Genomic DNA, 48,272 nt, shown 5'->3' on the forward strand with positions numbered 1-48,272 from the left:
GAGCTGGAGGCCGCCGAGGGGTGGCCGGATGCGGCCGGCGCCGACGCGCCGGGCGACGGGACGGGCGACGGGACGGGCGACGGGACGGGCGACGGGACGGGAGGGGACGATGGCGACGCGCACGACCCCGCCTCGGCACAGGCCTTCGCGGGCAACGTCCCGGCCGGATTCCCGGGCGCCGTCCCGGGCACCATCCCGGGCACCCTGCCCCATGCCCGCGACCTGCCCGCCCTGCGCGCGGCGATCGCGCAGCGCTATGCGGCGTTCGCAGGCGAGCGGCCGGATGCCGGCCTTCCTGGCGAGCCTGCCGGCCCCGCTCCTGACGGTGCTCAGCCATGACTGGCTCCACCTCGCCCGGGCCGACCAGCTGCCCCCCTGCCCCCTCGCCCCCTGGACCACCTGGGCGGTGATCGGGGGCCGCGGCTGCGGCAAGACCCGCACGGGCGCCGAGTGGGTCAGCGCGCTGGCCCTCGGCGACCCCGCCTTCACGGCGGAGGCGGTGGGGCGGATCGCCCTCGTGGGCGAGACCTACGCGGATGTGCGCGACGTGATGATCGAGGGGCCCTCGGGCCTCCTCGGCCTGCCGGCCCGGGGCCCGCGGCCGCGCTGGTCCCCGACCCGGCGGCGCCTCGAATGGGAGAACGGGGCCGTGGCCCTGGCCTTCTCGGCGGAGGAGCCGGATTCCCTGCGCGGCCCCCAGTTCGGGGCGGCGTGGTCCGACGAGATCGCCAAGTGGCGCCACCCGGAGGCCGCCTACGACATGCTGCAGTTCGGGCTGCGCCTCGGCCGCCGCCCGCGCCACCTGGTGACCACGACGCCGCGGCCGATCCCGCTGATCCGGCGCCTCCTCGGCGACCCGGGCGTGGTGGTGAGCCGGGCCCGCACCGCCGACAACGCCCGGAACCTCGCGCCGGCCTTCCTGGAGGCGGTGGTCGGGCGCTACGCCGGCACCCGCCTCGGCCGCCAGGAGCTCGACGGCGCGCTGATCGAGGACCGGGCCGACGCCCTCTGGAGCCGGGACGGGATCGAGGCGGGGCGCCGCGCGCGGGCGCCGGAGCTCGGCCGCATCGTGGTGGCGGTCGATCCCCCGGCGAGTTCCGGGCCGCGGGCGGATGCCTGCGGGATCGTGGCGGCGGGCAGCGACGGGGCCCGGGCCTTCGTGCTCGCCGACGCGACGCTGCGGCGCGCCACCCCGCAGGCCTGGGCCTCGGCGGCCCTCGCCCTCTACCACCGGCTCCAGGCCGACAGCCTCGTGGTCGAGGTCAACCAGGGCGGCGAGATGGCGACCGCCGTGCTCGCCGAGATCGATCCCGGCGTCCCCGTCACCGCCGTGCGGGCGACCCGGGGCAAGTACCTGCGCGCCGAGCCGGTCTCGGTGCTCTACGCGCAGGGCCGGGTCCACCATGTCGGCCCGCTGCCGGCGCTGGAGGACGAGATGTGCGATTTCGGCCCCGACGGCCTCACCTCGGGCGCCTCCCCGGACCGCCTCGACGCCCTGGTCTGGGCGATCACCCACCTGCTGCTCCGCCCCGGCCCCGAACCGCGGATCCGGCGGCTTTAGGGGGCCGGGGGCCGGCCGTCCCGGACGGGCGCCCCACTTCGCCCGTCCGGGAGCGGTCGCGTGCACGATCGCGGAGCGGGTGCGGGGTGCGACCTCTTCGGACAACGCGCCTCCCTCACCCCAACCCTCTCCCGGCCGGGAGAGGGGGCCCGTCGCGCCACCCGCACCCATCGACCCGCCCTCCCGAAGCGGCGGCTCGCCCACCTCTCCCGTCCGGGAGAGGTCGAGTCGGCGCAAGCCGACCGGGTGAGGGATGCGACTTTTCCGGAGAGGTCGCACCCCTCACCCCGGCCCGCTTCCGCGGGCAAACCTCTCCCGCACGGGGGAGGATCATCGCTCGCGAAAGGTCACCCCATGCCGAACCTCATCACCCGGCTGGCGCGGGCGGCGGGCTACGTGCCGGCGGCCAAGGGGGCGCCCCTCGGCGGGCCGGCCTTCATCCTCACCGGCGAGGGCCGGGCGGTGTGGACGGCCCGGGACGGGACCGCGCTCGCCCGCGAGGGGTTCCAGCGCAACGCCGTGGTGCACCGGGCGGTGCGGCTGGTGGCCGAGGCCGCGGCGTCCCTGCCCCTGATCCTGACCGGGCCGGGCGCGGAGGCGGCGCGGCCCGTCGCCGCGCTGCTCGCCCGGCCGAACCCGCGCGAGGGCGGGGCGCGGCTGATGGAGACGCTCTACGGGCACCTGATGGTCTCGGGCAACGCCTACCTGGAGGCCGTGAGCCTCGACGGGCGCCCGCGCGAACTCTACGCCCTGCGCCCCGACCGGATGCGGGTGGTGCCGGGGCCCGACGGCTGGCCCGCCGCCTACGATTACGCGGCCGGGGGCCGGACGCTGCGCTACGACCAGGACCGGGAGGGCGTGCCGCCGATCCTGCACCTGAGCCTGTTCCACCCGACCGACGACCATTACGGCCTCTCGCCCATGGAGGCGGCGGCGGTGGCCCTCGACATCCACAACGCGGCGGGCGCCTGGAACAAGGCGCTCCTCGACAACGCCGCCCGCCCCTCCGGCGCCCTCGTCTTCGCCAACGGCGCCGGCTCGGTCCTCAGCGAGGCGCAGTTCAGCCGGCTGAAGGGCGAGCTCGAGGCGAACTACCAGGGGGCGGGCAATGCCGGGCGCCCGCTGCTGCTCGAGGGCGGGCTCGACTGGAAGCCCCTGGCGCTCTCGCCCAAGGACATGGATTTCGTCGAGGCCAAGGCCGCGGCCGCCCGCGAGATCGCCCTCGCCTTCGGGGTGCCGCCGCTGCTCCTCGGGCTCGCGGGGGACAACACCCACGCCAACTACGCCGAGGCGAACCGCGCCTTCTACCGCCAGACCGTGATCCCCCTGGTGCGCCGCACCGCCGATTCGCTGGCCCACTGGCTCGAGCCCGCCTTCGGGCCGGCCAGCCTCGAACCCGACCTCGACGCCGTCGAGGCGCTGGCGCCCGAGCGCGAATCCCTCTGGCGCCGGTTGCAGGGCGCGGCGTTCCTGACCGCCGACGAGAAGCGCGCGGCGGTGGGCTACGGGCCGGGGACGGAGGGCTGAGGCCGGCGGGCCGCCTCCGGCTGCCAATTCCGGATCACCAAGCCCGGATCACCAAGCCCGGATCACCAAGCCCGGGCCGGCGCGGCCGCCCCGGCTCACCGGAGGGGAGTGCGATGGACGGCCATTTCACCGGCTATGCCAGCCTGTTCGGCGTGCCCGATCTCGGGCGCGACGTGGTGGTGCGCGGGGCCTTCGCCGGAAGCCTGGCGCGGCGGGGGCCTGCGGGCGTGCGGCTCCTCTGGCAGCACGATCCGGCCGAGCCGATCGGGCGCTGGCTGGCGCTGCGCGAGGACGCGCGCGGGCTCCTCGTGGAGGGCCGGCTCAACCTCGCGGTGCAGCGGGCCCGGGAGGTCGACGCGCTGATGCGCGAGGGCGGCCTCGACGGGCTCTCGATCGGCTTCCGGACGCTCTCCGCCGCCCCCGACCGGGCCGGCTACCGGCGGCTCAGCGCGGTCGACCTCTGGGAGATCTCCCTCGTCACCTTCCCGCTCCAGCCCGGAGCCCGCACCGCGCCGCCGGCGGGGGGCGCCCCCCTCGCCGCCGAGATCCGCGCGTTCGCCCGGCGCCTCGCGCCGCGCCGCGCGCCCCCGCCAGCCCACCGTCCCGCGATCCGGCTGCGGCCGGCCGCGCGGGCCTGATTCCCCCGAGCCACGAGGCATCCATGTCCCAGCACAGCGCGATCGAGCCCCAATCCGCCGCCGCCTTCGAGACCGGCGCCGGCCTGGAGAACAAGGCGGGGGCCGGCCCCGGGGGCCCGGGCGAGGCCAAGGCCGCCCTGGCCGAGCTCGCCACCGCCTTCGAGGCCTTCAAGGAGACGAACGACGCGCGCCTCGCCGCGCTCGAGGGGCGCCGCCCGGGCGACGTCCTGACCGAGGAGAAGCTCGCCCGCATCGACGCGGCCCTCGACACCGCCCGCACCCGCCTCGACCGCCTCAGCCTCGACCGGGCCCGCCCGCCCCTCGCCGGCCCGGAGCCCCGCCGCGACCCCCTCGGGGCCGAGCACAAGGCCGCCTTCGACCTCTATGTCCGGGCCGGGGAGAGCGCCGGGCTGAAGCGCCTGGAGGAGAAGGCCCTCTCGGCGGGCTCCGGCCCGGACGGGGGCTACCTCGTGCCGCCCACGATCGAGCGCGAGGTGCTGCGCCGCCTCGGCCTGCTCTCGCCGATCCGCGCCATCGCGAGCGTGCGCACCATCTCGGGGGGCCAGTACAAGCGGGCCGTCGCGACGGGTGCGCCGCAGGCGGGCTGGGTCGCCGAGACCGCGCCCCGGCCCCAGACCGACGGGCCCGCCCTGTCGGAGCTGAACGTCCCGGCGATGGAGCTCTACGCCATGCCGGCCGCGACCCAGACCCTCCTCGACGACGCCGTGGTCGACATCGACGCCTGGCTCGCCGACGAGGTCGAGACCGCCTTCGCCGAGCAGGAGAGCGTCGCCTTCGTGACCGGCAACGGGGTGAGCCGGCCGAAGGGCTTCCTCAGCGCCGACCTCGTCGCCAACGCCGCCTGGATGCCGGGCAAGATCGGCTTTGTCGGGACCGGCGCGGCCGGGGCCTTCCCGGCCCAGAACCCGGCCGACGTGCTGTTCGACCTCGTCTACGCCCTGCGCGCCGGCTACCGCCAGAACGCCGGCTTCGTGATGAACCGGCGGCTGCAGAGCGCCATCCGCAAGTTCAAGGACCTGGACGGCAACTACCTCTGGCAGCCGCCGCTCGCCGCCGACCGGGCCGCGATGCTGCTGGGCTTCCCCGTCACCGAGGCCGAGGCGATGCCGGATGCCGCCGCCGGCAGCCTGTCCCTGGCCTTCGGCGACTTCCGCCGCGGCTACCTGGTGGTCGACCGCACCGGCCTGCGGGTCCTGCGCGACCCCTACTCGGCCAAGCCCTACGTGCTGTTCTACACCACCAAGCGGGTCGGCGGCGGCGTGCAGGACCACGAGGCGATCAAGCTCATGAAATTCGCCTGAGCCAATGGCGGGCCCCCCGGGGAGCATCCCGGGGGGCCCGCCCGCGCGGCGGTGCGGCGGTGCGGCAACGCCCCGGAAATTTGGGGACAAATCTCGTTCTCGTGAACTATAAGGCTCTGTTCCAGGAACAATCGTCTTTATAAACCGCTTAAAGGGCTCGACGATGAAGCCCTTGATTTGCTTCCGGACTGATTATCATGAATCTTGATGGGGCCGAGAATGCCAAGGCGGAGGTTTTTCTCCGAGCTTTCAAATATTCTGAAATCGTATCGCCCTTATCAGACGAAGACGATCAGCCGATCTTCGTAGCATCTCCCGGCACGGAAGCACATCATGACATCATCATGGCGCGCAGAAACAAGACGTTCGATCCGAAAGAACAGATCGCCGTCGGCATCGTCAAGTCGAATGACAGGAGCCAATCCGACGGCGATCTGAAACTCGGGATCTTCATCCAGCGCCGGCGCCTGATCCACCATCCCGTCGTCGAAGCCGCCATGCGCATCGCCGGCAATGAGGCGCGCGTCATCGTCACGGGTCCCGTGCGCCGGCAGGCGCCCGCGAACACGGGTCATTGCCGGCCGCTGCGCATGGGCGCATCGGTGGGCCATCATCGGGTCACGGCGGGAACGATCGGGTGCTTCGGCGTCAGCCGGAACGGCGGCGGGATCGGCATCCTGTCGAACAATCACGTGCTGGCGAACACCAACAGGGGCGTGCGAGGCGATATCGTGCTGCAGCCCGGGCGGCTGGACGGTGGCCCGAGGCGCGGATCGGTGAACCAGGTCGCGACCCTTCACGAGTACGTCCCCATCGACTTCACGCCCGACGCCGCCAATCTCGTCGATTGCGCCTTCGCGCTCCTGTCCGAGGGCATCGGCTGCGACGGATGCACGATGGACGTCCTGTCGACGAGCCCGCGGGCGTGGACGATCGGCGAGCCTGAAGATCTCATCTTCGACGACGTGCCGGTGCAGAAGGTCGGTCGCACGACGGGATTCACAGAAGGTACGGTCGAGGCGGTCGGCGTCAACAACGTCAAGGTGCAGATGATAGGCGGCCCGAGACCCAAATACGCCCTGTTCAATCAACAGGTCGCGGTCGCCGGCATCAGCGAGACCTTCTCGAAGGGAGGGGACAGCGGCTCGCTGATCTGCAGCCGGGACGGGCGGCCCGTCGCCCTCCTGTTCGCAGGGACGAAGACCGGGGGACGGCACGGCCGTGGCATCACCTATGCAAATCCGATCCAGACTGTTCTAAATTCACTCGAGATCGATATCTACACCGGGGGTGAAGGAGCCGATCATGGTTGACCAGCGAGACAAGCTTCGGGCGTCGCGCCCAGCTGCCATGGAGGCCAAGGACGCGTTCACCTCCCTGTACGCCAGTGGCCGAGCCGACCGCGCAGTCGGCCTCGGTCTCAACCAGAGCGGCGACGGCTGGGCCGTGAAGGTCTTCGTGCCGTCTCCTTCGGCGGCCCGGGAGTTGCCCGACCATTTCCGGGACTTCGACGTCGAGGTGCAGGTGACGGGCCACGCCAAGGCGTACTGACCGCCGCCTCGGCGCGGGCGGTCGGTCTCATGCGCCGTCACGATCGCGGTGACGGCGATGATGCGGGCAACCGGCCCGGGCAGGCTCAGGTCAGGGCCCAGGTCGAGGCTCAGGTCGGGGCCCAGGCCACCACGCGGCCGCGCACGAGCGCGAGGCCGGCGACAACGGTGCTCTGGTCGCGACGCAGGAAGGACGGCCGGTCGGCCTCCTGTTCTCCGGAACGAACCATGGCATCAGTGATGCGAACCCGATCCAGACAGTCCTCGATTTGTCAAGCGTCGATAGTCATCCGCGTCCTTGAAGGATTTCGAGCATGGCCGACCGGCGCGAGCACTTGCTAGCTTCGAAGTCAGCAGCGTTGGCGGCCAAGGACGCCTTCGTCACGCGCTACGCACGGGGCCGCGACGATCGTGCCGCCGGGATCGGCCTCGACGGCCGGGGCCGCGATTGGTCCCTGAAGGCCCTGGTCCACACGCCGGAGGCCCCGACCGCACGATGCGCCCTGCCCTCAGCGCGGCCGCGCCGGCCGCGCCATCCAGTCCGAGCGGTTGCCGCGCCCGCGGGGCATCGGGTCGCTCGCCTGCATCTGGCCGAGCTCGGCCGCCCGGGAGCTGATCCAGCCCGCGTGCTCGCCGATCGGCGTCACGGCGGTGAAGCCGCCGCAGGCGGTGCGCTGGCGGGAATTCTGCTGCATCGCGCCGCTCGACCAGCTCACGACGCCGACGATCTGGTAGCCGCCGGGGCCACCGCGCAGGATCGGGCCGCCGGAATCGCCGAGGCAGGCGCCCGCGCCGGCGGTCTCGGCGAGGCGGCGCCGGTCCGTCACCACGGTGACGCGGTTGGCGACCTGCAGCGAACCGATCGAGACGAGGTGGGCCTCGCGCAGGGTGCGGGCGGTGTTGCGCCGGTTCTCGGCGACGACCCCGAAGCCCGCGATGTCGACGGTCTCGCCCGTCGCGATGCCGCCGCCGCCGCGGGGATCGAGGGGCTGGAAGTCCGAGCCCAGCGGCTCGGCCAGCTTGATCAGCGCGAGGTCGACGCCGGGCTGGTCCTCCGGCGTGGTGCCGGGCACGAAATCCGGGTGCATCGAGGCCGCCACCGTGCCGACGCGGCGCTGGCGGAAGCTGCGGTCCACCGCGATGACGCTGTAGCCGGCCCGGTGCATCACGCAATGGGCCGCCGTCAGCACGAGGTCGGGGGCGATCAGGGTGCCCGAGCAGATCTCGCCCTGCGTGCTCTCGATGCGCACCACCGAGGCGCGCAGGCCGTTCGGGTCCCGCGAGACCTGGCCCTGGATCACCGCCCCGGCGGGCAGCGGCATCAGGCCGAGGCCGAAGAGGGCGCCCAGGCACGCCGTGCGGAGCGGGATCGCGAACATCTGTCTCTCCCGCAACCGGGTGCCATCGGGGACGAAGGCCGATCGAGCGTAGCGTAAGGCAATGGGCCGGCCAAGCTAAGGTTCCACGGCCCCGGTCCGGCGGACTACACAGCCGGCGCACCGGGTTGTCCAGGCGGCGCGCCGACGCGGCGCGCCGCGTCGCCCGCGCCCGGCCTCACTCCCAGGTCGCCGCGCGGCCCCAGCCCGCGAGGGTCCGGTCGATCCAGTCGCGCTGGGGCCCGAGGAGCACGCCCTGCGAGAGCGTCCCGCAGGCGCCCCCGACCCAGGCCGAGACGGCCAGGACCCCGCCCGTCCCGGTGATCGGGCCGCCGGAATCCCCCTGGCAGGCCCCGGCCCGGCCGGCGGCGGGCTTGAGCCAGACCAGGATGCGGCTCGGCCCGTAGGGCTCGACCACGGGCAGCCCCACGGCGCGCAGGGTGCCGGTGCTGCGGGCCTCGCCGGGCCGGGCCACGCCGTAGCCCGCCAGGGTCAGGGTCTCGCCGGCCCGCGGCAGGGCGGGGCTCAGCGCGGCGGCGCGGAAGCGCGGCGGCAGGGGCGTGGCGGTGCGCAGGAGCGCGAGGTCGATCGAGCGGCGCCGCCCCGCGATGGCGCCTGAATCGTAGCCCGGATGCACCGTCCGGGCGGCGAGGTCCACCAGCACCGGCTGCCCGGCCTCGTCGCGGAAATGCACCCGGTGCTCGGCCCGGCCGGCGGCGCAATGGCCCGCCGTCAGCACCGTGTCGGGGCTCAGCACGACGGCGCTGCAGACGCCGCCATCCGAGGACAGGACCATCACGCTCGCGGCCGCCCCCTCCGGCGCCTCGCGCCCGCCGATCACGGCGCGCGCCGGCCCCGCGAGGGCGCCGGCGAGAACGAGGCCCGCCGCGATCCCGCGCAGGCCGCCCCCGATCCGATTCGCAACCATCACACTCCCCCAAGCGCCCCGTGGCCAGACCGGAGACCCGCGATGACCCCGATACGCGTCGAGGCGCCGAGCGTCGAGCCGGTCTCGCTTGCCGAGATGCGGGCCTATCTCCGCCTCGACCCCGACGACGGCGGCGCCGAGGACGGCCTGGTCATGGCCCTCGTCGGGGCGGCCCGCATCGCCCTGGAGCAGGAGACGCGGCGCATCCTGGTGCCGGGCCGCTTCCGCCTCACCCTGGCGGAGTGGCCGGCGGGCGCGGTCCTGCCGCTCCCCCTGAGCCCCGTCACGGCCCTGCTGCGGGCCGGGCGCGCGGGGCCGAACGGCACCGTGGCGGAGCTGGCGCCGGGCCTGGTGCAGCTGCGCGGCGACGGGCTCGAGGTCGCGTCCCTGCGGATCGACCCGGCGCTGGACCCGACGGGCGCCCCCCTCGTCATCGACCTCGCGGCCGGGTTCGGGGGCGACGGCCCGGCCCTGCCGGCGCCCCTGGGGCTGGCGATCCGGCGCCTCGCGGCTTCCTGGTTCGAGCACAGGGGCGACGAGCCCGGCGGGGGGCTCGGCGGGGGGCTCGACGGAGGCCGGGCGCGGGGGCTGCCCGCCGACGTCGCGGCGCTCGCCGCCCCCTTCCGCCGCCTGCTCCTCTGACCCCCTTCCCTCGCATCCGGACATCCGCCATGGCACAGAACCCGGCCCCGCGCCGCCCCTCCCTCGGGGCGCGGCGGCGGCGCTTCGTGCTCGAGACCCCCGTCGAGGAGCCCGACGGCTTCGGCGGGGTGATCCGCCGCTACGTCGCCGGGCCGCTGCTCTGGGGGGCGATGGTCCCGCTCGGCGCCCCCGAGCGCGTGGCGGGCGGGCGCGCCGACCCGGTCCCGACCCATCAGGTGACCCTGCGCAGGCGGCCGGGCCTCACCCCCGCCATGCGCCTCGCCTGCGGGCCGCGCCGCTTCGCCATCCGCAGCATCGCGGAGGCCGAGGCCGGCGGGCGCGACCTCGTCTGCCGCGTCGAGGAGATCGGGGGGGCCGGCGCATGAGCGCGCCCATGGCCCTCCCCCTCTCGCCGCTCCTCGCCATGCGGGCCGCGATCCTGGCGCGGCTCGCGGGCGACGCCGCCCTCGCCCGGCTGATGGGCGGGAGCCTGCGCCTCCACGACGAGCCACCGCGGGGGGCCTCCCCCGTCTACGCGCTGTTCGGCGATGCCGAGATCCGCGACGCCTCCGTGGACGGGGCCGAGCGCCACGCCCACACCCTCGCCCTCGTGGTGTTCGCGAGGCCCGGATCGAGCCGGACCGCCCTCGAGGCGGCGGCCCTCATGGCGGGGCTCCTCACCGACCCCGGCCTCGTCCTCGCCGGCCACGCCCTCGTGACCTGCCGCGTCCTGGCGCTCGCCGCCACCCGCGACCCGCGCAGCGGCGAGGCCCGCGCCACCCTGACCCTCGCGGCCGTCACCGAGGCCGCCTCAGACCCAGCCCGGAGCCCGACATGACCGCCCAGAAAGGCAAGGACCTTCTCATCAGGGCCGGCAACGGCGCCGGCGGCTTCACGGCGGTGGCGGGCCTGCGCGCCCGGCAGATCGCCTTCAACGCCGAGGCCGTCGACGTCACCAACGCGGATTCCGCCGGGCGCTGGCGGGAATTGCTGGCGGGGGCGGGCATGCGCCGGGCCGCCATCGCGGGCTCGGGGGTGTTCCGGGACGAGGCCTCGGACCTGCGCCTGCGCCACCTCTTCTTCGAGGGGGTGATCGAGACCTTCCAGGTGGTGGTGCCGGCCTTCGGCACCATCGAGGGGCCGTTCCAGATCGTCAGCCTCGAGTATCGGGGCGAGCATGCGGGCGAGGTCACCTTCGACATGGCGCTGGATTCCGCCGGCGCCCTCGCCTTCACGGCCCTCTGAGGGAGGCGGCGCGGCCATGGCGAACCGCAGGCGCGGCGAGGTGCCCCTCGCCCTCGGGGAGACCCGCTACACCCTCTGCCTCACCCTCGGGGCGCTCGCCGAGCTGGAGGACGCGCTGGCGGCGGGCGACCTCGCCGGCCTCGCCGAGCGCTTCGCCGGGGGCCGGCTCGCGAGCCGCGACCTGATCGCGCTCCTCGGCGCGGCGCTCCGCGGCGGCGGCCACGACCTCGACGACGCCGCGGTGGCGCGCCTTCCCCTGGCGGGGGGCCTCGACGCGGTGACGGGGGCCCTCGGCGCCGTCCTGGCGGCGGCGTTCGGGGATCCCGACCCGGACCCTCCGGCGCCACGGGGGGCCCCGAGCCGGGAGCGATCCCCGCCTTCCCGTGGGACGCGGCGCTGAGCCTCGGCCTGCACCGCCTGCGCTGGCCGCCCGCCGCCTTCTGGGCGGCGACGCCCCGCGAGCTCGCCCGCGCGGCCGGGCCCGCCCCCGCCCGCGATCCGCTCCGCCGCACCGACCTCGCGCGCCTCCTCGCGGCGTTCCCGGACGGGTGAGCGGATGCCCCCCGATCCCCCGGAGCCCCCATCCCCCGGAGCCCCCATGCCCGAGACCGACCTCGACCGCGCCAACGCGGCGCGCATCAAGCAGCTCGACACCCTCGACCGGCTGGCCCAGCGGTTCGGGCAGAGCCTGTCCGGGGCGCTGACGCGCAACCTCGGGGCCGGGCGCCAGCTCGACGGCGTGCTGGGCTCGCTCGCCGGCAAGCTCGCGGGGATCGCCGCCAAGGCCGCCCTGAGCCCGGTGAAGCGGGGCGTCACGGGCCTCGTCAACGGCCTGATGAGCGCCGCCTCCCTCGGGGACGAGACGCCCTTCGCGCGCGGCGGGGTGGTGGGGGCCGGCCGGGTGCGGCCCTTCGCGGGGGGCGGGGTCGTGGCGGCGCCGACCTACTTCCCGATGCAGGGGGGCACCGGCCTGATGGGCGAGGCCGGGCCGGAGGCGATCCTGCCCCTGCGCCGCGGCAGCGACGGGCGCCTCGGCGTGGCCGCGGGCGCCGCCGGCCGGCCGGTCAGCGTCACCGTCAACATCGCGACCCCGGACCTCGCCGGCTTCCGCCGCTCCGAGGCGCAGGTCGCCGCCGACCTCGCCCGCGCCGTCGCCCGCGGGCAGCGCGCGCTCTGAGGCCCGAACCCGCCAGGAGCCCAGCCAGGAGCCCCGCCAGGAGCCCCTCCAGGAGCCCCGCCAGGAACCGTCAGGAGCCCCGCATGCCCGCCGATTTCCACGAGGTGCGCTTCCCCCTCGACGTCAGCCTGCGCGGCAGCGGCGGCCCGACCCGGCTCACCGAGATCGTCACGCTGGCCTCGGGCCGCGAGCACCGCAACAGCCGCTGGGCGGATTCGCGCCGGCGCTACGATGCGGGCTTCGGGATCCGCAGCCTCGACGCCCTCCACGCCGTCCTGAGCTTCTTCGAGGAGCGGCGCGGGCGCCTCTACGGCTTCCGCTACCGCGACCGGGTGGATTTCCGCTCCGGGCCGCCGGGCCGCGCGGTCGGCCCGGCCGACCAGGTGCTCGGGACCGGCGACGGGGCCGCGCGGGCGTTCGCGCTGGCCAAGACCTACGGCACCGGCCCGGCGCCCTATCGGCGCGCCATCGCCAAGCCCGTCGCCGAGAGCGTGCGGGTCGCGGTGGCGGGCGTCGAGGTGGCGCGGGCGCGCTTCGCCTGCGAGGCCGCCACCGGGCTGATCACCTTCGCGCCGGGCGCCGCCCCGCCGCCGGGCGCCGCGGTCACGGCGGGGTTCGAGTTCGACGTGCCGGTCCGCTTCGACACCGACACCCTCCTGGTGAACCTCGAGGCCTTCACGGCGGGCGAGATCCCGAAGGTGCCCCTGATCGAGATCGTACCCTGAGGCGGAGCCCCCCGATGCGCGACCTGCCCCCGGACCTCGCGGCCCGCCTCCAGGAGGGCGCCACGACGCTCTGCCAGTGCTGGGCCCTGCGGCGCCGGGACGGGCGCGCCCTCGGCTTCACCGACCACGACCGCGACCTCAGCCTCGGGGGGCTCGTCCACGAGGCCCGCACCGGCCTCGAGGCGGCCGAGGCGAGCCGGGAGCTCGGCTTCGCGGTCTCGGGCGGGGACGTGGCGGGGGCGCTCAGCGCCCTCGGGCTGAGCGAGGCCGACATCGCCGGGGGGCTCTACGACGGGGCCACCGTCGAGACCTGGCTCGTCGACTGGACCCACCCGGAGACCCGCCTCCTCCTCGACATCGGGACGCTGGGCGAGATCCGCCGGGCCGGCAACGCCTTCGTGGCGGAGCTGCGCGGGGTGATGGACAGCCTCGATGCCGAGCGCGGGCGCAGCTACCGCGCCACCTGCGGGGCGGATCTCGGCGATCCGCTCTGCCGGGTCGACGCCGCGCGCCTGCGCGTCCCCGCCACCGTGCGGGCGGTGCCCCGCCCCGGCGTGCTGGCGCTCGATCTCGGGCGGCCGGCCCCCGACGCGACCTTCGCGGGCGGCCGCCTCGCCTGGACCGGGGGCGCCAATCTGGGGCTCGCGGCGGACGTGCGGGCGCATGCGGAGGGCCTCGTGGAGCTCTGGGAGGCGCCCCCGCGCCCGGTCGCGCCGGGCGATGCCCTCACGCTGACGCCGGGCTGCGACAAGCGCCTCGCCACCTGCGCCGGGACCTTCGCCAACACGGTGAACTTTCAGGGCTTCCCGCACCTGCCGGGCAACGACGTCGTGCTGCGCCCGGCCCCGGGCTCCGGCCCCGGCCTCGACGGCGGCAGCCTGTTCCGCCCCGCCCCGGGCCCCTGAGGAGAGCGCCATGCGCCACCGCGCGACCGCGATCGAGATCGACCCCGCCGCCATCGTCGCCGAGGCGCGGGACTGGCTCGGCACGCCCTACCGGCACCAGGCCTCGCTGAAGGGGGTCGGCTGCGACTGCCTCGGCCTGATCCGGGGGGTCTGGCGCGGGGTGCTCGGGCCCGAGCCCGAGGCCGCCCCGCCCTACGCCGCCTCCTGGGCGGAATCGGCGCCCGCCGGCACCGACCCGCTGGCGGAGGCCGCGGGGCGCCACCTCGTCCCCCTCGCCCTCGCCCGCGACGGGCCGGAGCCCGGCGCCGTCCTGCTCTTCGCCTTCCGGCGGCACCTGCCCGCCCGCCACTGCGCCGTCGCGACAGGCGCCGGGACGATGATCCACGCCCATGACGGGGCGCGGGTGGCCGAGGTCGCCCTGACGCCCTGGTGGCGGCGCCACCTCGCGCACGCGTTCCGGTTTCCGGGCGCCGCCTCTCCGGGGGCCGCCGGCACTCAGCCCGACGAGACCGTCAGCTTGACGCCGAGGACGTCCATGACCTTGCGGACGGTCTCGTAGCGGAGCTTCGATCCGGGCGTGAGCGCCTTGTAGAGGCTCTCGCGGCCGAGCCCGGCCTCCCGGGCGATCTCCGTCATGCCGCGCGCCTTGGCGACATCGCCCAGCGCCGCGACGAACAGGCCCGGATCGGGATCCTCCAGAGCCGCCGCGAGGTATGCGGCGATGGCGTCCTCGCTGTCGAGGAATTCGGACGCGTCGAAGGGTGTGAAGCGGGTCATGGAAGATCTCGATCGAGGTCGACGGCCATCGCCTTCGCTTTCCGGATGTCGCGGCTCTGGCTCGATTTATCGCCGCCGACGAGCAGCAGGTAAATCGCCTCGCCCCGCCTGACATAGTACAGGCGATAGCCCGGGCCATCGTGGATGCGCATCTCGAAGATGCCATCGCCCACCGGTTCGACGTCGCCGAAATGACCGAGGGTCGCGGCCCGGATCCGCGCCGCGATGCGCGCCTTGGCGCGCTGATCGCGCAGGCCGCTCAGCCAGCGCTTGAAGACGTCTGACACGAGGATCGTCGGCACCCGCAATCCGTATCCGGTCGGATACGGATCCGCAACCCACCCCGCGCCCCGCCCCGGAGCCCGCCATGGCCACGCTGATCCTCTCCACGGCCGGCGCGGCGGCGGGCACGGCCTTCGGCGGGCCGGTGGGCGGGATGATCGGGCGGGCGGCCGGGGCGATCGCGGGGGCGGGCCTCGACGGGGCGCTGTTCGGCGCCCGCGCCGGCCCGCGCTTCGTCGAGGGCCCGCGGCTCTCGGACGTCGCCGGCCTGTCCTCCACCGAGGGCGACCCGATCCCGCGGGTCTACGGCCGGGCGAAGCTCGGCGGGACCCTGATCTGGGCGACGCGTCCCCTCGAGGTCGCCAACACCGCGGTCGAGCGCGCGGGCACGGGCGCCAAGGGCGGCGGCGGCCAGAAGACCGTGCGCACGGCCTATGCCTACTACGCCAACCTCGCGGTCGGCCTGTGCGAGGGCGAGATCGCCTTCGTGCGGCGGGTCTGGGCGGACGGGCGCGAGCTCGACCTCACCACCCTGGCGATGCGGGTCCACGCGGGCGGCCCGGACCAGGAGCCCGACCCGCTCATCGTCGCCAAGGAGGGCGCGGAGAGCGCCCCGGCCTACCGGGGCCTCGCCTACGTGGTGTTCGAGCGCCTGGCCCTCGCCGATTTCGGCAACCGCATCCCGCAATTCGCCTTCGAGGTAGTGCGCCCGGTGGCGGGGCTCGCCGGCACGATCCGGGCCGTCGACCTGATCCCCGGCGCCAACGAGTTCGGCCTCGATCCCGACCTCGTCACCGAGGATGCGGGCTTCGGGGCGACGCGGGCCGCCAACCGCTTCCAGCTCCAGCGCGCCACCGACGTCGCCGCCTCCCTCGACGCCCTGCAGGCCCTCTGCCCGCGCCTGTCCCGGGTCTCCGTGGTGGTGTCGTGGTTCGGGGACGACCTGCGGGCCGGGCGCTGCACCGTGGCGCCGAAGGTCGACCAGGGCGGCAAGGCGACCCGGGGCGACGTCTGGTCGGTGGCGGGCCTCGGCCGGGCGCAGGTCGGCGTGGTCTCGCGGGCGCCGGGCGGCGGCCCGGCCTATGGCGGCACCCCCTCGGATGCCGGCCTCGGCCGCCTCGTCGCCGACCTGCACCGGCGCGGGCTCAAGGTCGTGCTCTACCCCTTCGTCATGATGGACGTGCCCCACGGCAACGCCCTGCCCGACCCGCGCAGGCCCGGCGCCCCGGGCCAGCCGCCCTATCCCTGGCGGGGCCGCATCACCTGCGACCCGGCCCCGGGCCTGCCCGGCAGCCCCGACGGCACCGCGGCGGCGGGGACGCAGGTCTCGGACTTCTTCGAGGGCGGGCGCGGGCTCGCCCGCATGGTGCTGCACTACGCCGACCTCGCCGCCGGCTGGGCCGCCGCCGGGGTCCCGCTCGCGGGCTTCATCATCGGCAGCGAGCTGGTCGGGCTGACCCGGGTGCGCGCGGCGGGCAAGTCCTACCCGGCGGTCGCGGCCCTGCGCCGCCTGGCCGCCGCGGTGCGGGGCCGGCTCGGGGGGAGCGTCCCGCTCGTCTACGCCGCCGACTGGACCGAGTACGGGGCCGACGTGCGGGAGGGGGGCGCGGAGATCCGCTTTCCCCTCGACGATCTCTTCGCGGATCCGGCGATCGGCGCCGTCGGCATCGACTACTACCCGCCGATCACGGACTGGCGCGACGGGCCGGACCATGCCGACCGCGCCGAGGCCGCCACGATCTACGACCGCGACTACCTCAAGCGCCGCCTCGCGGCCGGGGAGGCCTTCGACTGGTACTACGCCAGCGCCGAAGACCGGCGGGCGCAGATCCGCACCCCGATCACCGACGGCGCGCACGCCAGGCCCTGGATCTACCGGGCCAAGGACCTCGTGGGGTGGTGGTCGAACCCGCATCTCGAGCGCGACGGCGGCCTCGAGACCCGGCGCACCGCCTGGGTGCCGGCCTCGAAGCCGATCTGGCTCACCGAGATCGGCGTGCCGGCGGTCGACAAGGGCACGAACGGCCCGAACGTCTTCCCCGACCCGAAATCCTCCGAGAACGCGGCGCCCCCGGGCTCCCGCGCCACCCGGGACGAGCTGATCCAGCTCCGCGGCCTCGAGGCGATCCTGACCCGGTTCGATCCCGCCCTGCCGGGCCACGACCCCGCCCACAACCCGGTCTCGCCCCTCTACGGCGCCCCGATGGTGACGCCCGACGCGATCTTCGTCTGGGCCTGGGACGCCCGGCCCTTCCCGGCCTTCCCGGATTACGAGGCGGTCTGGGCCGATGCCGGGAACTGGCGCCTCGGCCACTGGATCACGGGGCGGATCGAGGGGCTCGACCTCGACCGGCTGGTCGCCGCGATCCTGGCCGATCTCGGCATCCCAGCGCCGGCGCGGATCGAGGCCGCCGCCTATCTCGACGGCTACGTCATCGACCGGGCGCTCTCGGCCCGCGCCGCCCTGGAGCCCCTGGCGCAGCTCTACGGCCTCGACGTCTCGGCGGTGGCCGGCCGCCTGCGGATCCGCGGCGTGGAGCGGGCGGCCACGATCCTCGACGCCGGCGACCTCGTGCGCGGCGAGGACGACGAGGCCCCGTTGCGCCGGGTCCGGACCGAGGAGAGCGCCCTGCCCCGCGCGCTCGAGATCGGCTTCACCGATTCCGAGAGCGCCGCGTACCGCCGGGCCGCCGCCGCCGCGATCCGGCCCGCCGGCGCGCGCCGGCGCGAGACCCGCATCGAGGCCGCGGTGGTGACCCGCCGCGAGAGCGCCGAATCCCTGGCCGAGGCCCGCCTCGACGCGGCGATCGCGGGGCGCGACAGCGCCAGCCTGACCCTGAGCCCGCGCCGGGTGGAGCTGGAGCCCGGGGATTGCCTCGTCCTGCCGGGGGCAGGCCCGCACAAGATCCTGCGCATCGCCGACAGCCCGGCGGGCCGGCGGATCGAGACGCAGGCCCTGCCCCTGCACGGGTCGGCGCTCACGCCCCGCGAGAGCGCCCCGGTGCCGGCCCGGCCTCCGGCCTCGGTCTTCCCGGGGCCGCCCTTCGCGGTCGCCCTCGACCTGCCGCTCGACCGGGGCGAGCCGGCGGCGCTGCAGGTCCTCGCGGTGGCGGCCGAGCCCTGGCCGGGCGACGTCGCGGTCTGGCGCGGGGCCGGGGACGGCGCGCCGCTCGCGCTGCACCGGCTCGTCGACTACCCGGCCTGCCTCGGCACCCTGCGCGAGCCCCTGCCCCCCGGGCCGCTCTGGCGCTTCGACCGGACCGCCCGGCTCACCGTCGCCCTGCGCAACGCCGGCGCCCTCGGGGCGATCGACGAGGCCGGGGCGCTCGCCGGCGGCAACCTCTTCGCGGTCCGGGGGCCGGACGGCTCCGTGGAGATCCTGTCGGCGGCCGGCGCCGAGCTCGTCGGGCCGGGCACCTGGCGCCTGACCCGCCTCCTGCGCGGGCTCGGCGGCAGCGAGGCCGCGGCCGGCCGGGCCGCGCCCGCCGGCAGCCTGATCGTGCGCCTCGACGACGGGGCCGTGGTGCCCCTTGTCGAGCGCCTCGACGAGGCCGGCCGGCCGTTCCGCTACCGGATCGGCCCGGCCGGGCGCGACCCGGCCGACCCGCTCTTCACCGAGGTCGCGGCGAGCGCGGGGCTCGCCGCGATCACCCCCTTGAGCCCGGTGCACCTGCGGGCGCGGCGCGAGGCGGCCGGCATCCGGCTCGGCTGGACCCGCCGGGCCCGGCGCGCGGCCGACGCCTGGGAGCCCGTCGACGTGCCCCTCGACGAGCCCTCGGACGCCTACGCGGTGGATCTCTTCGGCCTCGACGGCCGGCCCCTGCGCAGCCTGACGGCCGCCGCCCCGTCCCTGCTCTACCCGGCCGCCGACGAGGCCGCGGATTTCGGCGGCCCGCAGACGGCCATCGACGTCGCGGTGGCGCAGCTCGGCACCGTCGCGGGCCGCGGCCCCGCCCGCCGGGCCCGCATCCCCGTGCGGGCCGGGTGAGGCCGGGCCGCCCCCGCCGCCCCGTCCCGGGGTGAGGCCGGGGACACGCCACCGTCCCGCCCGCATCCCCCGGAGCCTCCATGCCCGAGACCACCCGCCACCTCGCCCTGCCGCTGATCGCGGCCGGGCAGGCGCAGAAGCACGTCACCCACAACGAGGCGCTCGGCCTGCTCGACGCGCTGGTACAGCTCGCCTGCCTCGACAAGGACCGCGCCGCGCCCCCCGCGAACCCGGCCGAGGGCGACCGCTACCTCGTGGCCGCCCGCGAGCCCGGCGGGGCCTGGGCCGGGCTGTCGGGGCAGGTCGTGCGCTTCGCGGACGGGGTCTGGGCCGGCACCGTGCCGCGGCCGGGCTGGCTCGCCTACGTGATCGACGAGGCCGACCTCTACCTCTTCGACGGGCGCGGCTGGCTCAGCTTCCGGGCGAGCCTCAAGGCCTTCCACAACCTCGTCGGCCTCGGGATCGGCACGGAGGCGGACGCCCGGAACCCCTTCGCGGCCAAGCTCAACGCCGCCCTCTGGACCGCCCGGACCCGGGCCGAGGGCGGCAGCGGCGACCTGCGCGTGAGCCTCAACAAGCCGGAGGCCGGCAACGTCCTGTCCCTCCTGATGCAGACGGGCTTCTCGGGCCGGGCCGAGATCGGGCTCTCGGGGGAGGACGCCCTCGCGGCGCGGGTCTCGGCCGACGGGCTCGCCTGGACGGAGGCGTGGCGCGTCGACCCGGCGACGGGGTTCGTGGGCTTCGGCACCGCCGCGGCGCCGGGCGCGGGCCCGGCCGGCGCGCCGGTCGCGGCGGGGACGGGCGGCGGCGGCCCCCTCGTCGCCCTCGACGCGCTGCAGGGCGCCGGAGCGGGGGCCGCGCCCGGCGCCGCGATCCTCGCCCGGGTCGGGCGCGGCGCCCCCGGCGCGCCGGCCCCCGTCCGGGCGGGGGACCGCTTCTTCGCCCTTCTGGGCCGCGGGTTCCACGCGGGGGGCGCCTATTCGGGCGACGCGGTCTCGCTCCAGGGGCTCGCCGAGGAGGATTTCTCGGCCGCCGCCCAGGGCACCGCCCTCGATATCCAGACCACGGATCTCGGCGGCACGGCGCGGCGCTCCGTCCTGAAGGTGCGGGGCAACGGCGCCCTCGAGCTGCAGCCCCGCGCCGGGGTTCCGGCCCGCGGCCTCGGGGCCGGCCAGATCGTGTTCGACAGCACCGCCGCCGCCTTCCGGGGCTACGACGGGACGCGCTGGCTGCGGCTGACGAACCTCGTGCGCTTCGCCGCCGCCACCAATTTCGACAATTACCTGCCGGCCGACACCTGGACCCGGGTCCAGTTCAACATCGGCGAGGTGAACGAGCAGGGCGCCTTCGCGGCGTCCGGCAGCCGCTTCGTCGCCCCCGAGGCCGGCACCTACCGGCTCGGCGCGAGCCTGGCCTATCGGCGCAACGGATCCGCGGCGCCGAGCGCCCTCCAGGTGCGGTTCCACCGCAACGGCACCGCCGCGGGCCGCGGGCGCGGCGCCGCCACGGGCCTCGTCGACGGGGTCTCGGTGGCCTGCGCGGGCGCGCTCCTCGCCCTGCAGGCCGGCGACGCGGTCGAGGTCTTCGCCCGCCTCACCGGTGCCGACGGCTACGTCGCGGCGGCCGACACCGACTTCTGGGGCCACGCCCTCGCGTGAGCCCCCGCCCCCTCCCCGCAGATCCGGAGACAGCCATGGAGCTCAGCGCCATCGGACGGGCCGTGCTCGTCGCCCGCGAGGGCGTGCGCCTCGACGCCTACCGCGACGCGGTCGGCATCTGGACCATCGGGGTCGGCCACACCTCGGCGGCGGGCCCGCCCGCGGTCCGGGCGGGCCTGCGCCTGACGCCCGCGGAGGCCGACGCGCTCTTCGGCCGCGACGTCGCCCGCACGGTGGCCCTCGTGGCGGAGGCGGTGCCGCCCGGCCTGCCCGAGCACGCCTTCGACGCCCTCGTCTCCCTCTGCTTCAACATCGGCCCGGCCGCCTTCCTGCGCTCGACCGTGCTGCGCCGCCTGCGCCTCGGCGACCGGGCGGGGGCGGGGGCGGCGATCCTGCTCTGGGACCGCCCGGCCTGCGTGATCCCCCGCCGCGCCGCGGAGGCCGACCAGTTCCGCACGCCCTACGGCCTCGCCCTGCCCCGGGCCCGCCGGAACGACCCGGGCCCGATCCCGCGGCCCGGCGGCGTTGCCCCGCCCCTCGCGCCTCAGCGCCGGCCGATCCCGCGCGGGACGGGCGCCGGGGCCGCGGGCCCGCCCTCGCCGCCGCGCCCGCGCAGCCCGTCCGGGCCCGGCCTCCTCGCCCGCCTGTGGGCGGCCCTGCGCGCCCGTCTGGCCGGCTGAGCCATCCCCGCCTCCAACTTCAGGACCACGCCATGTCGTATTCCGCCAAGTCGTCTTCCGCCAAGTCACATTCCGCAAAGTCACATTCCGCAAAGTCGCGCCCCTCGACGATCCTCGCCGCCTCCGGCCTCAGCCTCGCCGCCCTCCTCGCGCCGGCGGCGGCGCGCGCCGCGGCGGGCAATCCCGGGGCGGGCGATCCCGGGGCGGTGGCGCTGCCCTGGGGCGATGCCCTCGCGGCCCTCGCGCAGGGCCTCGGCAGCGCCCTGGTGCCCCTCGCGGCGGGCGCCGCCGCCGCCGCCCTGGCGCGGATGGCCGGCCCCCTGCGCGTCCTCGTGACCACGACCCTGGTGGAGCGGCTGGTGCGCAATGTCGGCGACTACGCCCTCAACGCCGTTTCGGGCGCCGTGAAGGGCCGGACCCTGAGCGTGCCGCTGGGCTCCGCCGTGATCGCGGCGGCGGTGCAGCGCGCCGTCGACCAGGCCCCGGCCTGGCTCCTGCGCGAGGCCGGCGGGCTGGAGGGCCTCGCCGAGAAGGTGTTCCGCAGCCTGCGGCTGGAGGCCTCGGCCGACGCGGGCAACACCCTGCGGCCCGGGATCGCGGCGGCCCGGGCCCGGAGCGCCCGCCCGCCCGCCGGCGGGCACGAACCCGCGGCCTGACGCGGCCGCCACCGCACCGGGAGGGCGGCCGATGGAGAGGATCGCGCTCGAGGCCGCCCGGCTCCTGTTCGCGCAAGGGGGCGCCGGCTGGGTCGTGGCCGTGCTGCTCGGCCTCGCCTGCCTGCACCTGCACCGGCAGGGTCTGCGGGCGCTGGAGGCCCGGATCGGCGAGGCCGGCGCCACCGCCACCGCCCTGGAACGCGCCTCCCAGACCAACGCCGCCGTGGCGGCCGCCCTCGAGAGCCGCAGCCGGGTGCTCGAGGACCTCGCCCGGCTCGCCGCCGAGATCGCCCGCGGCCTGGAGCGCAACGACGAGCGCGCCCGGGAGCGGTTCGACGAGATGCTGCGCCTGCTCGCGGACCTGCGCCGACAGGGGCGCCCCTGACACGCCTCCGCGATGCCCCTCCGTGCCGACCCCGCGAGGATCCGACCATGCTGCCTCCCGTCCCCGCCGACCCCGCCCTGCGGCCCGGTGCCGCGCGCGCCCGCCGCCGCGCCGCGGACGGGCGCCTGCGCGCGGCCCGGCGCGGCTTCGAGGGCTCGATGGCCGCCCTGCGCAAGGCCGCCTTCGACCACGTGGAGAGCCACGTCTTCGTGAGCACCGCCCTGCGGGCGAGCCTCGCGCGCCTCGCCGGGCGGGCCGGCGCGAAACCGTGATGGGACAGCGCCCCGCGGGCGGGAACCGCACGGGGCTTCAACCGTAACGCTTCCCAGTATCCGCCGCGCCGAACCGTGAGACCTGTCGTGTTCCCCCTGTCCCCCGCCCCCCGTCGAAGCCCGGCCCGGACCGCCGGAGCGCGCAGAGGGGGCGGGTCCGGGGTACGGTCCGAGGCGCAGGGTTGGGCGGCGCAGGCGGAGGACGGTATTCAGGGGGCATTCAGTGCCCGAGCGCGACAGTCCCTGCCCATGCGCTACGTCTTCACCCTTCTCGCCGGCTGCCTGACCGTCGTGGCGCTCGCCACCGGCGCGATCGGCACGCTCGCCGAGGAGGGGGCAGCGACGAGCCCCCCGCTCACCCAGGTCCAGAGCGCGCCGCCGCCGCGGGCCGAGAACTGCCTCACCGCCGCGGACCTGCGCGAGGCGGTGGCGGAGCGCCGGGTGATCGAGCCGGTGGCGGCGATCCGCGCCGCCCGCACGGTGATTCCGCGGGCCGAGATCCAGCGCGCCAGCCTGTGCCGGCACGACGAAGGTCTCGTCTACATGCTGACGGCCTTGCGCCGGGACGGGCATTTCGTGCACGTCATGGTGGATGCCAAGACCGGCGAAGTCGCCGGCCAGTATTGATCGGCCCGCAGCGCCGGTCGCAGAACGGAGGTTTGTCAGGTGCGCCTGCTCGTGGTCGAGGATGACCGGGACATCAACCGCCAGGTCGTCAATGCGCTGGAGGAGGCCGGCTACGTCGCCGACAAGGCCTTCGACGGCGAGGAGGGCGCGTATCTCGGCGAGAACGAGCCCTACGACGCCATCATCCTCGACATGGGCCTCCCCAAGGCCGACGGGGTCACGGTGCTGCAGCGCTGGCGCCGCGCCGGCATCAAGACGCCGGTCATCATCCTGACCGCCCGCGACCGCTGGTCCGACAAGGTCGACGGCTTCGATGCGGGCGCGGACGACTACGTGACGAAGCCCTTCCACATGGAGGAGCTGATGGCCCGGGTGCGGGCGCTGCTGCGCCGGGCCGCCGGCCACGCGTCCAGCCAGATCACCTGCGGCCCCGTCACCCTCGACACCCGCTCGGGCCGGGTCTTCGTCGACGGCAACCCGGTCAAGCTCACGAGCCACGAGTACCGGCTGCTCTCCTACCTGATGCACCATACCGGCCGCGTCGTGTCTCGGGCCGAGCTGACCGAGCACCTCTACGACCAGGATTTCGACCGCGACTCGAACACCATCGAGGTCTTCGTCGGGCGCCTGCGCAAGAAGCTCGCGGTCGACCTGATCCAGACCGTGCGGGGACTGGGCTACCTCGTCGACCCGACCCAGCCCGCCGCGCGGGTGTGAGCGCGCCGCGCGCCGCCCCGCCCGGTCAGCAGGTCGCGGCCTGGGTCGCGGCCGCCGAGGCGGAGATCGCGTAGACCGAGGTCGTCCAGGCCCGCAGGCGGGAGCCGGTCTGGTGCAGGAAGACCTCCGTGAGCTTCGGAAGCAGGGAGACGTAGTCGGTCTCGATGACAACCACGACCGCGGTGTTCCGGTTGGACAGGACGGCGCTGGCGCTCTGCGCGACGTCGGGGTCGAGATAGGTCGTGTTGCCCGCGCAGACCCGCAGCGCGTCGTCGACCTTGGCGACCTGGACGATGCTGACGAGGGTCCTGCGGGGGGCCGCAGAAGTGTTCGAGGGCAGGCTCACCAGGGCGTTCGACTGCCGGTCCAGGTAGTTGAGCAGCGTATTCCTGAAGCAGGCGCCGTCGCCGGTCGCGAGGCAACTCGTCAGGATCGCGGCGATCTGCGTCGAGGACCGCTCCATCTCGCGGTTCATCCCGGAGAGCCTGACGATATCGATCAGGCCGCCGAGGATCATCAGCAGAACGGCGGCCAGCAGCGCGAACTCGACGGTCAGGCTGCCGTCCCGGCTGGCGCGGCGGATCCCCGGCCCCCGGATGCGCGCCCCCGCCATCACGTCCGCCGGAACACGACGGACGACCGCGCCGCGACCCGGGGGATGAAGGGAACGAAGACCGTCACCGGCAAGGAGGCGCGCAGCAGCATGACGTCGTTCTTCGATCCGGGCGCGAAGGTGGTGCCCGCGACCGCGGTCTCGGCGGTCGGGGTGGCGGAGAGCGGCGCGAGCTCCACGAGGAGGCTTGCCTGGCAGGTCGCCATCACGACCACGACGATCCGCTCGCACAGGCGGGTCTTGTAGCCGGCCTGGTCTCCGGCGAGGAGTTCGGCCTCCGGAATCGCGGCGGAGACGTGCAGCCGGTCGTTGAGAAGGACCTGCGTGTACTGGATCATGACGAATTGCAGGATCCCGAGGACCAGCCCGACCATCGGCCAGGCCAGCAGCGCGAACTCGACGGCGGCGGCGCCGCGCGCGCAGGTGCCGAAGCGGACCAGGCGAGGGCCGCGTGCGGGCAGACCCGGCCGGCCCGGCCCCGGCGGATCAGAGCGGGCAGTCATTGCGGCAGATCCGGAGATTGTCGATCAGGCCGCCATAGGCGTCCTCCCGTCCCGCGGCACGCCAGCTGATGCGGTACTCGGAAGCATCCTTGACGGTGAACCGGATCACGCGCTCGATCCAGGTGTCGGACTGCACGCAGACATCGACCATGTTCGCGGCCGCGAAGGTGTAGGATCCCGATTTCTCGACGAAGACCTCGATCCGGTTGGTCTGCCCGTCGTACTGGTACCAGGAGACGTCGCTGTCCTTCTGGCCGCAGATGACCTGACCCGGCCGCGCGGGATCCCTTAGCCGCGCGATGTACCAGTAGCGGATCACGTAGTTCCCCGCCGTCAGGTTCAGGATGCGCGACATCGTCGAGTTCGACCTGCATGCGGGCGTGCCGGGCACGGCGGCCCGATTCTCGCAATCGCTGTCGAGCTCGGCGAAGAAATCGCCGAAGCGGATCGCGTTGCTGGCCAGCTGCCGCTGGCCGTTGATCTCGATGCCGCCGGCCGTGGTCGTCCAGCCGTTCCAAGCCCGGCCGTTCGCCGCCGTGCCGAGGACGGCCCAGGTGTCGTAGCTCACGCCGTGGCTCGGGCGCTCGAAGGATTCCGTGACGAGCAGCTCGGGCTTCGTGCTCTTCATCGCCGCTTGGCTCGCGGACATCACGGGGCAGTCACGCTGCACCGAGAGCGGGATGCCGTCCTTGTTCAGCAGGCCGGCGAAGAGCAGCGGCATCGTCGTGCTCGCCTCGACGCGCACGGAGGTGTCCGTGTTCGTGGCAAGCGGGACGACGGAACCGAGATTCTTCCCCGCGAAATTGCGCAATGCGATCTCGGAGACCTCCTTCGGGTAGGTCTTCTCAAGATCGCCCGCCTTGATGTCCTCGGGCTTTCGCGCATTCACGAAGGCCTGGGCGTGCGTGCAGGACAGCTCGACGGCGCTGGCCAGGCGGCTCCGCAGGGTCACGGCGCGGGACGTCTCGATGACGCCCCCGACCCCGATCAGCAGGGCGGGAAGCGCGAACGCGAAGATGGCGGCGATGCTGCCGCGCCGGTCGTCAGCGAACATCCGAATACAACTCGAACCTCAGACTGCCAGACAAGCAGACTAAGGGCGACATCCTAAGCAAGGGTCGCCGATCCGACCGTTATCGGTGGTCTGTCCAGGCTACGAATGAGATCAAATCTTTCTTAAACAGATCGCCGCGGGACGATTTTTGTTTGTCCCGCGGGACTGAACGGACGAGTGCGGGCGCGGCGACCCGTTCCGCCGCCGCCCTCCGGGGCCAGTCCCCGCCGAACTTCCCGGTCCCTCCAAGGAATGGTATCGCACCGCCACGAACCGCCGGCCCGGACGCGGACGGCTCGCGCCCGGTCCGCAGCCCCGTCCGCCCAAGACCGTCCGCCCAAGACCATCCGCCCATGATCGCCTGCCCATGATCGCCCGCTCATGACCGCCGTCCTGGACATGCTCTCCCTGCGCCGCCGCTCCATCGCGGTGCGGCTCGCCGTGTCGGCGCTGCTGGCGAGTTCGGCGATCCTGCTGATCGCCGCCTGGATCCTGACGACGCTCTACCGCGAGAACACCGAGCGGGCCTTCGACAGCCGCCTCCTCGTCTACGCCAACAACCTCGCCACCGACCTCGTCTCGCCGAGCGACCCCGAGCAGCGCTCCTTCACCCTCGGCGATCCGCGCTTCGACCTGCCGCTGTCGGGCTGGTACTGGCAGGTCGGCCGCCCGGAGGCCAAGCCGCGGGACCAGCGCACCTCGCGCTCCCTCGTGGGCGTGCCGCTCAAGCCCGCCACCAGCCCGGACGGCAAGGCCGGCATCGGCCAGATCCGCCAGGGCTACGGGCGGGGCCAGGACGACCGGCTGCTGCGCATCATCGAGCGGGACGTCGATCTCGGCGAGGAGGGACGCTACACGGTGCGGGTCGCGGGGCCGGCGGACGAGATCGTCAACGACGTCGACCGCTTCCGCTTCTCCCTCTTCATCACCTTCGGGCTGCTCGGCCTGTTCCTGGCGCTCACGACCCTGCTGCAGATCCGCTTCGGCCTCGCGCCGCTGGCGCAGATGCGGGCGGCGCTCGGCGCCATCCGGCGCGGCGAGGCGGACCGCATCACCGGCGAGTACCCGCGCGACATCGCCCCCGTGGCCGGCGAGGTGAACCTGTTGATCGAGACGAACCGCGAGATCCTGGAGCGCGCCCGCACCCAGGTCGGCAACCTCGCGCACGCGCTGAAGACGCCGCTCTCGATCATCGTCAACGAGGTCGGCAGCGCCGACGCCCCGGAGGACCTGGCCTTCAAGATCCGCGAGCAGGCCGCGGTGATGCGCGACCAGGTGAACTACCACCTCGACCGGGCCCGGGCGGCGGCGCTGGCCGGCACCCTCGGCACCTCGACGGAGGTCGAGCCGGCGCTCGCCGGCCTCGTGCGCACCTTCGGCAAGATCTACCGCGACAAGGACATCGCCTACGAGGTCAGCGTGCCGGCGGGCCTGCGCTTCCGGGGCGAGCGCCAGGATTTCGAGGAGATGGTCGGCAACCTCGTCGACAACGCCTCGAAATGGGCGAACGGGCGCGTGGCGATCCGGGCCGAGGCGGTGGCGCAGGACGATTATCCCCACCTCCTGGTCGCCATCGAGGATGACGGGCCGGGCCTGCCCCCGGAGGCGCGCGAGGCCGTGCTCGGGCGCGGGCGCCGCCTCGACGAGACGAAGCCGGGCTCCGGCCTCGGCCTCTCGATCGTGGCGGACCTCGCCACCCTGTACCGGGGCCGCTTCCGCCTGGAGGCGGCGGCCCTCGGGGGCCTGCGCGCCGTGCTCGAGGTGCCGGGCGACGCGCCGGCGGGCGTCGCGCACCATTGAGGCGGGCAAGGCCTGCGGCTCGCACGGGCGAGCGCCGCCCGGGCATTTGCTCGGCCACCCCGTACCGCTAAGATTGCGCCGCCCGCCCCGCATCACGTGACACCGTGTCACCCGAGGGCGGCGTCGTGCGGGCCTCGACCCGTCTTTACATGGTGACGGGCTGCGAGGGTCCGACATACTGGGGTCCGATGACGGCGATCTGGTTCATTCTGGCGTTCATGACCGGCGCGGCGGTGCTCGCCCTGCTCTGGCCGATGTCGCGCCGCGCCGCCGGACCCGTGCCCGAGGCGGCCCAGGCCGCCACCGAGGCCGGCTTCTACGAGGACCAGCTCGCCGAGATCGAGCGCGACCTCGGCCGCGGCCTGATCGCGCCGGCGGAGGCCGAGGCCGCCCGCACGGAGGCCGCCCGCCGCCTGCTGCGCGCGAGCCGCCTGCCCGCCATGGCCGACGCCGCGGGCTTCGCCGAGCCGCACCTGCGCCAGCGCCGGGCCGCCTCCGCCTTCGCCCTCTCCACCATCCCCCTCGTGGCTCTCCTCGCCTACGGCCTCTACGGCTCGCCGGACCTGCCCGCCCAGACGGCCGCGGACCGCCAGGCGGCGCAATCGAGCAACCAGGATTTGATGAAGGCCATCGGCCAGATCGAGGCGAAGCTCGCGAGCGAGCCGGGCGACGCCCGGGGCTGGGCGGTGCTCGCCCCGGTCTACATGCGGCTCGGCCGCTTCGACGACGCGGCCCATGCCTACGAGGCGGTGAGCCGCCTCAAGGGCGAGACCCCGCAGGTGCTCTCCGACTGGGGCGAGGCGCTCGTGGCGTCCGGCAACGGCGTGGTCTCGCCGGAGGCGAAGGCGATCTTCGCCCGGGCCGTCGCCCTCGACGCGCACGCGGCCAAGCCCCGGTTCTACCTCGCCCGGGCGGCCGAGCAGGCCGGCGACCCCGCGGAGGCGATCCGGGAATTCACCGCCCTCGAACTGGCCGGCCCGGCCGACGCGCCCTGGCTGCCCCTGGTGCGCGAGAACCTCGCCCGCCTGAAGGGCGAGGCCGTGCCGGCGACCGAGGACCGGACCGTCGCGCCGGATCCGGGCGCCGCCCCGCCCTCCGACCAGAACGCCGCGATCCGCGCCATGGTGGACGGGCTCGAGCAGCGCCTGCAGAAGCAGGGCGGCAGCATCGACGAGTGGCTGCGCCTCGTGCGCTCCCGCAGCGTCCTCGGGGAGCGCGACAAGGCGCTGGCGGCCCTGGATCGGGCCCGCGCCGCCCTCGGGTCGGACGGGCAGGCGCTGGAGCGCCTCGACGCGCAGGCCACGGAGCTCGGCCTCGCGACCGGCAAGGCGGCGCCGCGGGCCCAGGAGCGCAAGGCCCAGGACCGCAAGCCCCAGGAGCGCAAGCCCCCTGCGGCCGACCAGGCCACCGCGGGCGACGACGGCACCGCGCGAGCCGACACGGACGCGGCGGTCGCGGCCGTCAAGGCGATGCCGGCGGCCGAGCGGGACGCCGCGGTCCGCGGCATGGTGGCGGGCCTCGACCGGCGCCTCAGCGCCAAGGGCGGCACCGCGGACGAATGGCTGCGCCTGGTGCGGTCCTACAGCGTGCTCGGCGAGCGCAAGCAGGCGAGCCGCACCCTCGACCGGGCCCGCATGGCGCTCGCGGCCGATGCCGGCGCGGTGGAGCGCCTCGACGCGCTGGCGCGGGAGCTCGACCTGCACGGCACCGGCGGGAAACCCTGAGCCGCCGACCTTCCCGGCGGGCCGCCCCCTGACAATCGGTCCCGGGTCCGGGTCTTGACCGGGCCGGCCGGGCAGCCGACACCCTGTCTCTAAGTTTAGAAATGTTCAGGGACGCCTCGGGCCGGGACCGGTCCGATCGACCCAATGACGGGACCGGGACGGAACAGAGACCGTGACGCGCAAGAGCCGCCGCCTCATCCTGATCGCCTCCTGCGGGGCGGTGCTCGCGCTCGCGGTGGGGCTGATCCTGTTCGCGATGAGCGGCTCGATCGTGTTCTTCCGCTCCCCCACCGAGGTCGCCAACCAGGGCGTCGCCCCGGGCACCCGCTTCCGCCTCGGCGGGCTCGTCAAGGACGGCTCCCTGCAGCGCGGGCCGGACCAGACCGTCGCCTTCGCGGTCACCGACACCAACGCGACCGTGCAGGTGACGTATCGCGGCCTCCTGCCCGACCTGTTCCGCGAAGGGCAGGGCGTCGTCACCGAGGGGACGCTGGAGCCCGGCGGCCTGTTCCGGGCCGACACCGTGCTGGCCAAGCACGACGAATCCTACATGCCCCGCGAGGTCGCCGACGCCCTGAAGGCGCAGGGCCGCTGGCAGGAGGGCAAGGGGAAAGAGGGCAAGGGGAAGGAGGACAAGGGACAGGAGGGCGAGGCCTCGGCGTCCCCCCGGGCCGCCTCCGCCGAGGACAGGCCCCCCGGCGACAAGGCTCTCGGCGACAAGACCCTGGGCGACAAGGTTCTGGGCGACAAGGTTCTGGGTGACAGGGTTCTGGGCGAGACGACGCTCGGACCCCGCAGCGAGCGATGAGCCGCGCCGGTCACGCGGCCAGCGGCCGATAAGGAAGGATAGCCAGTGCTCGTCGAGGTCGGCCATTTCGCGCTCGCGCTCGCGCTCGCGCTCTCTCTGGTCCAGGCGGTGATGCCGATCTGGGCCGCGCGCTCGGGCGACCCGGCGCTGCGGCAGGTGGCCAAGCCCGCCGCGCTCGGGGCCTTCGCCTGCGTGCTCTTCGCCTTCGCGGCGCTGACCTACGCCCACGCCACCTCGGACTTCTCGGTCCAGAACGTGGTGGAGAACTCCCACACCACGAAGCCCTTCATCTACAAGCTCTCGGGCGTCTGGGGGAACCACGAGGGCTCGATGCTGCTCTGGGTCCTGATTCTCACCCTGTTCGGGGCGCTGGTGGCGGGCGCGAGCGAGTCGGTGCCGCCGGTGCTGCGGGCCAATACCCTCTCGGTGCAGGGCCTCGTCACCTTCGTGTTCGTGCTGTTCATCATCACGACCTCGAACCCCTTCACCCGGGTCACGCCCGCGCCGATCGAGGGCAACGACCTCAACCCGCTGCTGCAGGATCCCGGCCTCGCGATCCACCCGCCGCTGCTCTATCTCGGCTATGTCGGCTTCTCGATCACCTTCGCGTTCGCGGCCGCCGCCCTGATCGAGGGGCGCATCGACGCCGTCTGGGCCCGGGCCGTGCGGCCCTGGACGCTGATCGCCTGGAGCTTCCTGACGCTCGGCATCGCGATGGGCTCGTACTGGGCCTATTACGAGCTCGGCTGGGGCGGCTGGTGGTTCTGGGACCCGGTCGAGAACGCCTCGCTGATGCCCTGGATCGCCGGGACCGCGCTGCTGCACTCCACCGTGGTGATGGAGAAGCGCGACGCCCTCAAGATCTGGACGGTGCTCCTGTCGATCCTGACCTTCTCGCTCTCCCTGATGGGCACCTTCATCGTGCGCTCGGGGCTGCTCACCTCGGTCCACACCTTCGCCACCGACCCGACCCGCGGCGTCTTCATCCTCGCCATCCTGGTGCTGTTCATCGGCGGCTCGCTGAGCCTGTTCGCCTGGCGGGCGCCGCTGCTGCGCCAGGGCGGCCTGTTCGCGCCGATCTCGCGCGAGGGGGCGCTCGTCCTCAACAACCTGTTCCTGGTCGCCGCCTGCGCCACCGTCTTCGTCGGCACGCTCTATCCCCTCGTCCTCGAGATGGCGTCGGGGGAGAAGATCTCGGTCGGGCCGCCCTTCTTCAACAGCACCTTCGTGCCCCTCGCGGTGCCGCTCCTCCTGATCGTGCCCTTCGGGCAGACGCTCGCCTGGAAGCGGGGCGACGCCCTGGCCGCGGCGCAGCGCCTCTTCGCCGCCATGGGCCTCGCCCTCGTGGTCGGCCTCGCCACCCTGGCGCTGACCTGGGGCGGGCCCGTGCTGGCCCCCGTGGGGATCGGCCTCGGCGCCTATCTGGTGGTCGGCTCCGTGCTGGAGATCGTCTCGCGGGCCCGGGGCTACGGCGCCAGCCGCACCCGCTCCCCCCGCCTCGTCTGGCGCCGGGCGCTCGGCCTGCCGCGCTCGGCCTGGGGCACGGCGCTGGCGCATGGGGGCGTCGGCATCGTGGTGCTCGGCATCGCCGCGCAGGGCTGGGCGACGGAGGGCCTCGCGACCCTGAAGGCCGGAGAGAGCCTCGCCACCGGCCCCTACGTCGCCACCCTCGAGCGGGTCGCGCCGCGCCCGGGGCCGAACTACGAGGAGACGGCCGCCTTCCTCACCGTCCGCAACCGCGCGGGCGACGAGATCGGGCATGTCGATACCGGCAAGCGCTTCTACCCGAGCCGCCGCATGACCGTGACGGAATCGGGCCTGCTCACGGTCGGCGCGAGCCAGCTCTACGCCAGCCTCGGGGAGGTCCAGCCCGGCGGCCTCATCGGCCTGCGCCTCTACTACAAGCCGCTGGTGCTGCTGATCTGGCTCGGCGCCGTGGTGATGGCGCTCGGCGGCGCCGTCTCGCTCACCGACCGGCGCATGCGCGTCGGCGCCCCGACCCGCGCCCGGGCCAAGGCCCTGCCGCCGAGCGCGGTGCCGGCCGAATGAGCCCGCGCCGGATCGCCCTGGTGCTCCTCCTCGTCGCGCAGGCCAGTGCGGCCGGCGCGGTGCAGCCCGAGGAGGTGATGAAGGATCCGGCCCAGGAGGCGCGGGCCCGCGAGATCTCGGCGGGCCTGCGCTGCCTCGTTTGCCAGAACCAGTCCATCGACGATTCCGACGCGCCGCTCGCGCGCGACCTCCGCCTGATCGTGCGCGAGCGCATCCGCGCCGGCGACGACAACAAGGCGGTCGAGGATTACGTGGTGAACCGCTACGGCGAGTTCGTGCTGCTGCGCCCGGTCTTCGCCCTGCACACCCTGCTGCTCTGGCTGACGCCCGCCCTGGTGCTGCTGGCCGGCGCGTTCGGGATCTGGCGGCTGGCGCGGCGCCGGGCGCCCCGGCGGCCCGAGACCCTGACGCCGGCCGAGCAGGCGGAAGTGGCGGCCCTGCTCCGCCGCGATTGAATTTTCTTCAAACCCCTCGCAAATCCGATTTGTATTCGGCCGGCGGATATTTCCGGTTTCGGCCGCCGCGCTATGCAGATTTATGCGGTCAACAGTACAATTCTGCATCTTCCATGCGCGCTCGACATTTGTGCGATGCGGTAAAGCCTCTTTCGCATCGCACCATTCCCAGAGCATAGTGCGGTCTCCCGGTGCAACCGGCTTTCCGTACGGGCACTCCCGGCGGACAGTAACCGCACAGGCCACATCCCCATGCGCAAGCTCGCCCTCGCCCTCTCGGCGGCCACCCTCTCGCTCGCCCTGATCTCGGGCGCTTCCGCCGTCGAACTGAAGCCCCTCAAGGCGAACAGCGTCGACCTCGGCACGTTCCGCGGATCGATCTACTACACCGCCGCGCAGGACGGTTACCGGGTCGTCGCCACCCTGGCGGCCACCAACACCCACGGCGACCAGCCCCAGGTCGTGCGCCTCGTCACCACCCTCAACGCCGACCAGACCGTGACCCTCTCGGTCCCGGGCAGCATGGGTGCCGACGGGCGCGACGCGACGGTCGCCTTCTCCCGCCGCGGCGACGTGGTCGAGGTCGCCGCGGCCGAGGTCGCGGGCAACTGAGGGCGGGTCTGCGCCGTCCGGCGGCCCCGCGGGGCCGCCTCCCCGGGCGCCGGCGTGCCACCGCCGGCGCCTCGCTTTCGCCCCACTGAAACGCGAGGAACGGGGCTCGGGGCGGCCCTTCCACGGCCGGCCCGTTGACGGTTCGTTAACCACGAGACGCGAGCGTCCCGCGACCATGCCGATCGCCTCGCCCCTCCGCAGCCGCGCCTCGGCCCGCGCGGCCTGCCTTCCCGCCGTCCTGATTCTGGCCCTCGCCGGTCCGGCCCTCGCCCACCCGCATGTCTGGGTCACCGCCAAGGCCGAGATCGACTACGCGGAGGGCGGCAAGGTCACGGGGATCCGCCATGCCTGGACCTTCGACGCCGCCTACTCGGCCTTCGTCACGCAAGGGCTCGACCGGAACGGCGACGGCAGGCTGACGCCCGACGAACTGGCCGACCTCGCCACCGAGAACACCCGCAACCTCGCCGAGTTCGGCTACTTCACGAAGCTGAAGGTCGGCGGCAAGGAGCAGGCCTTCGGGGATCCGGCCGAGCCCCGCATGATGATGCAGGGGGAGGGCCTGACCCTGACCTTTCTCCTGCCCCTCAAGGCGCCCGCCCCGCAGGGCCGAGGCGTCGTCGCGCTCGAGGTCTATGACCCGACCTACTTCGTCGCCTTCAGCCTCGCGGACGGGGCCGACGCCGCGCGCCTCGCGGGCGCCCCCGCGGGCTGCGCCGCCACCGTGACCCGGCCGAAGACGCAGGAGGCCAAGACCGCCGAGGCGGGCAAGCCCGGCATGACGGAGGCCTTCTTCGAGGCGCTGACGGCCGCCTCGAATTTCGGCGTCCAGTTCGCCAACCGGATCCTGGTGGCGTGTCCGTAGGCGCGGCCCTCCCGGCCGCCGCCTCGGCCCGCGGCCGGCTCGCCCTGCGGCTCGGCCTGATCGCCGGGGCGGTCGCCCTCGCGGGCCTTGTCCTCGCGGGCCTGATGTGGCTGGTCGCGCCCGGCATCGCCGCGCCCCCGCCCCGCTCCCCCTTCGGCATCGGCTTCCGCGAGGCCGCCCCCGCCGCGACCGGCCTCGGCGGCTGGCTGCTGGCCCTGCAGGCGAGCTTCTCGCGCAGCCTCCAGGGCGCGGTTTCGGCCCTCAAGGCGGGCGGCGGCTGGGGCCCGCTCGTCGGCCTCGGCTTCGCCTACGGGGTGTTCCACGCCGCCGGCCCCGGCCACGGCAAGGCGGTGATCGCGGGCTACATCGTGGCCGGCGAGCGGGCCCTGCTGCGCGGCTTCGGCCTCAGCGCCGCCGCCGCCCTGCTGCAGGCGCTGGTGGCGATCGCCATCGTGGGGATCGGCGTCCTCCTGCTCGGCACCACCGCGGCCGGGATGACGCGGGCGGGCGGCGCGATCGAGACCGTCAGCTTCGCCCTCGTGGCGGTGATCGGCCTCGCGGTGACGTGGCGCAAGGCCGGCCGGCTCGCCGCCCTCGGCACGCCGCAGCAGGCCTGCGGCCCGGATTGCGGGCATGTCCACCTCGCGGACGCGGAGGCGATCGGCCGGCTCGGCACCCGGCGGGAGCGGGCCGGCGTGGTGCTGGCGGCCGGCTCCCGCCCCTGCGCGGGCGCGGTGCTGATCCTCGTCTTCTGCGCCTCGCAGGGCATGCTTTGCGCCGGCGTCCTGGCGACCTTCGCGATGGCGCTCGGCACCGCGCTGACGACGGGGGCGCTCGCGAGCCTCGCGGTCTTCGCCAAGGTCCTGGCCCTGCGCCTCGCGGGCGGGCGCGGTGAGGCCGGGCTCCTCGCGGTCGGCGCCCTCGAACTCCTCGCCGCCGCCTTCGTGCTGGTGCTCGGCCTCGCGATGCTCGCGGGCCTCGCCGTCGGCACCGGCGCCTGAGCGCCGCGGCCCGCCGGTCGGTCGGTCAGTCGGTCAGTCGGTCAGTCGGTCAGTCGGTCAGTCGGCAGGGGCCCGAGCCCGCGTCCCGACGCCAAGGCCCTCGCCAGGGCGCCCGGCCCGTGCCAGTCTCCGGCCCTGAGACGGGAGCGGCGATGACGGCGGGCTTCGAGCACATCCTCCACTGGCGGCTGCTGACGGGCTCGCACCCGTTCCCGGGCCCCGACGGCGGAACCTGCATCAACGAGGCGGCGATCGTGGCCGCCGGCCTGCCCTACCGGGCGATCCGCGCCTCCTCGGATTGTCCGCCCTGCTTCTCGCCCCCGCTCGCCGCCTACGCCCTCGGCCTCAACGATGCGATGCCGGACGCCGAGCGCCCGCGCCTGATGGCCTTCGTGCTGCGCCTCTCGGGCTCCGCCGACACGGCCGAGACCGAGGCCGCGCGCACGGGCTTCCTGGCGCGCGAGAGCGTCCGGCGCCTGCTGCCGCCCCTCCTCGACCGGGCCGGGATGCCCGATCTCGCCGCGCGCTGCGAGGCCGCCGCCGATCTTGGCGCCGCGGTCGCGGCGGCGCGCGCCGCCGCGTGGAGGGGGGGCGCCGCCGCCGAGGCCGCCTCGGCGCGGCGCGCCTGGCTCCGGGGGGCGCTCGCCGCCTGCATCGCCCGGACCGCCACGGCGGCACTGCGCGCGGCGGAGGATGCCCGCTGCGCGGCGGAGGTGGCGGAAGGCGCGAACCCCTTCCTGCCGGAGGCCTGGACCCACGCGGTCGCCATCCTGGACGAGGCCCTGCGCATCGGCCGGCAGGCGCCCGAGATCGAGGTGGTGCGGGCCCGCGACCGCCTCGATGCGGCGCGGGCGGTCGCGCGGGCCTGACGGAGCCTCGCCGGTGCGGGGCCACGCGGCATTGAACCGGCCGCGCGCCCGCGTGTTCTCTCAGCCGAGGCGAGGTCGGGCCCGGGATGCCCCGGGCGGGTCCTCGCATCGCGGCCCACCGTCTCTCCGCAGGTTCCCATGTCGTTCGTCCGCTCCGGCCTGATCCTGACCGCGCTCCTGGCGGTCCCCCTCGCCGCCTCGGCCGAGGAGAAGCCGCCCGCGACGGTGGGCTCGGCCCAGGACCCGCAGCAGGAATGCAGCGCCCGCGCCGACCAGACCGGCATGCAGGGCACCGTCAAGGACACCTTCGTGACCGAGTGCGTGGCGGGCGAGAAGGTCAGCGACCCGGCCAAGGCCGAGGCCAAGCCGAAATGAGGCCGGCGCCCCTCAGACGAGGACGGGGCGCGCCGAGAGGTCGAGCTCGGTGCTCTGACAATTGTCGAGCCATTCGCCCGTGAGGTGGTAGAAGAAGGTGCCGTGCCCGACCACCGCGATGGTGCGCTCGGGCCGGTGCTTCAGCCAGTCGCGGAAGCCCGCGACGCGCTGGTCGAACAGGGGCCGCGGCTCGATGTGGTAGCCGCCCGCGTTCGGATCGCCCTCCGCGTGCCACCAGATCTCCGGCAGATGGTCGACGCGCAGATGGGGAAACTCCGCCGCGATCTGCGAGGCGGCGCGCCCGACGTCGCAGCTGCTCTCCTGGCACTCCCGGTGCAGCACCTCGACGAGGATCTCGGGGTCGGCCGGGTGCTCGCCGAACAGCCCCATCGTGGTCTCGATGGCCCGGGTCAGCGGCGAGGTCACCACCAGCTCGAAGGGGATGTCGCGCAGGCCGTCGCGGGCGGCCGCCACCTGCGCCTGGCCGCGCGGCGTCAGGCGCGCGTCGATGTGGCCGGGATCGCGGCCCGTGGCCCGGTGGGCGGCGTTGAAGGTGGATTCGCCGTGGCGAATGCAGACGATGCGGGTGGTCGTGGTCATCGAGTCCAGTTTTCCAGGACCGTCCCGGTGGTGACGGTCTCGACCTGCCGGCCGTAGCGCGAGCGGTGCAGGGTGAGAAGGGCTTGGTGCGCGAGGTCGGACGAGATGCAGAGCGCGTCCGCGACGACCGCGGCCCGGTAGCCGCAATCGACCGCCCCCAGCACGGCGGAGAGACCACAGAGATCGGTCTCGCCGCCGGTCACCACAAGGGTGTCGTTGCCGCGGGCCTGCAGGCCCGCGCCGAGGCCGGTGCCGATCCAGGAGGAGGTGTGCCGGTCGGCCTTCTCGGAGAACATCCCCGGCATGTCGACGCAGAGATGCAGGCATGTCGCGCCCAAATGACCTTGGCGCAATTCATCGCTCTGGCGAAAATCAATGTCCGGTGAATCGTTTTTCGCAGCGTCTTGCGAGGCCATCCTCACGTGCCTCCTCTTCGTTATGGCCGGCAAGAACGGCGGGGAAACTGCCGCTGTTCCCGGTAGCACCGTGGCCTTTTTGACAAGCCCGGCTACAGTCGTCGGCGAATACCCACATCTGTTAAAGACGGCCCCCTCCGCGTCACCGATGCTGCCCCCGCGCCCTCCGCGAGAGGGCGGTGCGGGGATGGCGGCAGGCCGATGCGGAACCTGATCAGGGGCGGCGCTGGACGGAGGATCGCATGCGCGCCTCGCTGAGCGGACTGCACGTGCTGCTCTCGACGGAGGCCGCGCGCGGCCTCTGGGGCTACACCCTCGAACTCGCCGCGGGCCTCTCGGGGCGCGGCGTCTCCACCACCCTCGCGGTCCTCGGGCCGGCCCCCAGCCCGGAGCAGACGGCCAGCGCCGCGGCGATCGCGGAGTGCCGGCTCGTCGTGACGGGCCTGAGCCTCGACCCGGCCGCCCCGGACGGCACCGCCCTGCGCGAGGCGGCCGACGCCATCGCGGGCCTCGCCTGGCGGCTGCAGGCCGATATCGCGCACCTGCACGATCCGGCCCTGATCGCGGGCGGCGGCATCCCGATCCCGACCGTCGTGACCTGCCACGACTGCGCGGCGACGCGGTGGGCGACCCTCGAGGAGGCGCCGCTGAGCCCAGACCTGACCTGGCAGCGCGACCTCGCGGCGGAGGGCCTGCGCGCGGCCGACCTGCTGATCGCGCCGACCCACGCCTTCGCGGAGCTGACCGCCGCCGCCTACGGTCTCGAGGCCCCGCCCCTGGTGGTGCGTCCCGGCCGGCGCGCGCCCGGGCCGGTCTCGCCCTGCCAGGGACTGCCCCTCGTCCTCACCAGCGGCCGGCTCTGGGACCGGGGCCGCAACCTCACGGCCCTCGACCGGGTCGCCGAGGGCCTGCCCGTCCCGGTCCAGGCCGCGGGGAGCATCGAGAGCCCAGAGGGCGAGCGCGTCGCGCTGCAAAGCGTCCAGGCCCTCGGTCCGATCCCGGCGGCGGACCTCGCCGCCCGCCTCGCGGCACGGCCGATCTTTGCCTCGCTCTCCCGCTACGAGCCCTTCGGGCTCGGTGTGCTGGAGGCGGCGCAGGCGGGCTGCGCCCTGGTCCTCTCCGACATCCCGACCTTCCGCGAACTCTGGGAGGAGGCCGCGATCCTGGTCCCGCCCGACGATGCGGCGGCGGCGGAGCGCGCCATCACCGGGCTCCTCGCCGACCGCGACCGCCGCCGCCGGTTCGGCGAGGCGGCGCGGGCCCGCTCGGAGCAATACGGCCGCGAGGCCGCGCTCGACGCGATCGCGGCCGTCTACGCGACGCTCAGCGCGCGCCTGCCGACGGGCGTGGCCGCCTGAGGGCCCGCTTCGTCGTGCCGGCGAAGCGCTCCGGTCAGGTCCCGGGTCGGCGGCGGCCGTTCATGCCGCGCATCAGGGCGGCCGCCGCCGCGACGCCCGCCGTGGTCCGGCCGATCCGGTCGAAGGCGCGGGGCGCGTCGGGCGGATCGTCGGTGCGGACCTCGAGTTGCCCGGCATCCATCTCGGATCAACCTGTGCAATCGAGGCCATCGGGCAATGGTTTTGCGTCGCATCGGCTCCTGTTGCCGAGCTTGGCACCAGCATCGAGCCAAGATTAGCCTATTTTCATTGAGAAATTCGATCGAATACTCAGGACGATGTGCTGATGGGGGGATGTTCTCCGGGCGTGCATCGACCGGAGGGGATTTCGTCGGCTTCCGCTGCCAGGTCGGCTGCCGCGAGCCGGCCTGTGAAGGGCGCGCCGGTCCGTGCCCGGCACCGGACGACGTCCATCCCACACCGGCGCGGGCCGCTTCGAGAACGCACCCCGAACCCGCATGCGCTTCACGGCCGGTCGGTCCGCGTGGTCGAGGACCACCCGGCCGCCTCAGGCGAAGCGGCCGCCGCGCTGGATCACCTCGATCTTGTAGCCGTCCGGATCGGTGGCGAAGAAGAAGCGCGCCAGGGCCTCATCCGCGTGCTTCAGGGTCTTGACCGGCGTGGCGGGCAGGCCCTCGCGGGCGAAGCGGGCCTGCTCGGCCTCGACGTCGTCCACCGTCACGGCGATGTGGCCGTAGCCGTCGCCGAGATCGTAGGGCGTCGTGCGGTCCTTGTTGACGGTCAGCTCGAGCTCGAAGGGCGAGGCCGGATCCCGCAGGTAGATCAGGGTGAAGTCGGGGAAGTCGAAGCGGTCGGCGACCGCGAGGCCGAAGGCGCGGGCGTAGTAGTCGCGCGAGCGGGACTCGTCGAGGACGCGGATCATGGCATGGACGGGTTTCGACATGGGCGACCTCTCATGGGCTCTCGGCGGCGGGGGCCACGCCTGAGGCGGGCCCCGGGACCTTCCGCGATCTCAACCGGGCGTCAACCGCGCAGGCGTCAGATGGGCCGATCCGCCGCGAGAGGATGACCATGCCCCTGAGCCCCGCCTCCGACCTGACCCTGCCGGGCGACGCCGCCCTGCGGGCCGCGATCGACGCCTGGCAGGACGGGCTCGCCCGCGAGCGGCGGATGGCCCCGAACACCGTCGAGGCCTACGCGCGCGACCTGCGTCAATTCCTGGTGCACCTCGACGGGCGCCAGGGCACGCCGACCATCGCCGGCCTCGTGGCCCTCAAGCCCCGCGACGTGCGCGGCTTCATGGCGGCGCGCCGGGCCGACGGCGTCGGGGGCCGCTCCCTGATGCGGGGGCTCGCGGGCGTGCGCTCCTTCGCCCGCCACCTCGAGCGCGAGGGGCATTCGAGCGTGGCGGCCCTCGGCGCGGTGCGCTCGCCCAAGGTCGAGCGGCGCCTGCCCCGCCCGCTGCCGGTGCCCGCGGCCCGGGCCATCACGACCGCCGACCTGCGGGCCGGCGAGGACCGGGCGCCCTGGATCCTCGCCCGCGACGCCGCGGTGCTGGCGCTGCTCTACGGGGCGGGCCTGCGCATCTCCGAAGCCCTCGGCCTGACCCGGCGGGATGCGCCGGTGCCGGGCGTGGACGCCGTGACGGTGCGCGGCAAGGGCGACAAGGCGCGCATGGTGCCGATCCTGCCCGTCGTAGCGCAGGCGGTGGCGGATTACCTCGCCGCCTGCCCGCACGATCTGACCCCCGAGGGGCCGCTCTTCGTCGGGGCCAAGGGCGGCGTGCTCTCGCCGCGCGTCATCCAGTACGCGGTGGCCTCGCTGCGCGGCGCCCTCGGCCTGCCCGCGAGCGCGACGCCGCACGCCCTGCGCCACTCCTTCGCGACGCATCTCCTGGCCCGCCGCGGTGAGTTGCGGGCCATCCAGGAACTGCTCGGACACGCTTCCCTGTCGACCACGCAGCTCTATACCCAGATCGACGCGGCCCGCCTGATGAGCGCCTTCGATGCTGCACATCCGCGCGCCGCGCGGCGGGCCTCACCTTGATCAGGGGTGAAATTTTCCCCGCGCGCATTCTGGAGATTGGTCCAGTCGCGCGCCAGAATTGGGCAAAACCTGACATCCAGATTGCAATGGCGAGGATATTTTCAAGTTAAGGTGGCGCTTACATTTGACCCGCTAAGGTGGCCCCGACCTGATCTCGATCCCGTTGGAAGGCCATGCCGGACCCTCTCACCGACATCCGCGCAGCGCCCCGGGGCGCCTCATCGGCGACCGTGCTCATCGCCGACGCCGATGCCAGCCGGCGCACGGCCCTCGCGGCGATCGTCCGCCGGTTCGACCCCGCGGCGCAGATCACGGAAGCGGCCTCGGGCCAGGAACTCATCGACATCATCCTGACGAAGCGTCCGTCGCTCGGCTTCGTCGGCCTGCAGCTCGACGGCCTGAGCGGCCCGGAGGCCGTGGCGCTCGCGCGCAAGCGCGGGGGCAACCTCCCCTGCCTCGTCTTCGTGGCGGCGCGCGTCTTCCCGCAATGGCAGGAGCTCGCCCAGAGCCTGCAGGCCTACGAGGTCCTGAAGATCCCCCTCGACCCCGACCATATCGACAGCCTGCTCCAGGCCAATGCGCGCCGCCAGGAGCCGACCTCGGTGCTGCTCGCGGCCTCCTCCGAGGCCGGCCGCAGCATGATCGGCCGGGTGCTGACCCGCAGCGGCTTCAACCTCGTGGTGGACGAGACCGACAGCGGGCGTCACGCCCTCAAGCTCCTGCGCATGGGCGCCTACAGCCTCGCCTTCATCGACGCGAACCTCGCGGGCCTCGACGGGCTCGAGCTCGCCTGCCAGGTCCAGTCCCTGAACCTCGACACGCGCCTCACCCTGATGACCACCGGCGACCCGGAGCCGATCGCGCACGCGGCGCGCTATTTTGGCGTCTCCTTCGTCCTGAAGATGCCGTTCTATGCCCGCGACATCGACCTCGCGCTGCACCATGCCCTCGGCCTGCGCCGGCCCTACCTGCTGAACGCGCTCACGGCTCCGCCGGCGCCGACGGCCCTCCTGCGCGTCGCCGACCTCGCGCCGACCCGGCGCTCGGCCTGAACGGGCCGGCCGCCGGGACGATCTTCCCCCGGGAGGGAGCGCGTTCCGAGCCCGGATCCGAAGACGGCGCCCGAAGCCGCCGTGGATCGATCCGCAGACGGCCCGAGGCTCCCTAGATGTGGATCGCCCGCTTGCCGACGGCGAGCGCCGCTTCCTTCACGGCCTCGGTCAGGGTCGGATGGGCGTGGCAGGTCCGGGCGACGTCCTCGGCGCTGGCGCCGAACTCCATCGCCACCGCCACTTCGGCGATGAGGTTGCCCGCATCCGCGCCGACGATGTGCACGCCGAGCACCCGGTCGGTGGTGGCATCCGCCAGGATCTTCACGAAGCCGTCCGTGGTGTGGTTGACCTTGGCGCGGCCGTTGGCCGTGAAGGGGAACTTGCCGGCATTGTAGGCGATGCCGTCCTTCTTCAGCTCCTCCTCGGTCTTTCCGACCGAGGCGACCTCCGGGAAGGTGTAGACCACGTTCGGGATCACCCCGTAGTTCACGTGGCCGGACTGGCCGGCGAGCAGCTCGGCCACCGCCACGCCCTCGTCCTCGGCCTTGTGGGCGAGCATCGGCCCCGCGATCACGTCGCCGATGGCATAGATGCCCGTGACGTTGGTGGCGTAATGGCTGTCCGTCTGGATCCGGCCCTTGTTGTCGACCTGCACGCCGACGGTCTCGAGCCCGAGCCCCTCGGTGTAGGGCACGCGGCCGATCGCCACGAGCACGACGTCGGCCTGCAGCTTCTCGGCCTCGCCGCCCGCGGCCGGCTCCACCGTCACGGTCGCGCCCTTCTTCCCGACCTCGACGCCGGTGACCTTCGAGGACAGCTTGAAGGCGATGCCCTGCTTGCCGAGGATGCGATGGAACTGCTTGCCGACCTCGCCGTCCATCCCGGGCAGGACCCGGTCGAGATACTCGACCACCGTCACCTCGGAGCCGAGGCGGCGCCAGACCGAGCCGAGTTCGAGGCCGATCACGCCCGCCCCGATGACCACGAGCCGCTTCGGGACGCTCGCGAGCTCCAGGGCGCCCGTCGAGGAGACCACGACCTTCTCGTCGATGGTGACGCCGGGCAGCTTCGTCACGTCGGAGCCGGTCGCGATGACGACGTTCTTCGTCTCGAGGAGCTGGTTGCCGCCATCCTCGGCGATCACCTCGACGCGGCCGGCACCCGCGAGGCGGCCGGTGCCGCGGTAGCTGTCGACGCCGTTCTTCTTGAGCAGGAACTCGACGCCCTTGGTGTTGCCGGCGACGCCCTCGTCCTTGAAGGCCATCATCTTCCTGAGGTCGAGCTTGGGCTCGCTCACGATCACCCCGAGATCGGCGAAGTGCTTGCCCGCCTCCTCGAAGGCCTCGGAGGCGTGGAGCAGGGCCTTGGAGGGGATGCAGCCGACATTCAGGCAGGTGCCCCCGTGGGTCGCCCGCTTCTCGACGACCGCCGTCTTCAACCCGAGCTGGGCGGCCCGGATGGCGCAGACATAGCCGCCGGGGCCGGTGCCGATGACGACGAGATCGTAGCTGCTCATGGTGTGCGGTCTTCCTTCTCGTCGCTTCGGGCCGGCCGCGGGCACGCGGCCGTTCCCTCGGACCGGACGCTCTCGCCGCCCAGGCCGCCGGTTCGGTGGTGCGGCCCCTCCCCATGATCGCGGCGAGGAGCCGGTCCGCGGCCGGTCCAGGCCGCTGTCAGCGCGCCCCCTCCCGGTGTGCCGGGAAGGGGCCGATGAAACGATAGATGGCGTTTCAGGACGTCCGTATTACAGGTCCGGGACGCGATGACGGATCACAGGTCGAGGACGAGGCGGGCCGGATCCTCGAGCGCCTCCTTGACCCGCACCAGGAAGGTCACCGCCTCCTTCCCGTCCACGATGCGGTGATCGTAGGAGAGGGCGAGATACATCATCGGCCGCGCCTCGATCTTGCCGGCGCGGACCACGGGACGCTCCTCGATCCGGTGCATCCCGAGGATGCCCGATTGCGGCGCGTTGAGGATCGGGGTCGACATCAGCGAGCCGTAGATGCCGCCGTTGGTGATCGTGAAGGTGCCGCCCTGCATCTCGTCGATGGAGAGCTTGCCGTCGCGGGCCTTCTTGCCGAAGCCCGCGATCTTCTTCTCGATCCCGGCGATCGAGAGGTCGTCGGCATCGCGCACCACCGGCACGACGAGGCCCTTATCGGTGCCGACCGCGATGCCGATGTGGTAGTAGTTCTTGTAGACGACGTCCTGCCCGTCGATCTCGGCATTGACCGCCGGCACGTCCTTCAGCGCCCCGATCACCGCCTTGGTGAAGAAGCCCATGAAGCCGAGCTTCGTGCCGTGCTTCTTCTCGAAGATATCCTTGTACTGGGCGCGCATCGCCATCACGGCACCCATGTCGACGTCGTTGAACGTCGTGAGCATCGCGGCGGTGTCCTGCGCCTCCTTGAGGCGGCGCGCGATGGTCTGGCGCAGCTTCGTCATGCGCACGCGCTCCTCGCGCGCGGCATCGTCCGGCGCGGAGGGCGCGCGCGGCAGCGTCGGCCTGGCCTCCTTGGCGGGCGCCTGCTGGGCCGGGCCCTTGGCCAGCGCGGCCAGCATGTCGCCCTTGGTCACGCGGCCGTCCTTGCCGCTGCCGTTGACCCCCGACGGATCGACGCCCGATTCCCGCGCGAGCTTCGCCACCGCCGGACCGTTGTCGCCCGACGGGCGGGCGCCGGCGGGCGCGGCGTCGCCGTGGTTGCCGTAGCCGGCGGCCGATTCCCTGGCAGGCGCCTCCTCGACGGCCCTGGTCTCGGCGGCCTTGTCCTTCGGCGCCTCGCTGCGGCTCTCCGCCTTGGTCTCGGACTTGGTGTCGGGCTTGGCGGCTTCCTTGGGGGCTTCCTTGGAGGCTGCCTTAGCCCCCCCCGCGCCGGCCTCGACGATCGAGCCGAGCAGGGCGCCGGGCTCCACGGTCTCGCCGTCCTTGACGAGGATCTCGCCGAGCTCGCCGGCCGCCGGCGCGTTGACCTCGAGGGTGACCTTGTCGGTCTCGAGCTCGACCAGCGGCTCGTCGGCCGCCACGGTGTCGCCCGGCTTCTTGAACCAGCGGCCGATGGTGGCCTCGCTCACGGATTCGCCGAGCGTCGGGACAAGGATATCGGTTGCCATGGGTCTTCACGCCGGGGTTGGGGCCGGCTCGCCGGCCCGGAAGGGGAGGCGGCGCCGGCTCCCGGCGCCGTCAGGTCAGGTTCGCAGACGGCTCAGACCGCCAGGGCCTCGTTGAGGAAGGCCTGGAGCTGGGCCTGGTGCTTGGACATCTGGCCGACCGCCGTGGAGGCGGAGGCCGGACGGCCGACGTAGCGCACCCGCTTCACCGCGGCGCCGGCCTGGCCGAGCACCCATTCGAGATAAGGCTCGACGAAGGCCCACGCGCCCATGTTCTTGGGCTCCTCCTGGCACCAGACCACCTCCGCGTTGCGGAAGCGGCTCATCTCGGTGGCGAGCGCCTTGAGGGGGAAGGGATAGAGCTGCTCGACCCGCATCAGGTAGACGTCGTTGACGCCGCGCTTCTCGCGCTCCTCGAACAGGTCGTAATAGACCTTGCCCGAGCAGAGCACGACGCGCCGGACCTTGTCGTCCTTGACGAGCTTGACGCCGCCCTCCTCGTGCTCGGCGTCGTCCCACAGGATGCGGTGGAAGGTCGAGCCCTCCGCGATCGCGTCGAGGGAGGAGACCGCCCGCTTGTGGCGCAGCAGCGATTTCGGCGTCATCAGGATCAGGGGCTTGCGGAAGTCGCGCTTCAGCTGCCGGCGCAGGATGTGGAAGTAGTTCGCCGGGGTCGAGCAGTTGGCGACCTGCATGTTGTCCTCGGCGCACATCTGCAGGTAGCGCTCGAGGCGGGCGGAGGAATGCTCCGGACCCTGGCCCTCGTAGCCGTGCGGCAGCAGCATCACGAGGCCGGACATGCGCAGCCACTTGCGCTCCCCGCTCGAGATGAACTGGTCGACCACGACCTGGGCGCCGTTGGCGAAGTCGCCGAACTGCGCCTCCCACAGGACGACGGCGTTCGGCTCGGCGAGCGAGTAGCCGTACTCGAAGCCGAGCACCGCCTCCTCGGAGAGCATCGAGTTGATGACCTCGAGATTCGCCTGCCCCTCGCGGATGCCGTTGAGCGAGGTGTAGCGCTGCTCGTTCTCCTGATCGATCACCACGGCGTGGCGCTGCGAGAAGGTGCCGCGCTCGACGTCCTGGCCCGAGAGGCGGACCCGGTGGCCTTCGAGGAGCAGCGAGCCGAAGGCCAGGGCCTCGGCGCTCGCCCAGTCGATGCCGACGCCGGTCTCGACCGCCTTGGCGCGGTTGTCGAGGAAGCGCTGGATGGTCCGGTGCAGGTGGAAGCCGGGGGGCGCCTGCGTGATCCTCTGGCCGATCTCGCGGAGCGTGTCGGCCGGCACGCCGGTCTGCCCGCGGCGGGGATCGTCGACATCCTCGCGCACGGCCTTGAAGCCGGACCAGCGCCCGTCGAGCCAGTCGGCCTTGTTGGCCTTGTAGTTGCCGGCCACGTCGAGCTCGCCGTCGAGGAGCGCGCGGAACTCGGCCTTGCGGGCGTCGAGGGCCTCCTGCGTCACCGCGCCGGATTCCACGAGCTTGCGCCCGTAGGTCTCCAGCACCGTCGGGTGCTTGCGGATGCGCTGGTACATCTTCGGCTGGGTGAAGGCCGGCTCGTCGCCCTCGTTGTGGCCGAAGCGGCGATAGCAGAGCATGTCGATGACGACGGGCTTGCCGAACTTCTGCCGGTACTCGGTCGCGACCTTCGCGGCGAAGGTCACGGCCTCCGGATCGTCGCCGTTGCAGTGGAAGATCGGTGCCTCGACCATCTTGGCCACGTCCGACGGGTAGGGCGAGGAGCGCGAGAAGCGCGGATCGGTGGTGAAGCCGATCTGGTTGTTGATGATGAAGTGGATCGAGCCGCCGGTGCGGTGGCCCTTCAGGCCGGACAGGCCGAAGCACTCCGCCACGACGCCCTGGCCCGCGAAGGCGGCGTCGCCGTGGATCAGGAGCGGCAGCACCTTCTTGCGGTCGACATTCGGCTTGGCGAGCTGGTCCTGCTTGGCCCGCACCTTGCCGAGCACCACCGGATCGACGATCTCGAGGTGTGACGGGTTGGCGGTGAGCGAGAGGTGGACGTTGTTGCCGTCGAAGGCGCGGTCCGAGGAGGCGCCGAGATGGTACTTCACGTCGCCCGAGCCCTCGACCTCGGCCGGAGAGGCCGAGCCGCCCTTGAACTCGTTGAAGATCGCCCGGAAGGGCTTGGCCATCACGTTCGAGAGCACGTTGAGGCGGCCGCGATGGGCCATGCCGAGCACGATCTCCTCGACGCCGAGCGCCCCGCCGCGCTTGATGATCTGTTCGAGCGCCGGGATCATGCCCTCGGAGCCGTCGAGGCCGAAGCGCTTGGTGCCGGTGTATTTCAGGTCGAGGAACTTCTCGAAGCCCTCGGCCTCGATCAGCTTGTTCAGGATCGCGCGCCGCCCTTCGGGCGTGAACGAGATCTCCTTGTCCTTGCCCTCGATGCGCTCCTGGATCCACGCCTTCTCGGCGGGGTCTGAGATGTGCATGAACTCGACGCCGAGGGTCTGGCAGTAGGTGCGCTCCAGGATCTTGACGATCTCGCGGATCGTCGAGAATTCGAGGCCGAGCACGTTGTCGAGGAAGATCGGCCGGTCCCAGTCGGGTTCCTGGAAGCCGTAATGCTGCGGGTGCAATTCCTCGTGGTCGCCGCGGGGGGCGAGGCCGAGGGGATCGAGCTTGGCGTGGAGGTGGCCGCGCATGCGGTAGGCGCGGATCAGCATGATCGCGCGGACCGAATCCTTGGTGGCCTGCTCGACGGAGACGCCGGTCTTGGCGACGACCGCGGCGCCCTCGCTGGCACCGGGCTTGGCCTCGCCCTTGGCGCGGATCTTCTCGCCGACGGCCTTCTCCAGGGTGGCCCAGTTGCCGTCGAGGGCCGAGACGATCTCGCCGTTGGCGGGCACCGGCCAGTTCGGCTTCTGCCACGAGGCGCCGGCCGCGTTCTTCTCGACGAGGCTGCCGTCCTCGCCGAGCGACTTGAAGAAGGTCTGCCACTCGGGGTCGACCGATCCCGGGTCACGGGCGAACGCCGCCTGGAGTTCCTCGATATAGGCGGCGTTGCCGCCGTAGAGGAACGAGGTTTCGAGGAGCGCTTCGTTCACGTCCTGACGTGCCATCGTCCGTCCATCCTGCCGCTGCGCGGGGCTCGCTCGACCGCGCCGGCGATCGGTTCCCGCTCACATGTCCGTCCGCATCCTTCGCGGGCGGCGCACAACCGCACCTGAATGCGCTGGGTTCTGATATGGGTTTCGCGCGGATGCGTGCGCTGCAGGGCAGCCGCGCGGGTCGGGTTCAGCCCTTGAGGCGATCGATGAGGGTTGAGCCGAGGCGGGCGGGCGAGGGCGAGACCCGGATGCCGG

Annotated in this window: 51 protein-coding genes and 1 pseudogene (1 of these 52 only partly in view); 38 read left to right on the top strand and 14 right to left on the bottom strand. The window is 73.8% G+C overall.

The features are described from left to right. The 7 genes from F6X51_RS14535 to F6X51_RS14565 all read left to right on the top strand — a co-directional run. Positions 1-339: the final stretch of a hypothetical protein gene (locus F6X51_RS14535; protein WP_150964389.1), read on the top strand. It extends 537 nt beyond the left edge of the window; 339 of the gene's 876 nt are visible here — the last part of the coding sequence; its start codon lies beyond the left edge, outside the window; the stop codon is at positions 337-339. Continuing rightward, positions 284-1,561, top strand: a complete 1,278-nt coding sequence (locus F6X51_RS14540; RefSeq protein ID WP_150964390.1) for a DNA-packaging protein — start codon at positions 284-286, stop codon at positions 1,559-1,561. Before F6X51_RS14535 ends, F6X51_RS14540 begins: the two co-directional genes overlap by 56 nt. Before the next feature lie 354 nt (positions 1,562-1,915). Beyond that, positions 1,916-3,088 carry a phage portal protein gene (locus F6X51_RS14545; RefSeq protein ID WP_150964391.1) on the top strand — a complete coding sequence of 391 codons (1,173 nt, stop codon included), beginning with the start codon at positions 1,916-1,918 and terminating at the stop codon, positions 3,086-3,088. A gap of 113 nt (positions 3,089-3,201) precedes the next feature. Continuing rightward, positions 3,202-3,726 carry an HK97 family phage prohead protease gene (locus F6X51_RS14550; protein WP_150964392.1) on the top strand — a complete coding sequence of 175 codons (525 nt, stop codon included), beginning with the start codon at positions 3,202-3,204 and terminating at the stop codon, positions 3,724-3,726. A 23-nt stretch (positions 3,727-3,749) separates the two neighbouring features. After that, positions 3,750-5,048 carry a phage major capsid protein gene (locus tag F6X51_RS14555; RefSeq protein WP_150964393.1) on the top strand — a complete coding sequence of 433 codons (1,299 nt, stop codon included), beginning with the start codon at positions 3,750-3,752 and terminating at the stop codon, positions 5,046-5,048. A gap of 197 nt (positions 5,049-5,245) precedes the next feature. Then, positions 5,246-6,361 (top strand): hypothetical protein, encoded by a 1,116-nt coding sequence (locus F6X51_RS14560; protein ID WP_150964394.1) that lies wholly within the window; start codon positions 5,246-5,248, stop codon positions 6,359-6,361. Then, on the top strand, positions 6,354-6,599 hold the full coding sequence (locus F6X51_RS14565) for a hypothetical protein (protein WP_150964395.1): 246 nt from the start codon (positions 6,354-6,356) through the stop codon (positions 6,597-6,599). The genes F6X51_RS14560 and F6X51_RS14565 overlap by 8 nt, the downstream gene beginning before the upstream one ends. A gap of 508 nt (positions 6,600-7,107) precedes the next feature. On the opposite strand, the gene F6X51_RS14570 is transcribed toward F6X51_RS14565, so the two are convergent. Both F6X51_RS14570 and F6X51_RS14575 read right to left on the bottom strand, forming a co-directional pair. Next, complete coding sequence (locus F6X51_RS14570; RefSeq protein ID WP_150964396.1) at positions 7,108-7,977, bottom strand: S1 family peptidase; 870 nt, start codon at positions 7,975-7,977, stop codon at positions 7,108-7,110. A gap of 175 nt (positions 7,978-8,152) precedes the next feature. Continuing rightward, complete coding sequence (locus F6X51_RS14575; protein ID WP_150964397.1) at positions 8,153-8,902, bottom strand: S1 family peptidase; 750 nt, start codon at positions 8,900-8,902, stop codon at positions 8,153-8,155. Positions 8,903-8,944: 42 nt separating this feature from the next. On the opposite strand from F6X51_RS14575, the gene F6X51_RS14580 reads away from it, so the two are divergent. The 10 genes from F6X51_RS14580 to F6X51_RS14625 all read left to right on the top strand — a co-directional run bounded on the left by F6X51_RS14580 (position 8,945) and on the right by F6X51_RS14625 (position 14,155). Continuing rightward, positions 8,945-9,544, top strand: coding sequence for a head-tail connector protein (locus F6X51_RS14580; RefSeq protein ID WP_150964398.1), 600 nt, complete (start codon positions 8,945-8,947; stop codon positions 9,542-9,544). A gap of 29 nt (positions 9,545-9,573) precedes the next feature. Then, the gene (locus F6X51_RS14585) at positions 9,574-9,930 is read left to right on the top strand and encodes a head-tail adaptor protein (RefSeq protein WP_150964399.1); all 357 of its coding nucleotides are present in this window, start codon (positions 9,574-9,576) and stop codon (positions 9,928-9,930) included. An 8-nt stretch (positions 9,931-9,938) separates the two neighbouring features. Beyond that, entirely contained in the window at positions 9,939-10,382 is a 444-nt protein-coding gene (locus tag F6X51_RS14590; RefSeq protein WP_246696809.1) for a DUF3168 domain-containing protein, read from the top strand. Next, a complete protein-coding gene (locus F6X51_RS14595; protein WP_150964401.1) occupies positions 10,379-10,789 on the top strand; it encodes a phage major tail protein, TP901-1 family in 411 nt (136 codons plus the stop codon). The genes F6X51_RS14590 and F6X51_RS14595 overlap by 4 nt, the downstream gene beginning before the upstream one ends. 16 nt (positions 10,790-10,805) lie before the next feature. Further along, positions 10,806-11,189: a gene transfer agent family protein gene (locus F6X51_RS14600; RefSeq protein WP_150964402.1), complete on the top strand. Its 384-nt coding sequence runs from the start codon at positions 10,806-10,808 to the stop codon at positions 11,187-11,189. Between the two features lie 17 nt (positions 11,190-11,206). Next, positions 11,207-11,341 (top strand): phage tail assembly chaperone, encoded by a 135-nt coding sequence (locus F6X51_RS14605; RefSeq protein WP_322098528.1) that lies wholly within the window; start codon positions 11,207-11,209, stop codon positions 11,339-11,341. A gap of 46 nt (positions 11,342-11,387) precedes the next feature. Next, positions 11,388-11,966, top strand: coding sequence for a phage tail tape measure protein (locus F6X51_RS14610; RefSeq protein ID WP_150964403.1), 579 nt, complete (start codon positions 11,388-11,390; stop codon positions 11,964-11,966). An 83-nt stretch (positions 11,967-12,049) separates the two neighbouring features. Then, complete coding sequence (locus F6X51_RS14615; protein WP_150964404.1) at positions 12,050-12,691, top strand: DUF2460 domain-containing protein; 642 nt, start codon at positions 12,050-12,052, stop codon at positions 12,689-12,691. Positions 12,692-12,705: 14 nt separating this feature from the next. Continuing rightward, positions 12,706-13,596, top strand: a complete 891-nt coding sequence (locus F6X51_RS14620) for a DUF2163 domain-containing protein (RefSeq protein WP_150964405.1) — start codon at positions 12,706-12,708, stop codon at positions 13,594-13,596. Between the two features lie 10 nt (positions 13,597-13,606). Beyond that, positions 13,607-14,155 carry an NlpC/P60 family protein gene (locus tag F6X51_RS14625; protein WP_150964406.1) on the top strand — a complete coding sequence of 183 codons (549 nt, stop codon included), beginning with the start codon at positions 13,607-13,609 and terminating at the stop codon, positions 14,153-14,155. Here F6X51_RS14625 and F6X51_RS14630 read toward each other — a convergent pair. Both F6X51_RS14630 and F6X51_RS14635 read right to left on the bottom strand, forming a co-directional pair. Next, a complete protein-coding gene (locus F6X51_RS14630) occupies positions 14,092-14,373 on the bottom strand; it encodes an addiction module antidote protein (RefSeq protein ID WP_150964407.1) in 282 nt (93 codons plus the stop codon). The two genes, F6X51_RS14625 and F6X51_RS14630, sit on opposite strands and share 64 nt — an antisense overlap. Beyond that, complete coding sequence (locus F6X51_RS14635; RefSeq protein WP_150964408.1) at positions 14,370-14,675, bottom strand: type II toxin-antitoxin system RelE/ParE family toxin; 306 nt, start codon at positions 14,673-14,675, stop codon at positions 14,370-14,372. Before F6X51_RS14635 ends, F6X51_RS14630 begins: the two co-directional genes overlap by 4 nt. 65 nt (positions 14,676-14,740) lie before the next feature. Between F6X51_RS14635 and F6X51_RS14640 the strand changes: the two genes are divergently transcribed. From F6X51_RS14640 to F6X51_RS14675, 8 genes are all read left to right on the top strand, one after another. Beyond that, positions 14,741-18,643 carry a baseplate multidomain protein megatron gene (locus F6X51_RS14640; protein WP_150964409.1) on the top strand — a complete coding sequence of 1,301 codons (3,903 nt, stop codon included), beginning with the start codon at positions 14,741-14,743 and terminating at the stop codon, positions 18,641-18,643. A gap of 80 nt (positions 18,644-18,723) precedes the next feature. Continuing rightward, the gene (locus F6X51_RS14645; RefSeq protein ID WP_150964410.1) at positions 18,724-20,301 is read left to right on the top strand and encodes a DUF2793 domain-containing protein; all 1,578 of its coding nucleotides are present in this window, start codon (positions 18,724-18,726) and stop codon (positions 20,299-20,301) included. A gap of 35 nt (positions 20,302-20,336) precedes the next feature. Continuing rightward, on the top strand, positions 20,337-20,981 hold the full coding sequence (locus F6X51_RS14650) for a lysozyme (RefSeq protein ID WP_150964411.1): 645 nt from the start codon (positions 20,337-20,339) through the stop codon (positions 20,979-20,981). A 32-nt stretch (positions 20,982-21,013) separates the two neighbouring features. Next, entirely contained in the window at positions 21,014-21,637 is a 624-nt protein-coding gene (locus F6X51_RS14655) for a hypothetical protein (protein WP_246696810.1), read from the top strand. A 31-nt stretch (positions 21,638-21,668) separates the two neighbouring features. Beyond that, on the top strand, positions 21,669-22,022 hold the full coding sequence (locus F6X51_RS14660) for a hypothetical protein (protein ID WP_150964412.1): 354 nt from the start codon (positions 21,669-21,671) through the stop codon (positions 22,020-22,022). Between the two features lie 47 nt (positions 22,023-22,069). Next, the gene (locus F6X51_RS14665) at positions 22,070-22,294 is read left to right on the top strand and encodes a hypothetical protein (RefSeq protein ID WP_150964413.1); all 225 of its coding nucleotides are present in this window, start codon (positions 22,070-22,072) and stop codon (positions 22,292-22,294) included. 249 nt (positions 22,295-22,543) lie between these two features. Next, positions 22,544-22,921 (top strand): PepSY domain-containing protein, encoded by a 378-nt coding sequence (locus F6X51_RS14670; RefSeq protein ID WP_150964414.1) that lies wholly within the window; start codon positions 22,544-22,546, stop codon positions 22,919-22,921. Positions 22,922-22,960: 39 nt separating this feature from the next. Then, the gene (locus F6X51_RS14675) at positions 22,961-23,638 is read left to right on the top strand and encodes a response regulator transcription factor (protein ID WP_150964415.1); all 678 of its coding nucleotides are present in this window, start codon (positions 22,961-22,963) and stop codon (positions 23,636-23,638) included. A 25-nt stretch (positions 23,639-23,663) separates the two neighbouring features. Here the strand turns inward: F6X51_RS14675 and F6X51_RS14680 are convergent, their stop codons facing one another. The 3 genes from F6X51_RS14680 to F6X51_RS14690 are packed head-to-tail and all read right to left on the bottom strand — an operon-like array spanning position 23,664 to position 25,808. After that, positions 23,664-24,251 (bottom strand): TadE/TadG family type IV pilus assembly protein, encoded by a 588-nt coding sequence (locus tag F6X51_RS14680; RefSeq protein WP_150964416.1) that lies wholly within the window; start codon positions 24,249-24,251, stop codon positions 23,664-23,666. Continuing rightward, positions 24,251-24,754, bottom strand: coding sequence for a TadE/TadG family type IV pilus assembly protein (locus F6X51_RS14685; RefSeq protein WP_150964417.1), 504 nt, complete (start codon positions 24,752-24,754; stop codon positions 24,251-24,253). The genes F6X51_RS14680 and F6X51_RS14685 overlap by 1 nt, the downstream gene beginning before the upstream one ends. Next, complete coding sequence (locus F6X51_RS14690; protein WP_150964418.1) at positions 24,738-25,808, bottom strand: TadE/TadG family type IV pilus assembly protein; 1,071 nt, start codon at positions 25,806-25,808, stop codon at positions 24,738-24,740. Before F6X51_RS14690 ends, F6X51_RS14685 begins: the two co-directional genes overlap by 17 nt. A gap of 381 nt (positions 25,809-26,189) precedes the next feature. On the opposite strand from F6X51_RS14690, the gene F6X51_RS14695 reads away from it, so the two are divergent. From F6X51_RS14695 to F6X51_RS14740, 10 genes and pseudogenes are all read left to right on the top strand, one after another. Beyond that, on the top strand, positions 26,190-27,608 hold the full coding sequence (locus tag F6X51_RS14695) for a sensor histidine kinase (protein ID WP_150964419.1): 1,419 nt from the start codon (positions 26,190-26,192) through the stop codon (positions 27,606-27,608). A gap of 188 nt (positions 27,609-27,796) precedes the next feature. Continuing rightward, complete coding sequence (gene ccmI, locus F6X51_RS14700) at positions 27,797-29,332, top strand: c-type cytochrome biogenesis protein CcmI (RefSeq protein WP_150964450.1); 1,536 nt, start codon at positions 27,797-27,799, stop codon at positions 29,330-29,332. Positions 29,333-29,504: 172 nt separating this feature from the next. Continuing rightward, positions 29,505-29,951, top strand: a pseudogene (gene ccmE, locus F6X51_RS14705) (cytochrome c maturation protein CcmE); the annotation flags it as partial. Positions 29,952-30,185: 234 nt separating this feature from the next. Further along, on the top strand, positions 30,186-32,189 hold the full coding sequence (locus F6X51_RS14710; RefSeq protein ID WP_150964420.1) for a heme lyase CcmF/NrfE family subunit: 2,004 nt from the start codon (positions 30,186-30,188) through the stop codon (positions 32,187-32,189). Continuing rightward, on the top strand, positions 32,186-32,644 hold the full coding sequence (locus tag F6X51_RS14715) for a cytochrome c-type biogenesis protein (protein WP_150964421.1): 459 nt from the start codon (positions 32,186-32,188) through the stop codon (positions 32,642-32,644). The genes F6X51_RS14710 and F6X51_RS14715 overlap by 4 nt, the downstream gene beginning before the upstream one ends. A gap of 252 nt (positions 32,645-32,896) precedes the next feature. Further along, positions 32,897-33,256, top strand: coding sequence for a hypothetical protein (locus tag F6X51_RS14720; RefSeq protein WP_150964422.1), 360 nt, complete (start codon positions 32,897-32,899; stop codon positions 33,254-33,256). 175 nt (positions 33,257-33,431) lie between these two features. Next, positions 33,432-34,121 (top strand): DUF1007 family protein, encoded by a 690-nt coding sequence (locus tag F6X51_RS14725; protein ID WP_150964423.1) that lies wholly within the window; start codon positions 33,432-33,434, stop codon positions 34,119-34,121. Beyond that, the gene (locus F6X51_RS14730) at positions 34,112-35,122 is read left to right on the top strand and encodes a nickel/cobalt transporter (RefSeq protein ID WP_150964424.1); all 1,011 of its coding nucleotides are present in this window, start codon (positions 34,112-34,114) and stop codon (positions 35,120-35,122) included. The genes F6X51_RS14725 and F6X51_RS14730 overlap by 10 nt, the downstream gene beginning before the upstream one ends. Positions 35,123-35,274: 152 nt before the next feature. Then, positions 35,275-35,991 carry a hypothetical protein gene (locus tag F6X51_RS14735; protein WP_150964425.1) on the top strand — a complete coding sequence of 239 codons (717 nt, stop codon included), beginning with the start codon at positions 35,275-35,277 and terminating at the stop codon, positions 35,989-35,991. 138 nt (positions 35,992-36,129) lie between these two features. Then, positions 36,130-36,366 carry a hypothetical protein gene (locus F6X51_RS14740; protein WP_150964426.1) on the top strand — a complete coding sequence of 79 codons (237 nt, stop codon included), beginning with the start codon at positions 36,130-36,132 and terminating at the stop codon, positions 36,364-36,366. A 12-nt stretch (positions 36,367-36,378) separates the two neighbouring features. On the opposite strand, the gene F6X51_RS14745 is transcribed toward F6X51_RS14740, so the two are convergent. Continuing rightward, complete coding sequence (locus tag F6X51_RS14745) at positions 36,379-36,966, bottom strand: histidine phosphatase family protein (protein WP_150964427.1); 588 nt, start codon at positions 36,964-36,966, stop codon at positions 36,379-36,381. Continuing rightward, a complete protein-coding gene (locus tag F6X51_RS14750; protein ID WP_246696811.1) occupies positions 36,963-37,262 on the bottom strand; it encodes a cysteine hydrolase family protein in 300 nt (99 codons plus the stop codon). The genes F6X51_RS14745 and F6X51_RS14750 overlap by 4 nt, the downstream gene beginning before the upstream one ends. Positions 37,263-37,624: 362 nt before the next feature. Between F6X51_RS14750 and F6X51_RS14755 the strand changes: the two genes are divergently transcribed. Continuing rightward, on the top strand, positions 37,625-38,740 hold the full coding sequence (locus F6X51_RS14755; protein WP_150964428.1) for a glycosyltransferase family 4 protein: 1,116 nt from the start codon (positions 37,625-37,627) through the stop codon (positions 38,738-38,740). Between the two features lie 34 nt (positions 38,741-38,774). Here F6X51_RS14755 and F6X51_RS27935 read toward each other — a convergent pair whose 3' ends face one another. Both F6X51_RS27935 and F6X51_RS14760 read right to left on the bottom strand, forming a co-directional pair. Further along, positions 38,775-38,921: a hypothetical protein gene (locus tag F6X51_RS27935; protein ID WP_191970126.1), complete on the bottom strand. Its 147-nt coding sequence runs from the start codon at positions 38,919-38,921 to the stop codon at positions 38,775-38,777. 366 nt (positions 38,922-39,287) lie between these two features. After that, a complete protein-coding gene (locus tag F6X51_RS14760) occupies positions 39,288-39,683 on the bottom strand; it encodes a VOC family protein (RefSeq protein ID WP_150964429.1) in 396 nt (131 codons plus the stop codon). 128 nt (positions 39,684-39,811) lie between these two features. Between F6X51_RS14760 and F6X51_RS14765 the strand changes: the two genes are divergently transcribed. After that, complete coding sequence (locus F6X51_RS14765) at positions 39,812-40,786, top strand: tyrosine recombinase XerC (RefSeq protein ID WP_150964430.1); 975 nt, start codon at positions 39,812-39,814, stop codon at positions 40,784-40,786. 173 nt (positions 40,787-40,959) lie between these two features. Further along, on the top strand, positions 40,960-41,838 hold the full coding sequence (locus F6X51_RS14770) for a response regulator (protein ID WP_150964431.1): 879 nt from the start codon (positions 40,960-40,962) through the stop codon (positions 41,836-41,838). A gap of 112 nt (positions 41,839-41,950) precedes the next feature. Here the strand turns inward: F6X51_RS14770 and lpdA are convergent, their stop codons facing one another. The 3 genes from lpdA to F6X51_RS14785 form a co-directional block, all read right to left on the bottom strand. Continuing rightward, positions 41,951-43,354, bottom strand: a complete 1,404-nt coding sequence (lpdA, locus tag F6X51_RS14775) for a dihydrolipoyl dehydrogenase (RefSeq protein ID WP_150964432.1) — start codon at positions 43,352-43,354, stop codon at positions 41,951-41,953. Between the two features lie 254 nt (positions 43,355-43,608). Further along, positions 43,609-44,952 carry a 2-oxoglutarate dehydrogenase complex dihydrolipoyllysine-residue succinyltransferase gene (gene odhB, locus F6X51_RS14780; RefSeq protein ID WP_150964433.1) on the bottom strand — a complete coding sequence of 448 codons (1,344 nt, stop codon included), beginning with the start codon at positions 44,950-44,952 and terminating at the stop codon, positions 43,609-43,611. A 92-nt stretch (positions 44,953-45,044) separates the two neighbouring features. Beyond that, on the bottom strand, positions 45,045-48,029 hold the full coding sequence (locus tag F6X51_RS14785; RefSeq protein ID WP_150964434.1) for a 2-oxoglutarate dehydrogenase E1 component: 2,985 nt from the start codon (positions 48,027-48,029) through the stop codon (positions 45,045-45,047). Positions 48,030-48,272 lie beyond the last annotated feature (243 nt).

Source organism: Methylobacterium planeticum (assembly GCF_008806345.1).
Lineage (GTDB): Bacteria > Pseudomonadota > Alphaproteobacteria > Rhizobiales > Beijerinckiaceae > Methylobacterium > Methylobacterium planeticum.

Coding starts and splice junctions, on each gene's coding strand:
- F6X51_RS14540 (WP_150964390.1), top strand. CDS start 284: ATGCCGGCCTTCCTGGCGAGCCTGCCGGCCCCGCTCCTGACGGTGCTC.
- F6X51_RS14545 (WP_150964391.1), top strand. CDS start 1,916: ATGCCGAACCTCATCACCCGGCTGGCGCGGGCGGCGGGCTACGTGCCG.
- F6X51_RS14550 (WP_150964392.1), top strand. CDS start 3,202: ATGGACGGCCATTTCACCGGCTATGCCAGCCTGTTCGGCGTGCCCGAT.
- F6X51_RS14555 (WP_150964393.1), top strand. CDS start 3,750: ATGTCCCAGCACAGCGCGATCGAGCCCCAATCCGCCGCCGCCTTCGAG.
- F6X51_RS14560 (WP_150964394.1), top strand. CDS start 5,246: ATGAATCTTGATGGGGCCGAGAATGCCAAGGCGGAGGTTTTTCTCCGA.
- F6X51_RS14565 (WP_150964395.1), top strand. CDS start 6,354: ATGGTTGACCAGCGAGACAAGCTTCGGGCGTCGCGCCCAGCTGCCATG.
- F6X51_RS14570 (WP_150964396.1), bottom strand. CDS start 7,977: ATGTTCGCGATCCCGCTCCGCACGGCGTGCCTGGGCGCCCTCTTCGGC.
- F6X51_RS14575 (WP_150964397.1), bottom strand. CDS start 8,902: ATGGTTGCGAATCGGATCGGGGGCGGCCTGCGCGGGATCGCGGCGGGC.
- F6X51_RS14580 (WP_150964398.1), top strand. CDS start 8,945: ATGACCCCGATACGCGTCGAGGCGCCGAGCGTCGAGCCGGTCTCGCTT.
- F6X51_RS14585 (WP_150964399.1), top strand. CDS start 9,574: ATGGCACAGAACCCGGCCCCGCGCCGCCCCTCCCTCGGGGCGCGGCGG.
- F6X51_RS14590 (WP_246696809.1), top strand. CDS start 9,939: ATGGCCCTCCCCCTCTCGCCGCTCCTCGCCATGCGGGCCGCGATCCTG.
- F6X51_RS14595 (WP_150964401.1), top strand. CDS start 10,379: ATGACCGCCCAGAAAGGCAAGGACCTTCTCATCAGGGCCGGCAACGGC.
- F6X51_RS14600 (WP_150964402.1), top strand. CDS start 10,806: ATGGCGAACCGCAGGCGCGGCGAGGTGCCCCTCGCCCTCGGGGAGACC.
- F6X51_RS14610 (WP_150964403.1), top strand. CDS start 11,388: ATGCCCGAGACCGACCTCGACCGCGCCAACGCGGCGCGCATCAAGCAG.
- F6X51_RS14615 (WP_150964404.1), top strand. CDS start 12,050: ATGCCCGCCGATTTCCACGAGGTGCGCTTCCCCCTCGACGTCAGCCTG.
- F6X51_RS14620 (WP_150964405.1), top strand. CDS start 12,706: ATGCGCGACCTGCCCCCGGACCTCGCGGCCCGCCTCCAGGAGGGCGCC.
- F6X51_RS14625 (WP_150964406.1), top strand. CDS start 13,607: ATGCGCCACCGCGCGACCGCGATCGAGATCGACCCCGCCGCCATCGTC.
- F6X51_RS14630 (WP_150964407.1), bottom strand. CDS start 14,373: ATGACCCGCTTCACACCCTTCGACGCGTCCGAATTCCTCGACAGCGAG.
- F6X51_RS14640 (WP_150964409.1), top strand. CDS start 14,741: ATGGCCACGCTGATCCTCTCCACGGCCGGCGCGGCGGCGGGCACGGCC.
- F6X51_RS14645 (WP_150964410.1), top strand. CDS start 18,724: ATGCCCGAGACCACCCGCCACCTCGCCCTGCCGCTGATCGCGGCCGGG.
- F6X51_RS14650 (WP_150964411.1), top strand. CDS start 20,337: ATGGAGCTCAGCGCCATCGGACGGGCCGTGCTCGTCGCCCGCGAGGGC.
- F6X51_RS14655 (WP_246696810.1), top strand. CDS start 21,014: ATGTCGTATTCCGCCAAGTCGTCTTCCGCCAAGTCACATTCCGCAAAG.
- F6X51_RS14660 (WP_150964412.1), top strand. CDS start 21,669: ATGGAGAGGATCGCGCTCGAGGCCGCCCGGCTCCTGTTCGCGCAAGGG.
- F6X51_RS14665 (WP_150964413.1), top strand. CDS start 22,070: ATGCTGCCTCCCGTCCCCGCCGACCCCGCCCTGCGGCCCGGTGCCGCG.
- F6X51_RS14670 (WP_150964414.1), top strand. CDS start 22,544: ATGCGCTACGTCTTCACCCTTCTCGCCGGCTGCCTGACCGTCGTGGCG.
- F6X51_RS14680 (WP_150964416.1), bottom strand. CDS start 24,251: ATGGCGGGGGCGCGCATCCGGGGGCCGGGGATCCGCCGCGCCAGCCGG.
- F6X51_RS14685 (WP_150964417.1), bottom strand. CDS start 24,754: ATGACTGCCCGCTCTGATCCGCCGGGGCCGGGCCGGCCGGGTCTGCCC.
- F6X51_RS14690 (WP_150964418.1), bottom strand. CDS start 25,808: ATGTTCGCTGACGACCGGCGCGGCAGCATCGCCGCCATCTTCGCGTTC.
- F6X51_RS14695 (WP_150964419.1), top strand. CDS start 26,190: ATGACCGCCGTCCTGGACATGCTCTCCCTGCGCCGCCGCTCCATCGCG.
- ccmI (WP_150964450.1), top strand. CDS start 27,797: ATGACGGCGATCTGGTTCATTCTGGCGTTCATGACCGGCGCGGCGGTG.
- F6X51_RS14715 (WP_150964421.1), top strand. CDS start 32,186: ATGAGCCCGCGCCGGATCGCCCTGGTGCTCCTCCTCGTCGCGCAGGCC.
- F6X51_RS14720 (WP_150964422.1), top strand. CDS start 32,897: ATGCGCAAGCTCGCCCTCGCCCTCTCGGCGGCCACCCTCTCGCTCGCC.
- F6X51_RS14725 (WP_150964423.1), top strand. CDS start 33,432: ATGCCGATCGCCTCGCCCCTCCGCAGCCGCGCCTCGGCCCGCGCGGCC.
- F6X51_RS14735 (WP_150964425.1), top strand. CDS start 35,275: ATGACGGCGGGCTTCGAGCACATCCTCCACTGGCGGCTGCTGACGGGC.
- F6X51_RS14740 (WP_150964426.1), top strand. CDS start 36,130: ATGTCGTTCGTCCGCTCCGGCCTGATCCTGACCGCGCTCCTGGCGGTC.
- F6X51_RS14745 (WP_150964427.1), bottom strand. CDS start 36,966: ATGACCACGACCACCCGCATCGTCTGCATTCGCCACGGCGAATCCACC.
- F6X51_RS14750 (WP_246696811.1), bottom strand. CDS start 37,262: ATGTTCTCCGAGAAGGCCGACCGGCACACCTCCTCCTGGATCGGCACC.
- F6X51_RS14755 (WP_150964428.1), top strand. CDS start 37,625: ATGCGCGCCTCGCTGAGCGGACTGCACGTGCTGCTCTCGACGGAGGCC.
- F6X51_RS27935 (WP_191970126.1), bottom strand. CDS start 38,921: ATGGATGCCGGGCAACTCGAGGTCCGCACCGACGATCCGCCCGACGCG.
- F6X51_RS14760 (WP_150964429.1), bottom strand. CDS start 39,683: ATGTCGAAACCCGTCCATGCCATGATCCGCGTCCTCGACGAGTCCCGC.
- F6X51_RS14765 (WP_150964430.1), top strand. CDS start 39,812: ATGCCCCTGAGCCCCGCCTCCGACCTGACCCTGCCGGGCGACGCCGCC.
- F6X51_RS14770 (WP_150964431.1), top strand. CDS start 40,960: ATGCCGGACCCTCTCACCGACATCCGCGCAGCGCCCCGGGGCGCCTCA.
- lpdA (WP_150964432.1), bottom strand. CDS start 43,354: ATGAGCAGCTACGATCTCGTCGTCATCGGCACCGGCCCCGGCGGCTAT.
- odhB (WP_150964433.1), bottom strand. CDS start 44,952: ATGGCAACCGATATCCTTGTCCCGACGCTCGGCGAATCCGTGAGCGAG.
- F6X51_RS14785 (WP_150964434.1), bottom strand. CDS start 48,029: ATGGCACGTCAGGACGTGAACGAAGCGCTCCTCGAAACCTCGTTCCTC.